This is a genomic window from Bacillus sp. MN7755 (assembly GCF_054771475.1).
The window spans coordinates 354,006-411,676 of record NZ_BTRL01000017.1; the positions used below are offsets into that span (position 1 = coordinate 354,006).

Consider the following 57,671-nt stretch of genomic DNA (forward strand, 5'->3'; position numbering starts at 1 on the left):
TTTCATAACGAAACGAGTTGTTACAGCTGTATTCCCATTTTTTATTTCTTTTAAATCATTGTATTTTGTAAAAATCGAATCAACCCACATAATTGCAAATAAAAGTACTGCACTTGCTCCAGTCCATACAAGCATGGCTAATACATTTGTCCATGTCATTGCAAAACCTCCTCTAAATATAATAGAAAACCGACATGAATTTGTTTAGACATGTCGGTTCATTTGTCTCTATTCTATATTATTTCTCATACTGCTTCATAATACGAGCTAATTCATCGTCAACAGCAGAATTTTTGTTTAAGCTTGCGAATTCATCATCTAATGATTTTTCTTTTTTGTACACTTCACCGCTTGCTTCTGCTTCAGCCTCTAATTGAAGAGCTTTCTCTTCCATACGGCTTAAACCAGCTTTCGCTGAATTTGAATCAAATCCAGACATTGCCTGATTAATATTCTTTTGTGCTTTCGCCGCATTTACACGTGCTACAAGTGTTTCACGTTTATTTTTCAGCTCTGTTAATTGCTTACGCATTTCTTCTAGCTTCAGGCGAAGATTATCAGCAGCAGCTTTGTTTTGCTCATAGCTTGCTTTATACTCATTCATTTTTTGCTCTGCATTTTGTTTTTCTTCAAGAGCACGACGCGCAAGGTCAAGATTGCTTGCTTGAACAGCCATATGAGCTTGCTCTTCACGTTTTTTCACAAGTGCTTCTTGCTCTTCAAATAATATTTTGAATTTCTTCTCAAGTGCAATTTGAGCTGCTACACTTTTCTCAGCTTCTTGTACATCCGCTTGCATATCGCGTAAATATTGATCCGTCATCTTAACTGGATCTTCCGCTTTTTCAATTATTGAATACACATTTGACATTGTTAAATCTCTTAATCGTTTAAATACAGACATCCAAATTCCTCCTATGATATACCTCATATTTCAAATTCACTACTTGGAAAACTGAAAAATCTCCCTTTACAGTAAAGAATAGTCATTTTTACAGCCTATGTGTTTATTATAACAAAACAAAGATGTACTTACATGTTATTTCCAAAATACATCCAATATAATATGACATTCTAGATATAATATTGTATTTCTAATATATTCTCATTATCTCTCTTTAAAATTAACTTACTTTTGTGCACTTTCACTAAATTACATAAGTGTAATGTTACTGTAAGCTAACTCGATAGTTACGTTTCCATATTTCTTATACACTAATACCAGAAGCAACAAACAAGCTTCTCATCATTTCAGAACTAATACAAAAATGTATTTACTATAAAACAGATAAAAGGAGACATCATCATGAAAAAATTAGTAGGAATCGGATTAGCAGCAGCAATTTCATTCGGAGCATTATCAGGTTGTTCTTTATTAGGAGAAAAAGCGAACGGCTTTGTACTGTACGGATCAGAAGAGCAAGTTCAGCAAATTACAGATAAAAATAAAAAAGAAGTGAAAGAAAAAGACTTCTATAAAATGAAAATGACAACATTAGACGGTAAAAAAGTTCTTGTCATGGATAAGAAAACTGGTGAAGAACTAGTGAAGAAAGAATTACTTAGCAAAGTGGATGCAAAAGACGACACGAAGCCACTTGATAAATTACCAGCTGTAACAACAGAACAAGGTGTATTATTCGCAAAAGAAAAAATAGAAAATGCTACACTTGATGGAGCCAAATTAAAATATGAAGGCAACACAATTATCGGTAGTGGCCGTGCATATGCCGACATGTTCGCGGTTGTTGATGATGCAACTTACGGAAATGTAAAAGGTGAAGAAAAATCTGTAGGTGTATTAAAATTCGATAAGGATCCAAGTAAAGAATTCCCTGGAAAGAATGGTGTAGAATCATCACAACTTGTAAAAATTAAAAAGTAATAAAAAAGCTTTGCGAAATTCGCAAAGCTTTTTTCTATTTATTATGAGCAATTTGCTCCATATCCGGACTACAAGTTTGCGACTGACATGACTTGTTTAAAGAACATGCGGCGCATTTTCCCTTTTTACTTCTCTTTACAAAATGAACTAACGTATATGCTGCATAACCAAAAATGATAGCTCCAATTATAATATTGACCATCATTATACATCTCCTTTTAGAATCCGAGTAAAGATCCAACTTGGTATATAATAAGCGTTAATACATAAGCAACTACGAGCGGATAAACGACTGAGAAAATCGTCCATTTCGCTGATCCAGTTTCACGTTTAATAACGGCTACTGTCGCTAAACACGGAACATATAATAAAATAAAGAACATAAATGCATAAGCTGATAACGCAGTATAATGTGCTCCCATTACATTGCCAAGCACATCTTCTTTCACCGCATAAATAATTGCCATTGTAGAAACAACAACTTCCTTCGCTAAAAATCCTGTTAAAAGAGATGCCGCAGCTTGCCACGTTCCAAAACCGAGCGGGGCAAATAATGGTGCGATAAATCCGCCAATCATCGCTAAATAACTGTCTCCCATATCAACACCAAATCCTGATGGACCTGCATAATTTAATAGCCAAATGACAACAGAACCACCGAAGATAAATGTACCTGCTTTACGAACAAATCCTTTCCCTTTCTCCCAAGTACTTAGCCATAACGTTTTCGCTTGCGGTACGCGGTAAGGCGGTAGTTCAATAACGAAAATAGACTTCTCCGCTTTTAAAATTGTAAGAGACATAATCTTTGTAACTAATAACGCAAGGACTATCCCTGCAACATATAAAGAAAACACAACAGTCGCCTGACTATGAGGGAAGAATACTCCCGCAAATAATGCATATACAGGTAAACGTGCTGAACAAGACATAAATGGTGTTACAAGAACTGTAAGTAAACGTTCTTTCTCTTGTTCAATCGTTCTCGCTGCCATAATACCTGGAACGTTACATCCAAAACCGATAATCATCGGAATGAACGCTTTTCCGTTTAAACCGAAGAATTCCATAATTCTATCCATAACAACTGCAATTCGCGCCATATATCCTGAGTCTTCTAATAATGAAATGAAAAAGAATAGTGCAAAGATTTGTGGAACGAATACTAATACAGCACCAACACCGGCAATAATGCCTTCTGTAACGAGCGCTTGAATAAAATCAGAAGCTCCGACACTCGTGAGCCCAGCCGTCACCCAATCCGTAAGCTGTCCACCAAAAAACTCATCTAACATATCAGATAACGGTGTACCAATCCACGTAAACGTAACCTGAAAAATAAAAAACATAACTGCTAAAAAGATTGGAAGTCCTAAAACTTTATGTGTAATTAACCTATCAATTTTTTCCGAAAAAGGAATTTTTCCTTCTTTCTCATGCTTCATAACATTTGTTTTTAACTTTTCAATATACGCTTCACGAGTTTTGTAAATATGCTCCTCCAACGTACAATCAAGTTTTCCCTCTAAGCGAGATCGAATGGCTATGAGTTCCTTATAAATTGGTAGTGCTTTCATTTCTTTTTCTACTACTTCGTTATTACTTAAAAATTGAAGGGCCAACCATCTTGGATGCTCATACTTCTCTTTCTCTAAAAGAGAAATTGCTTCTCCAATTCCTTCATCTACTTGTACACCATATGAAATAATGAATGGCTTTTTCTCACTTTTGTCATTTTCTTTAAGAGTCGCAAGTAGTTCTTCACAGCCTTTTCCGCTTCTTGCAACGACAGGAACGACTATTACACCTAATAGTTCTGATAACCTTTTTACATCAATTACAATTCCTCTTTGCTTCGCCACATCAACCATATTTAAACCAATTGAAACCGGCTTACCAAATTCAAGTAACTGCAACGTTAAATGCATATTTCGTTCAAATTGCGAGGAATCCACAATATTTAACATATGCTGAAATTCTTCTGTTAGTAGAAAGTTTGTTACAACACCCTCATCACGTGAAACTGGATTTAAATCATATACGCCTGGTAAATCTATTAATGTTCCTTGTCTATCTTTTAATTTACCAACCTTTTTTTCTACTGTTACACCGCTCCAGTTTCCTACGTATTCATAAGAACCAGTAAGTGCATTAAATAATGATGTTTTCCCTGTATTCGGATTCCCTAGCAAAGCTACCTTATTCACGCTAATTCCACCTTTATCATTTTCGCGTCACAATGACGAATACTAATTAACTGTCCACGACACTCCAATGTACAAGGACCTTTGAACATCGCTTTCTGCTTCATGCGAAGTTCGCTTCCTTCAGAAAGACCAAAAGCCGCCAATCTTCTCTTTAGTAAATGATCTAAAGACTGAACGCTTTTTACTAACACTTTCTCACCGATTTTAATATCTACTAAGCTCATAACCTTCCCCCTCAAAAGAGAATGATAATTATTTTCAAAAAAATTATAGCACACTCTATTTCTCTTGTACTATACCCTTTTGCTTCATATTTATTAACATTTCGCTACAATTCTATTTCAATCATTGTCATACCGTATTCGTTTGCCATTCTCATCCATTTCGCTTACAATAAACAATAGCAAATAAAGAATCTCGTTATCACAGGGGGAGCCTTACCGCTGAGAGGGAACACTTCGTTCCGACCCTTAGAACCTGTTAGTTAATGCTAACGCAGGGATTGTGCAAACGTCCGAAATACATATCTCTTTTTTATTTACGTATTTCGTATCCTCCTATGATATCTATTCTTTTTTGTACAACTTGAATTTAGGGGGAGACAACATGCGTAACACCAATTTACAAGCGATGATTGAATCTGCTATTCTTGCAGCCTTCGCCATGGTCATCGACATTTTACCATTATCAATTAAACTTCCAACAGGCGGTTCCATCTCATTTGCTATGATTCCTATATTTATTATCGCATACCGCTGGGGCTTCAAAATGGCTTTCTTAGGAGGCTTAATTTGGGGATTATTACAAATTGTAGTCGGCGATGCCATTATCGTCACACCAATTCAAGTACTTATTGAATACTTCGTTGCTTTCGCATTCATTGGATTTGCTGGTTTATTCTATCGTCCAATTCAAAAGGCACTTTTAACAACCAATGAAAATAGTGAAGAACAATCCAATTTAGGTAGCCGTAAAGACAAACCTTCTTCAAAACAGAACGAAGGAAAGAAAGTTCTTGGTTACATTATTGTTGCTACATTTATTGGTAGCTTTGCTCGCTACTTCTGTCACTTTATTGCTGGTATTATTTTCTGGGGACAATATGCACCGAAAGGTCAATCCGCTGTGCTTTATTCATTAATTGTAAACGGTAGCGTAATGATTGGTTCCTACATTCTATGTACCGTTTTACTTATATTTTTATTCCTTACTTCACCACGCTTATTCAAGAGCATCAATGCTTATCAAATAAATGCAAACAAAAAGAGCGCTTCATGAGCGCTCTTTTTTTCATATCGTAATATCAATTAAAAAAACAATAAATGCACAAAAGAAAATAAATACCATTATACTTAGCCAATTGCTATGCACGGTTCATCGACTCCTTACATAACCTCATTTTCTAACACGATTATATCGCTTGAAAATAAAGATTAGGTAAAGATAATATGAAAATAACTTAAAAAAGCGTAGATCATATTGTCTACGCTTTTTTCGGTAAATAGAAGTAAAATAATACACCATCTTCTGTATTCTTTACTCCATATTCAGCATCATGCAGTTCTAAAATATTCTTCGAAATAGCAAGCCCAAGACCTGTTCCACCTTGCGAACGCTGACGAGCTGCATCCACGCGATAAAAACGATCCCAAATTTTATCTAATTGTTCTTCTTCAATGTGAGTACCTTTATTTTCAATACATACTTTTATACGATCTTTCTCATCTATTGTAGAAATAATAATATCTTCTTTATTTGGTGTATAACGTATGGCATTCGTAATGAAATTTACGATGACTTGTTCAATCCGGCCTTGATTTGCCATCACTTCAAATGGACCTATATTTTTATGAACACAAAGTTCTTGTTTCTCTATTTGTACAGAAAGATGTTCACATATATCTTCAATTACTGTATCAATATAAAATGAATCCATTTTCATTTTATATGTACCTGACTCAAATTTAGCTAACTCAAGCATATCCAAAATTAACGTATCCATTTTATCTACTTCTCGTTCCATTGCCTGAAAATAGTACTCTTTTTTATGCTCAGCTACCCCGTCTTTTAAAATAGAAATACAGCTTTTCATAATACTCAGCGGTGTTTTTAATTCATGTGAAACACCAGAAATGAATTCTTTTCGCGTTTTTTCTAACTTTCTTTCCTTTTCAATATCTTCTTCTAACTGTCCAATATGCGAATGGAGTTTATTAGATAATGCATTAATATTTTTCGATAAATCCCCAATTTCATCTTTTGAAGTAATCGGTATTTTTTCTGTAAAATCTAATTTTGCTATTTTCTTCGTCGTATCATTTATTTTTAATAACGGTTTTGCAATTTGTTTTGAATAATAAAACGAAGCTAAAAAAATAAGAACGACTACAAATGCAATGATATAGATGTAGTAATCTTGCACCATTTGTACAGCTTCATCTACGGGCTGTAAAGAAGCCATCGCATAAATATATGTTACTGATCCGTCTTTTTCTTTTATTGGTTTGATTAATAATTTATATTTAATATCATTTTTTTCATAGTCCATTGTTTGTGTTGCATACTGTATGTGCTTGCTCTCTTTTAATAATAAATCTGTTTGAAATTCTTTTATGTTATCTAAGAATATACTATTTTTATAAATTGGATTTACAAGACCTTTTACATCTGGAAACTGTACTTTCGTAACAAACCCACCTATGTAAGCATCTGGTTCTTGGGCAGCTTGCTCCTGAACAGCCGGCTTCTTTTCCTTACCTACTTGTTCCTCAGCTGCTTTCTTTTTCTCCTCATCTAATTTACTCATTTTCTCCTTAAATGCTTTTTCTAACGGTTTATTAGATCCGCTTAAATTCTGCTTCGATAACGAGAAAGAGAATGGAATAAAACTATCTTCTTTTTTCACTCCAGAAAAAGAAATTCCTTGGCCTAGAAACTGATCTGATGATTTATTATCAATCTCTTCTATATTGACGAGATTGTATAAAGGAATTTTGAATATTTGTTGTCCAAAGCTCTTTTGTTGCCTACGATCTATCGTTACCTCAAAATAAAAATCATCTGCATGCTTTAAATTCCCGTTCTGATCTAATGTCGTAATCCACGTATTATTTTCTCTTAAAAAGTCTTGCTCCAGCTTCTGAATTCCTTCTGCACTTCCTGCATAGTTCAAATAATTCTTTTCGAAGGAATTTAAATTCACTTTAATATCTTCCACTTTTCGATTCGCATAATATTGTTTAAAAAATATCGTTTGTCCAATAAATATCGTCGCTAAAATTAACATACATAATGCTGTTGTGAGGGTAAATAATTTTAGTACAATCCCTTTTCTCATACATTCCCCTCAAATTTATAACCTGTTCGTACTACAGTTGTAATGTACTTTGCTTTCTCTCCCAATTTGTTTCTCAAATTACGAATATGGCTATTAACCGTTCGATCATCACCAGCAAATTCATATCCCCAAATTCTTGAAATCAATTGTTCTCTCGTTAAAACGATTCCTTGATTTTTCATGAAATACGCTAATATTTCAAATTCTGTATGTGTTAAATTAATGTCTGTTCTATTTACTGTAACAGTACGCGACGGAAAATGAACGTGAATACCGTGGATTGATAATGTATCATCTTCATTCTCTAAGAGTTGCTTTGTCACTTTTCTACTTTCTAACAACCTTTTCGCTCTTGCTAATAAAATGGGCGGACTATATGGCTTCGTCACATAGTCATCTGCCCCGAGTTCAAAACCAAGTAACGTATCATCTTCATCTACACGTGCCGTTAGCATAATAATCGGAACCTCGGATGTCTTACGGATTCTTCGGCAAACGGACCACCCATCAAGTTCCGGCAACATAATATCAAGAATAACTAAATCAACCTCTTCTTCCTCAAATACTACTAAAGCTTCCTTCCCATCTCTTGCTTCAAACACTACATATTGCTCACTCAAAAAATAATCTTTTAATATTTCACGTAATATATCTTCATCTTCCACAATTAAAATATTTTTTGCCATAACTTATATATCCCCCTCCCGCTTTTAGAAACTACAATTTCATTTTGAATAACTAGCAGTTAACTTCGCCTCGATAATATATCTATCTGGCGCATCCCCTATATAATCAAATGGATAGCAAGTCGTCAGTGTTAGTATCGGTTCTTCTTTTTTTATAATAACAGTCCGATCATCCGCATGGGTAATCCATGTCTTTTGAATTTCATATGTGTACGTTTTATTATCATACTCTAAAATAAGAGTGTCTTTTTCTTTTAACTCTCCTAAATCTGTAAATACAGTATCCCGGTGCCCACTTAGTACAGTATGTCCCCCTCCAGATGGCGTTGTCGTTAAATCACTAACGAACATTCCAACCCCTTTCTTCAACGTTGCATCATCTGCTCCCCAATATATAGAAAACTTCTTTTTTATTTTCGGTATATTTAACATTGCTACCTTTTCTCCTTCTTTATGCTCTGTTTGAGAAGAAGGTACTTGAGAAGTTACAGGGGTTTCATGTGAAAGTTGATCATGTTTTATATTGTTAAGGCTCTTTATTTCTTCTGTCGTTAATTCTTGCGCAGAGCTTTTTCCTTTATACCATTCCATAGCATAATATGATCCCATAAATAGTCCTATAGCCATCAATATAATTCCGATATAATTGAGTACCTTCATATTTCATCCCTCCATGCCAAAAATGGTAGGAATAACCTACCATTTTTAATATATGAAATTATTCCATTCTTTATAGGGAAATATTTTAATTACGCCTTAACTTTATTACGGCGATTCAAACCAAATAACGTCCCTATCCCTACAAGGCACGCGCTTAGTGCCATCATTGCTACATTATTAGATGCTGTATTTGGTAATTTTTCACCTTGTACAACTGGCTTTGCTACTTCTTTTTTTGCCATATCATTTTTTAACTGTTCTTGTGCTATTCTCTTTTTCTCTTCTTCACTCTTTTGCTGTATCTTAATTGCTTCTTCTTTTTTAGCCTTATCTTGCTGCACCTGCGCTGCATCTTCCTTTGCTACTGATCCAGTATCCGCACTTGCTACTGAAGAATATCCTACTGTTAAAAGTGCCATTGCACAGATCGGTAATAGTTTCTTTTTCATTTTATTTCTCTCCTTTTATACGTTTTACATCACTTCGCATCGGATGTATCACTAGAATAAACAAGAGATATAAATATAAGATGCAGATGAAATATATTTCATTTAAAGATTTCATTGTAAAAAAATAAAAAAACATCGCAATATATACGATGTTTTTTCGGGTGTGTGTCTCAATATTTACATGTTACTTTCGCGTGATTTAGAAGTAGAATGGGCCGGAGCGATAACTAATTGTCTCGGCTCAGTTTTCTTTAAGTGATTTTTGACGTTACACTTACGACGTTGAACAACCCACGCTTTAATAGGGTTTGTCAAAATAATCTTTTGCTCTTCGTTAGGGGTCTCTTCTTCAAACCTACAACTTTCGCTCCATTTATTCCATTTCATTGTAAATTTAGAAGAAGAATGATCATCTTCTCGATCAAACAAGTGCAAAAAATCCATTTCGCCAGCTAGCATTACGATGTTGCTAGTTGCTAAAAAAGAAAAGGTCGTCCAACGTTTCTCCATGCCCTCCTACTCCTTTTTCACATATAGAGTGCCTAAAACTTAATTTACCTAAAATATGCTTGCCTTTTACCTTACACCCATAGTTTATCCAAAACACTACTATGCAACTATCGATTTGCCTTACAACTACCTTACATTTTTGTAAGAAACAAAAAAACCTTCACTCTCTATACGTGAAGGTTTCTCATTTTTCATCTATATGATCTTTCATATGATCGACTCCAGCTTCTTGCAGCTGTGACATCATACCGTGGGAGATTGCGCCTAATACTAAAGTCATTCCAATTAGTGAAATCCGAATCGCTGGTACATCAATTATGTAGGCCAAACTACCAAGAACAATTGTTAAAAGTAATGCTTTTATAAATGTTGCACTTGTATACTCTTTCTTTCTCATCATAATCACCCTTTATGGAAGCGTTTTCTTAATATAATCAGTATATCATATCATCTGACTATTTTGCGGGGATTTCTGTAAAAAACTTATATCTTCTTTGACTTTTTCCTTCCTATCCTTTACAGTCGAAATGTTCACAAGTTTTACACTGTAGGAGGACTCCAATGAATATTGAAATAAAAGACACTTTAATTTCTGAAGAACAATTACAAGAAAAAGTAAAAGAATTAGCGCTTCAAATCGAGCGTGACTTTGAAGGAGAAGAAATCGTAGTCATCGCTGTACTAAAAGGATCTTTCGTATTCGCTGCTGATTTAATTCGTCACATTAAAAACGAGGTAACAATCGACTTTATTTCTGCATCTAGCTACGGAAATCAAACAGAAACAACTGGAAAAGTTAAACTATTAAAAGATATCGACGTAAACATTACTGGAAAAAACGTAATTGTCGTAGAAGACATTATCGATTCTGGTTTAACACTTCACTTCTTAAAAGATCACTTCTTTATGCATAAACCAAAGGCACTCAAATTCTGTACGTTACTTGATAAACCTGAGCGTCGTAAAGTTGACTTAAAAGCTGAATATGTTGGCTTCCAAATTCCAGACGAATTTATCGTTGGCTACGGCATTGACTGCGCAGAAAAATATCGTAACTTACCATTTATCGCTTCAGTTGTAACGGAATAATCGTATAACTTAAAAAATCGATAGTACATAAAATTTATATCGGCGATTTTCAAAATATATCGACCGTATCTTAAATTATATCGGCGATTTTTCAAATATATCGACCGTAACTCAAATTATATCGGCGATTTTTTAAATATATCGACTTACCGACAATAACTGACAATCTTAGCACCCTATTAATAGGAAGAAGCTGTTCTGAAATACATCAGAACAGCTCCTTCTTTCCATTACAAAAAACAGGGAGAGATGAAATATGACAAAGACAAAATTTGAAAAAGTACTCCTCATCGTAAATCCAAAAGCTGGACAAGGCGACTTACATGCAAATTTAACGAAAATCGTACCACCTCTTGCCGCAGCTTTTCCTGACTTACACATCCTTCATACGCAAAAGCAAGGTGATGCAACAAAATATTGCCAAGAGTTTGCTAGTAAAGTAGATTTAATTATCGTCTTTGGTGGTGACGGAACAGTATTTGAATGCACAAACGGCTTAGCACCTCTTGAAACTAGACCTACACTTGCAATCATTCCAGGCGGAACTTGCAATGACTTCTCTCGTACACTCGGCGTTCCGCAAAACATTGCAGAAGCAGCAAAACTTATCACAAAGGAACACGTAAAACCAGTTGATGTCGCAAAAGCAAATGGACAACACTTCTTAAACTTCTGGGGCATTGGACTTGTCTCTGAAGTATCAAATAATATTGATGCAGAAGAAAAAGCAAAGCTTGGAAAAATCGGCTACTACTTAAGTACAATTCGGACTGTAAAAAATGCTGAAACATTCCCGGTAAAAATTACGTACGACGGACAAGTATATGAAGACGAAGCTGTTCTTGTTATGGTTGGCAACGGTGAATATCTTGGTGGTATCCCTTCCTTTATTCCTAACGTAAAATGTGATGACGGAACACTTGATATTTTCGTAGTCAAATCAACAGGCATTCAAGCGTTTAAAGATTATATCGGAAAGAAACTATTTGAAGACTCAAATGAAAATGACATCTTCCACGTAAAAGCGAAATCCATTCATATTGAAACAGAGGAAGAAAAAGAAGTAGATACAGATGGAGAAAGTTCCCTTCACACACCTTGTCAAATTGAATTGTTGCAAGGGCACTTTACGATGATTTATAATCCTGCGGTTGTATAATACAAAAAGACGAGCTAAAGTTTTAACATTTTAGCTCGTCTTTTTTATGTTTAATCAGTTTTTTAATCTATTCTCAAACTCATTGTTTAACAAATTGATTAGCCTAAATATGCTTGTTGTAATGCCTCTAAGCCATCTTTATAAATTCCATGGAATAGATTAATTGCCTCTTCATCAGTAACCTCTACAGGAGTGAAGCTACCAGACCATTCAACTAATGATGTGTTAGCATCTTTACCTTCTTTAACACGAATTGTAGATAAATAATTCGTCACAGGGAACGGTGCTTGCATAATTGAATATGTGTAGTAGCGCTCTTTCTCATTAAATGCTTCTAAACGCTCTACAATCTCATCGCCATCAGGATTAGCTAAATGACGTACACGTCCGCCTTCCGTTACTTTACTGCTAGGAATATACGGTAACCAATCTGGAAGTGCATCAAAGCCTCCAATTAATTGCCATACTTGTTCAGGTGAAGCTGGAATTTCAATAGATGTAATAGTATTTGCCATTTTCATTACTCTCCTTTTTATTTAACGTTAATTGGTAGTGGTGCATTAGCTGCAACTAATTTTTGTTCACGCATTTCTTCCCAGAACGCTGCCGGAATTACTGTTTTCAATGCAGCTTGGTCTTCTGCAATTCGTTCCGGTTTACTTGCACCAGGAATAACAGCTGCAACCGCTGGGTTAGCCAGTGAAAACTGTAAAGCAGCAGCTTTAATACTGATTCCATGACGATCTGCAAGGTTTTTCATTTTATTAACTTTTGCAATGATTTCTGGTGACGCTTTTTGGTATTCGAAGTGAGCACCTCCAGCAAGAACGCCTGAGCTATATGGTCCACCAACAACAATGTCCATATTGTTTTTTACAGCAGCAGGCATTACGCGTTCTAGCGCACGCTCGTGGTCTAATAATGAATAGCGACCAGCTAGTAAAGAAACATTTGGTTTTGCTTCTTCTAAGTCCAGCATAAGTTCAATTGATTCTACTTTATTTACTCCAAGGCCCCAGCCTTTAATTACACCTTCATCACGTAATTGAGTAAGTGCACGGAATGCTCCTGTTCGAGCAATTTCAAATTGTGAAATCCACTCATCTCCATAAAAATCTTGTGCTACATCATGAATATAAACAAAATCTAGACGATCTGTTTTTAAACGTTTTAAACTATCTTCAATAGAACGAAGAGTTGCATCCGCACTGTAGTCGTTGATAATTTTATTTTTACGACCAAATTCGAAAAGTCCGCCTTTTTCACCTAAATCACGTGTAGATGGATCTTCCAATTCATCTGAAATAATTCGACCTACTTTTGTACTTAAGAAGTACTCATCACGATTTCTTTTCGATAGTGCTTCACCAAGACGAATCTCTGCTAAACCAGATCCATAAAGTGGAGCTGTATCAAAGTAACGAACACCATTATCCCAAGCAGCATCTACTGTTGCGATTGCTTCTTCTTCCGGAATATTACGGTACATATTACCTAGTGGTGCTGTACCAAAACCAAGTGTACCTTTTAATAAATCTTTCATATAAAATCTCCTCCTAAAATCTATTTAAAAATGGTTAATGGATATCAATTAATGTGAAAAGGACTGACCTAAAGGATTCGAGTAGGCAAAGCCGTATGCACTTCAAAGCACGATAGTTATTAAAAATAACGTAGATGCTTTTTAGTTCCACACTACTCATTTCCCTCTCACGTATGTAATTATGTCTTATCTACAACACAATAAAAAGTACGCACTTTAAAGTGTTATAGATACTAATAAGTAACAATTTTATGTTTCAACGTCTGTAGCTTCAAAATAAAATGATTAAAAATGATTTTATAAAAAAATCCCCTATTCTTGCGGAGGTAACTGTAGAAATTATCAGTGGAACATAGAAAGTTGTTATTATTTCTTCATAAAAAAAGACCACAACGAATCGAAATATGTTCGTTGTGGTCTTTTACCTTATTTAAAATATTAAATTACATTTCGAACAAAAAGGAGCAGAATTCCCTTTTCTAATTTTCGCATCACATTTTGGACAATATACGTATCGCTCTTCTATCTTTTGTCGTTCTATCATATGTAAAGATACTACCCTCATACTACACATAATCCCAATTAATATAAGACTAACAATGAGTAGCATACCTCTCACTCCTCCCCTCTAAATTTTACCATAAAATAACAAACCCGATTCTCTCATTAAGAATCGGGTTTATACTTACAATCCTAACTTTGCCTTCGCACCGTCAGGAATTTTATCTATCGTTACTTGCACTTTATCATGTAAAATCTTTCCCCTTGTAAGCACATGCCAGTACGAACCTTTTTGCAATTCATCTACTCCATCAATCGTTACTTCCTTTTCTTTTCCATCCTTATCGTAAGCTTTCACCGTATATTCACGGCCTTTATTTCCGTCTAACTCTTTTCCATCCGTATCAATAATTGCGTAATGATTCTCTATATCAAGAAATGGGTTCATCTGATCTAATAGCTTACTCCCATTTAATAAATATGCCGCTCCTGCGACGATAACAATCATTGCTCCAAAAATAAATCTTTTCATCTATATTCCGCCTTTCATTATGTTTTTATTTATGACATTTCTAAGTATAGGACGCATTTCTTAATAAAAACTCATACTGTTTCTTAACTTTTTCTTAATGTAGAGGACATGTGAGATCACATCTAGGTACATGAAATTATATCGACGATTTTTCAAATATATCGAACACAAATCGAAATATATCAACGATTTTTTCAATATATCGGCGTTTCGACAAGGAATATCGACTTACCGACAAAAACTGACCGTAGAACCGCACAACAAAAGAGGCTGTCCAAAATGTATTTTGGAACAGCCTCCTCTACTTACTAACTACTACACTTCTTTTTACGTAAAACAAACTGCCAATTAAAACGACAACTACGCCAAAATACACGCCATACTCTATCGCAACTGCTACAATCCTTTCAATATGTTGTCCAAATAAAGAACCCAGCACAAAGTAAATGAGTGTCCAAACAAATCCTGTCGTATAGGAATACAAAGCATATATCCGAAATGACATGTTATTCATCCCAACTAAATATGGCACGATATGTCTTACAACTGGTATGAAGTAACTTGTGACTAACGCGTAATGGCCATACTTCTCTACCATTTGTTGAGATTTCAAAAGATATTTCGCCTTGTTCTTTTTCATTAGCTTATCAAGTACTTTTGTACCAAATATTTTCCCTAATATATAACCTAAAGATAGCCCTGATACAACACCTAAATACGTTAATACAAATGCAGGAATGACACTTAATATCCCTAGTGAAGATACAAAGCCACCACTCATTACGATCATTTCGTCTGGAATTGGCATACCGATAATCCCTAACCATAAACAGAAAAATAATGCCCAATAACCGTATTGTTCAATATAAGATAATAATTCATGTAATTCCATTATGCATATGCTCTCCTTAGCTCTTTTTTACAGCTAAAGACGTACGCTGGTGGGAAATTGAGCCACACTTTTTCTAGTGTAATTTCAGGGAAGAAAAGCTGTATAAATCCTTTTTTCACAAGTGAATATTGAAATGTAATAAATTCCCCATTCTCATGTATCGCTTCCATTACATTGTTTAAAATGCCCTTTGAAACTTCTTCTGGCAAAGAAGTAAAAGGCAATCCTGATAAGACGTAATCAACGCATTCTATATGGAGCTCTTCCATATACTTCTTTATATTTTCAGCTGAACCGTGTACAACAATGACGTTCTGCTCATCTTTAAACTTTCTCTTTAACTCTTTGCAAAACACTTCATTAATTTCAATAAGAAGAAATATTGTTTCCTTCTTCTTTCTCTTCATAATTTCTTTCGTAAAGACTCCTGTACCAGGCCCTAACTCTACAATGCATTTTGCTTTATTAAAATCAATTACATCTACCATTTTCTTTGCTAATATTTTTGAACTTGGCGCAATTGCACCAGTATGTTTCGGATGTTTAATAAATTCATGTAAGAATGTTATGAGCTGCATGTAAACCTCTCCCCATTCGTTCGATAGTTTTTAACTTGTTTCTAAGTATAACTATCGTTTCTTAATAAAAATTGAGGAGATTTCTTAAGATTTTATGAAGAATGTATCATTCATTCTTATACATGAAATCTTTCGTATTGCATAAATAAATACCTCTTTTATATTTATTTATTTGATATAATGAATATAAAAAGGAATTTCATGGAAGGTACCATCGCTATGTCTATTTTCATACAACATATGCAGAATTTAATGTGTAAATCACCTTTCATTATTATCCAATATATGTAATCCTTTTTGCGTGAGAAAAAAATTCAAATAACAAGAAATTTATATCTTATAGAAACAAATGTAGATTTAAGTATTAATATTTCAAAACGATTTAAAAAGAGAAGACAATGAATAATTCCATCGACCTACAGCACTTATGCGATCTTGTACATAGTACTTTTCATGTACCTGTTCAATTTCTATCTACTGATAGAAAAATTGTGTATGAATCTACTTCTCATACGATTGGTAGTCCTTTTTATTCTTCTAAAGAAGAACATCTGAATGAACTTTATCAAGAAAACGCTCCTTGTAATTTCCCAATTTTCAAAGGGAATAAATATCTTGAGAATTTCATTAGCATCCATATAACAGATCATGAACATATAAAAGGAACGATTATAATCGGCCCTACTGCCTATCCAAAAGTATCAGATGAAATGGCTATTAAACTTATGAAATATTTCAACTGTCATAATAAAATGCAACAAGGAGTAGAGTACTATCAATTTCTACCTGAGATTAAAAAAAGTACGCTAATTGATATAAGTATTTGGTTACATTACGTCATTTTCAATGAAAAATTAAATCGCGATATTGTTTGGGAAAAAAATAAATTGCTCGAAGATGTTTCTTATAAAATCGTAAATCCTGATCTATATATTTCAAAACGTCGCCGGCATGATCCGCAAAATTATGACATATCATTGGAACATAAATTTTTTTCAGCCATTAAAGAAGGCAATAAAGAAAAAGTCATACAATATGCGTATTCCTTCCCACAAGAAGATGCGGCAATTTCATCCAAAGGAGATCAACTTAGAAACCAAAAAAATAACGGTATTATCGCAATTACACTAGCTGTTCGATATGCGATAGATGGTAATCTTCCATCAGACATTGCTTTTTCACTTGGTACTTTATATATCCAAACGATTGAAAAGCTAGATAACATGTATTCCGTAAATAGATTAATTGAAGATGCATTATGTACTTTTGCAGAACGGGTGAAAGAATATAGTGATCAGGCATATTCTAATTCCATTACTACATGCCTAAATCATATTCACAAACATATTTACGATGAAATAACTCTCAATGACCTTGCTAACCTTTTACATATTTCCCCTACTTATTTATCAAAGTTATTTAAAAAAGAAGTGGGAATTCCTTTAAGTGAATACATCCAGAGGGAACGCGTAGAAGAAGCAAAAAAATTATTAACATTAACGACTTATCCACTATCAGATATTTGTGCCTGGCTTAATTTTAATGACCAAAGTTATTTCACAAGAGTCTTCAAAAAAATTACTAGTATGACTCCTAGACAATATCGTGAAAATCATACCGTTATATAAAAACGCTTTCTTAAATGAAGGTGAGATAGTTGTCATACTAGCTCACCTTCCTCAAGCCGATTTATTGTCCTTCATCCACACTTATCTTAATAAAGTTTTAATCCTCTTCAAAAAAGTACAAGAATGACAAATAAATTACTATAAATAAGTTAATGAATTTGATAATTTTTTAGTACTAAGCAAATTCGGCTCCAAATCATCCATCATTGTTTCGTTCTATACATAAGTTGCTTACGCAATTATAAGTAACGACTACTTCCATAGTGATTAACCTTTCTATATAGAAAATATATTGTTAGGAGAATAGAAAGCATGAGTAGTACAAATATATCAAAATCGCCTCAAATGACTATTATGTCTAAACAATCTGCTGACATAAAAGAATCGCGAAAAGTATCGCCATACGATGATAGAGAAAGAATTGAAGACACTTTATTACGCTCATTCATTTCAGAAAAAGAAATATTGATTACTTATTATAAAGATGGTTATTTCCCTACAAGTTATATGACTGTAATTGAATTAAACCCTTTGAAACGTTCTTTAATATGCATAGATGCCTTTGACCGCAAACATACTTTTAGTTTCATCGATATAATCGATGCGCGTTAATTATTTCTATAAAACAAAAATAGCCATTCACCTCATAAAAATTAGGTAAATGGCTATTTTATTTTCTCACAGCTTCACTTATTATTTCGCACTTACAATCTTATAATAAGAACGAACTGTTAAGAAGTAATATCCGATATAAATGACGCCGTATACTCCAATACTAATTAGAAGCGGAATCATAATTTCAAATGGTAATATATTTGCTAAACCTTTTAGTGCAAATAAGCTGTGCAGAATTCCGATTACTAACGGAATAGCGAAGATAAAGCTCACTTGTTTTGCGATAGCCTTCTTCATCTCTTGCTTCGTTACACCAACTTTATGAAGGACAACGTAACGATCACGGTCAGCACTTGCTTCTGTAAGCTGCTTGAAGTAAATGATTGAGCCTGTCGCTAATAGGAAGACTAATCCTAAAAATAGTCCAATGAACATCATTAAGCCTGTCGTTTCAAGCCCCATTTGGAATCCTGTATAGAAATCATTAAATGGTTTTAAAACTTCTGATTCACCAGCTGGCATAACGCTTGCTAATTTCGCTGTTAACTCTTTACTATTTCGCTCACCTTTTACATCAATATTTTTTACAATACGCGTTTCGTTTACTTGTTTCGCTTGCTCATATGTTTGATCCGGAACGATTACAAATAGTTCATTTAAGTTTGTAACACTTCTACTATTTACACCTTTAATTGTTAACTCTTTTGATTCATTTCCAACAGGGAATACAGCTGTATTTCCTGTGTAAAGAGGACCAAAATCAAGATTTTCAATATATAAGCTATCATATACAAAAGCTTCATTCGCACTTAAATTTACAGGTTCTACATCTAAATGTTTCGCAAGTGCATTAAAGTTTGATTGAGAAATAAGCTCGTACTGCTTCGTAATATTGTAGTGCGTGTTCAGAACTTGATCCGCTCTTTCACCTTTAAATGTTCCTTTCACAGGAATCATTTCAACATCTGCTTCATATGTCACTGGATGATTATTCTTCTCTCCAGCAAGTATTTCATTTACTTTTTTATCTAATGCTTCATCTTTTTTCTCATAAGAATAACTATATGGTGCAGCCACTTTTGATTGCGTGAATGTATTGTAATACATCGTAACTGACGTACCAACCGCCGTTAATGTTACTGCACTTAAAATAGCAATTGTCGCAAGTGATTTTGCATTTCCTTTAATGCGATATAGTAACTGTGATGTCGTTACCATATTCATACCGTTATAAAACGCTGACTTATTATTTCTTGCACGTTTCAATACAAATACTGTGAAGAACATGAATAATAAATAAGTTCCTGCTACTGTCGCTAATAAAATGTATAATGCGACGATCATAAAGTCTGCATACATAACTGCTTTCATGTACATTAACGCTAAGAAATAACCTGAACCGATTAAAAAAACTGAAATTAATGCCATAATGACAGAGCCTTTTGGCATTGCTTCTCCTTCACGTTCTGCGCGGAAAAGTTCAATTAACTTAAAGCGATAAATTAAACGATATCCTTGAAGTGATGTATATAAAATAATCACAAAGAAAATAATTGCTGTATCAATAACGGCAGCCATCGGTACTTCAAAATGAACATTTAAGTTTAATCCCATCATGCTTACTAGCAGTTCAAGGAATAATTTTGAAAGGACACTACCAATCGCAATCCCGATAATTAAAGACATTAATCCCATTAACATATTTTCATAAAAGAGCATTTTACCAATCTGTTTTTTACGAATACCTAATAAGGAATATAGTCCAACTTCTTTTTTACGTTTTCTTGTAAAGAATCCGTTCGAATATATAATAAACACCGCTACGAATATAATTAGCATGACACTAGAAACTTGGAACGCTCCACTAATTTTTTTAGAAGCTTCCGCTGCTTTTTCCATTTGTGAATTATATTGCAGTGCTTTAAATGTAAAGTAAATAACGATACTAAAAATCATAGATGCAAAATATACAAAGTAGTCTTTAAAATTCCGCTGTATGTTGCGGAGGGCAATGCTAGATAAGGTCATCAGCCATACCTCCGGAAATAGAAGACATTACGTCAACGACTTGTTGGAAGAATTGTTTACGCGTTAATTCACCGCGGTGCAATTCTTTATATAACTCACCATCTTTAATGAAAATAACTCGTTTACAGTAACTTGCCGCAAATGCATCGTGCGTTACCATTAAAATTGTAGAGTTATCATATTCATTTAGCGACTTCATACTTTCAAGTAAATCTGTTGCTGATTTAGAATCAAGTGCTCCAGTCGGCTCATCCCCGAAAATCATACTTGGATTCGTAACAATCGCACGTGATGCTGCACAGCGCTGTTTCTGTCCACCAGATACCTGATATGGGAACTGACTTAAAATATGATCAATACCAAATTTCTTTGAGATTTCAAGAACGCGGCGATCGATTTCATTTGCTTTCACCTTTGATAACGCAAGAGGTAACGCAATATTCTCTTTCACCGTTAACGTATCTAATAAGTTATAATCTTGGAAAATGAACCCTAAATGATCGCGGCGGAATAACGCTAACTTATCATCATTCATTTTCACGATATCTTTTCCATCAATTAAAATCTCACCGTTCGTCGCATTGTCAATTGTAGAAAGAACGTTTAGTAAAGTCGTCTTACCCGAACCAGAAGGTCCCATAATTCCAACGAACTCACCTTCTTTTACTTGTAAGTTAATACCTTTTAACGCTGCAAATTTATTACCACCCGTGTCATACACTTTTTCAATATTTTTTGCTTCTAACACTGTTTTCATCTCGACATCCCTCATTTCATCTATTCTCTATTTTCACTATATACATTCTCCACTCTTGCCACTATCTATGTTTCTTACACAAACATGACAGTTATGTAAGCCCGGTGAGCAAAGAAATCAAAATTTAACCTAATGAATCAAAGTACTTTGTTACTATAACATTGGGATATCATGCCATCCATTCATTCTCCTTACAGGAACATTACAATTTTGTAAGGTAAAAAATGCACCCTACAAAGTTGTGCATGAAATGTCGGATGGGGCTATTTTTTTCCTGCTATTCTATTTAACAAGGAGGTCATGGTTATGGATTCACTTAAAAACATGAATGCTGCAATGCAGTATATTGAAGACAACCTTACACATGAAATTGATTTTAAAGAAGTCGCAAAAATAGCTTATTGCTCCGAATATCATTTCAAAAGAATGTTTTCTTTCCTAGCTGGCATATCACTATCAGAATATATTCGCTGTAGACGTCTTACTCTCGCTGCTTTTGAACTAAAAAATAGCGATACAAAAGTGATTGATGTCGCTATAAAATATGGCTACAATTCACCAGATTCATTCTCTCGTGCCTTTCAAAATTTGCACGGGATAACACCTTCAGAGGCCCGAAGTAGTAGTCATTCTTTAAAAGCCTATTCACCAATGACCTTCCAATTATCCATTCAAGGAGGAAATGAAATGAACTATCGAATTGAAGAAAAAGACTCATTTCAAATTATAGGTATTACAAAACGAGTACCAATCGTTTTTAACGGTGTAAATGAAGAAATTGCTTCTATGTGGAAAAGTTTAAATCCAGAGGCTATTCAAACATTAAAGTCCCTTTCAAACATGGAACCTACTGGAATCATTAGTGCTTCTACTAACTTTTCTGAAGGAAGAATGGAGGAAAAAGGCGAACTCGATCACTACATTGGAGTAGCCACAACGAAAGATTGCCCAGAGCAATTCGCGCAACTTGAAGTCGCAACTTCAACGTGGGCTATATTTGAAGCTGTCGGTTCATTTCCTGAAACATTACAAAATGTGTGGGGGCGTATTTATTCTGAATGGTTTCCTTCTTCGAACTATGAACTAGCGGACGGACCAGAAATATTGTGGAATGAACAGAAAGATATATCTTCTCCAAACTTTAAAAGTGAAATTTGGATACCAGTTTTGAAGAAGTTATAAAAAAAAAAGCTACTTTTCCATGAAAGGAAAAGCAGCTTTTTTACATTTTTAGTTCTTTTTTATAAACAACATAGGAATATCCCATCGTACCAACAACCAATACAGCAACTACACTTAACAAACTAATCATTTTCCACATTCCCGGTAGAAACGCCGAAATCATAATTACAATACCGCCAATCATCATAATCTTTGATCCTAACCGATGTGTTTTTCTCCACACTTCCTCACTACTTAACGTCCACGGGGTTTTAATACCTATGAAGAAATTTGGTTTACATTGCTGCATATAATTGCCTAGTACAACAAAGAGGATACCGACAATTATGTTCACAACAATTCCAATTGGAACGTTATATCCTAAAGCATTTGCTAGTGTCATCATATTAATAGTAAATAAGAAAAATAAAATTGATCCATTTATCCTTCCAAGTGCTTTAGGAAATTTTTTATAGTTATCGTACTTCGGATCTATCTTAGGTAATACAGTCACTACTGCATATATAAAAACCATAATTGCTACATCAAAAATCATCATTCCCATTTTTGACATATGCCCATCTACTTCGCCATCAATGTTCCAATGACTCGGAACTTCTCCCGGTAAATACGGCCACGCGATACTCCATGCAATAATCGTTAAAGCAATTAACAGTAACGGAAATATATGCTTTCTCATTTCCCCTCTTCCCCCTTATTCGTAAACGTAAACACCCAAGTCAATAAATCTTGAAAGACAGTTGTGTTTAAAGAGTACATAACGAATTGACCTTTCTTTTCATCTTGAATAAGTTCAGCATTTTTAAGTGCGTTTAAGTGGTGTGAAATACTTGGTTTTGTCATATCGAAATGTTCAGCGATCTCACCAGCGGTTAGATCACCTTCTTTTAATAAGTCTAAAATTTTTCGCCTTGTTGGATCTGCTAATGCTTTGAATGCTTGATTCAATGTCTTTCTTCCTTTCGATAATTAGACATTTAGATATTTATCTAAATGTTAAACCAATTACCGTTATTTGTAAATTGTATCCAGCGCCCTTTTTACTTTTTACGCTTTTGCCCTATACTGTTTATTAGCTTATCTTTCAACATAATGAAAAGACTTGAAACACATGATACACTATATCTACAATTGTTTTTTTAGGAGGAATATACATATGTACAAAATTTTAATCGTTGAAGACGATCCAAATATTTCATCATTACTACAATCTCACATTCAAAAGTACGGTTACGACGCTGTTGTTACTGAAAACTTTGATGATATTATGGAATCGTTTAATGCAGTGAAACCACATCTTGTTTTACTTGATGTAAACTTACCGAAATTCGATGGATTCTACTGGTGCCGTCAAATTCGTCATGAATCTACTTGTCCAATTATTTTCATTTCAGCGCGTGCAGGTGAGATGGAACAAATTATGGCGATTGAAAGCGGTGCGGATGATTATATTACAAAACCGTTCCACTACGACGTTGTAATGGCGAAAATTAAAGGTCAATTACGTCGTATTTACGGTGATTATGCCCCAAATATTTCTGAACGTATCGTTGAAGTAGAAGGTTTAAAACTATTCCCAGAACGTCCAGAAATTCATTTTGGATCTGAGCAAGTTCTTTTAACGAAGAAAGAAGCTATTTTAGCAGAAATGTTATTATCTAAATTCCCTCGTACGGCGAGCCGTGAAGATTTACTAGCTGCTCTATGGGATGACGAGAGCTTCGTTGAAGAAAACACATTAAACGTAAACATTACGCGTCTTCGTAAAAAGTTCAATGAGCTTGGTATTGAAAATGCTATTGAAACAGTGCGCGGACTTGGGTATCGTTTTAACGCAACTTGGAGTGAATAAGCATGAAGCTATTTTTACGTGATCATTTTGCATTTTTTCTACTGTACGTATTAAACTTCGGTATCATCTTCGTTCTTTATGATGCAGTAGATGGATTTCAAAATAATAAATTTTACTTCGTCGTTTTAAGTTTATATTTATTCATTTGTTTCCTTGCTTATCGTTACGTTCGCAATCGTAGAATGTACCATAGATTAAGTGAGCAACCAGAGAAAATGGAAGATGCATTCATTGAAAGAGCAACTGCTCCGATGCCCCACGGCGTAAATGAACTCGTGCGTACGCAGTATCGTCTCTTCCAAAAAGAACTACAATCGTATGAAGTAAAACAACAAGAACATCAATTATTCATTAACCACTGGGTGCATCAAATGAAGACACCTGTTTCTGTTATGCAGCTTATGGTGCTCGAAATGGAAGATGAACATTTGATTCCGAAATTCAAAAAAGAATTAGAACGATTAAATCAAGGGCTTGATATGGCTTTATATATGGCAAGATTAAATAACTTCCATGAAGATTTCCATGTCGAGACGATTTCATTAAAAGATACAGTAACGAAAAATATTAACGGATTAAAAGAACTATTTATTCGTAATGGCGTTTTCCCTGTTTTAGAAGTCCATTCTGATTTAAAAGTCGCTTCTGATGCGAAATGGCTAAAATTTATCATCTATCAGTTAATGACAAATGCTGTTCGTTACTCTGGTGAGCGCGGAAAGAAAGTGTTCTTATCTGCTTACCGAAACGGAAAAGATATTATTTTAGAAGTTCGTGATGAGGGTGTTGGTATTCCGCAAGAAGATATTCGAAGAGTATTTGAACCGTTTTACACTGGAAAAAACGGCCGTACATTCGGAGAATCTACTGGTATGGGACTTTATATTGTAAGTAAAATTTGTGATTATTTAGGTCACTCTGTCAAACTTGATTCTGAAGTTGGTAAAGGAACGACGATTAAAATCATCTTCCACAACGCTGCAAATAATCAAGCAGAACATACGGAGAAGGTGACCGAAGCATGATCGTAACATATGCTAGCAAAATGTATGAGAACTTACTCTCATACATTTTTTGCAATAAAACTACTTCTATATCTTCTATCTGGAGGTATAGTCTATGACATTTTGGCAATTTGCATTTAAAAATGTAACGCGCAACTCAAGAGCTTATTTTGCTTACTTTGTAAGTAGTTCCTTTTCCATTGCCGTTTTCTTTTCATTTGCTGTTTACTTATTCCATCCGAAATTACAAAACTTTGGCATGGTCTCTGAAATTTCAGGATTAATGATATTTTCAGAAGTAGTCATTGTCTTATTCTCTTTCTTCTTTTTACTATATTCCATCGGCACTTTTTTAAAAGTTAGAAAAAAACAATTCGGCGTTTTGACCGTTTTGGGAATATCTAGAAAACAATTACATCGTCTTGTTTTTATGGAGAATATGTTAATCGGTATTTTATCTATCTTTTTCGGTATGCAATTTGGGCTTGTCTTCTCGCAATTTTTCTTATTAGTGACAGCAAAAATTACGCACGTACCAGGCATATATTTATACTTGCCTATTAACGCATTTATTTTAACGACCATCGTCTTCCTTAGTCTTTTTATCATTGTATCAGCATTGACACCAATGCTGATTCGTACAAAAAAAGTGGTACACCTTTTAAAAACAAATAGCAAAAAACGAAAAGAAAGTAAACCATCCATACTTATTTCTTTGTTTGGTGCGATTTGTTTATTTGGTGGCTATGCGTTAGCTGGAAATCCTAAATATTTCGTATCAATAAGCCCACAAATAGGTGTTATATATATGGTTTCAAGTATTTTCGTCATTCCAACGCTCGTTACAATCGGAACATATTTCTTCTTTTCACAAATTAGTTTCTTACTTATTTACATCTTAAAAACAAGAAGAAAATTTTATATGAAACGCATTAATATGCTTTGGGTTTCGGATTTAGCAAGCCGTATTCGCGCGAATATTAATATGCTTTTTATTGTAGCAATGCTATCTACTATCGCTTTCACAATGATTACGTTCCTATATGGGTTCGGAAAATTTATTAAGCTAGATGTGAATAGAACTTCTCCTTTCCCAATTTCTTATTTTTCTTATGATGCGAATCCTTTTGTTACCGAGCATTTAAATTGGCTTGAGCAACAATTACAAAAAGAGCATTTTCCTTATGAGAAAATAACAGCTGATATATATGAAACACCGTTAAAAGAAGATAAAGGCATAGCTATTTATAATGACGTATACGCAATTAAGCAAAGTGACTATAACAAACTTGCGGATTCTTTACGAATGAAACAACTATTTATGAATGATAACGAGGCATATGTTTTAACGGGGACGTCTTATATCACTATATTCAATGAATTTGAGCAAAGCTATAAAAGAGATTACATTACACTCTCTAGTACAAATAAGAAATTAAAAGTTAAAGGCTATGAACAAATCAATGCAATTCCATCTGATTTTTCATATCAAACGATAGTTTTGCCTGACATTATCGTGAATAACTTCCCCAATACGGTAAAGCACATATCAGCATACAATTACAAAATTCAAAACTGGGAAAAGACGTATGAAATTGCTGATGATTTTATGAAAAAAATACAAAGAGATCGACAGGAATTCCAATACGAAGGACCCCTTATACGCTCCTATGAATCAGCAGGTTCATTATATAGAATCACATCAGGAAGTGCCGCATACTTCCTAATCGGGACATTCTTAGGTGTCATTTTCTTTATTGGAGCCGGTAGCGTTCTTTACTTCAGAATGTATACTGATTTAACGAACGAGCAAGAAAAGTATGTAACGATTTCTAAAATTGGTGTAACAGATGCAGAGATGAAACGATCTGCAACCATCCAACTTAGCATTTTATTTTTCATTCCGTACATTATGGCATCCATTCATACAATGTTTGCAACGAAAATGCTACAAGATGTAATTGGTTTATCTTTGTTCAAAGAAATTTCAGCCGTTCTTATCATTTTTGGATTCGTTGAAATTGTATTTTTCTTCTTCATTCGTTCGCTTTATATGCAAAAATTATCACAATATACTAATACACATTAAAAAAGTTATTACATGAGAAGGTGGGATCTCTTCCCTCCTTTTCATGCTCATTATATTAGGAGGTTTAGGTGAATGACATTTTGGCAGTTTGCCTTTAAAAACGTCTCGCGGAACGCCAGAGCTTATTTCGCCTATTTTGTAAGCAGTGCGTTTTCCATTGCTATTTTTTTCTCGTTTGCAGTTTATTTATTTCATCCTAAATTGCATATGACAGACTTAAATACTGCTCTGAACATATTAATGACAATTTCAGAAGTTGTCATTGTATTCTTTTCATTTTTCTTTTTACTATATTCAATCGGTACTTTCTTAAAAGTACGAAAAAAGCAATTTGGGATTTTAACAGTACTTGGCATCTCTCAAAAACAATTAAAACGACTCATATTTATAGAAAACATGTTAATTGGTGGTCTTTCTATATTTTTTGGCATTCAACTTGGACTTGTCTTTTCACAGTTCTTTTTATTAGTTACCGCCAAGATTACACATGTACCTGGTTTATATTTATATTGGCCGACAGGTGCCATTGTTTTAACTATCATCATCTTTCTTGGACTCTTTATTCTCGTATCATCTTTTACACCGATGCTCATTCGTACGAGAAAAGCTGTACGTCTTTTAAAAGAAGGAACAAAACAAAAAGAAAGAAAAGCATCTGTGCTCATCTCTCTATTTGGTGCGATATGTTTAATATCTGGATATACGTTAGCCGCAAATCCATTATATTTTCTGTCGCTAGGTGACATCATTGGGCTTTTATATGCCGTCTCTAGTATATTTGTCATCCCATCGTTTATTGCAGCTGGAACATATTTTTTCTTCTCGCAAATTAGCTTTTTACTCATTCGTATATTAAAAGCGCGAAGAACGTTTTATATGAAACGGATTAATATGCTTTGGATTTCTGATTTAGCATCACGTATTCGAACGAATATTAATATGCTCTTTATTGTGGCGATGCTATCAACGCTCGCTTTTACAATGATTACATTCCTATATGGTTTTGGGAAGTTCACAAAGTTTAATGAAATAAGGAAAAACCCTTTTCCATTTACTTATTTATCACATACTGAAAACACGTTAGGTGATGAACATTTAAACTGGTTAGAACAAAAATTTAATGAAGAACAATTTACTTATGAAAAATTTAAAACGGATATATACGAAGTATCTTTAGCTGAAGATAACACGCAGGTCTATCATGTAATGAAACAAAGTGACTATAATGTACTCGCCAATGCATTAAACTTAGATCCACTCATCGTAAAGAATAATGAATCTTATATTCTTATGAAAGAAATAGATGATCATTTCATTGGAACATTTTATGATAAAGAAAAAAGAGATAGTCTTACACTTACTCAAAACTCTTTACATTTGAAAGTGAAGGATTATAAAAGTACTAGTCCGTTCCCAAACTGGTTAGTACCGAAGTTACTCATTATATCTGATGAAAATGTAGAAGCCTTATCAACTATTTCCAAACAAATGAGTGTATATAGCTTCAAAGTGCCGAATTGGGAAAAGGCATATAATATCGGTGCTGCATTTATAACAAAAATCAGTAACGACAATGCAGCTATTCAAGCAGAACATGCACCATTCCATGCAAGTGAAGCAAGTGACTCTCTATACAAAACGAAACTAAATGTCGCTTCATTTTTCTTGATTGGAACTTTCCTTGGTGTTATTTTCTTTATTGGTGCTGGTAGTGTTCTTTACTTCCGTATGTATACTGACTTAACAAACGAGCAAGAAAAATATGTAACGATTACAAAAATTGGTTTAACAGAAGACGAAATGAAGCGATCTGCTACCATTCAACTCGCTATTTTATTCTTTGTCCCTTACATTATGGCATCCATCCATACGATGTTCGCGACAAAGATGTTACAAGAAATTTTAAATCTCTCGTTCTTCGCTGAGATTACAGTCGTACTTATGATTTTTGGAACAGTTGAAATTCTATTTTTCCTTTTAATTCGTTCCTTTTATATGCAAAAATTATCACAACACATTAAGTTTTAACAGATAGAAAGGTGATTACTATGGAAGAAGTATTACACATAAAAAACGTCTCAAAAGTGTATGAGGGAAAAGTCCCTCATACAGCTTTAAAAAATATAAATTTGCACGTAGATAAAGGTGAATTCGTTGCAATTATGGGGCCATCTGGAAGTGGTAAATCTACATTTTTAAACGTTATTTCTACAATCGATTCGCCTACTTCTGGGGAAGTCGTAATTAACGGGAAGCGACCGCACACATTTCGTAGAGAAAAATTAGCTATTTTCCGTCGCCAAGAGTTAGGATTTGTTTTTCAAAACTTTAACTTACTCGATACGTTAACGATTGGAGAAAATATCGTATTACCTTTAACGTTAGACAATGTTCCTTTAAAAGAGATGGACAAAAAACTCGATAGCATCTCAACCAAACTAGGAATCGATCATATTTTAAATAAACGTATTTTTGAAGTTTCAGGAGGACAAGCACAGCGTACTGCTGTAGCACGCGCCGTTATTCATCATCCTTCTCTCTTACTAGCTGATGAACCGACAGGGAACCTAGACTCGAAAGCAGCTATTGATGTAATGGAGTTATTTACAAAGTTAAACAAAGAAGAAGATGCAACGATTTTAATGGTTACGCATGATCCATTTGCAGCCAGTTATTGTAACCGCGTCATTTTCATTAAAGACGGCGAGCTTTATAACGAACTGCACCGCGGGCTATATCGCGAGAAGTTTTATCAAGAAATATTAGATGTTTTAGCGTTATTAGGAGGAAGACGTGGATGACATTTTGGCAATTCGCATTTAAAAATGTCTCGCGTAATTCGAAAGCATATTTCGCTTATTTTGTAAGTAGTGCTTTTTCTATAATGGTTTTCTTTTCGTTTACTGTATACGCGTATCATCCGCGCTTACAAAGTGTACAAAGCTTTCAAGAACGTGATCCTCTAATGAACTTAGCTAGTACAGCACAGCTTGTGATCGTTATGTTCTCGTTCTTCTTTCTCTTATATTCAATTGGAACTTTTTTAAATGTTCGTAAGCAGCAATTTGGGATACTCACGATTCTCGGTATCTCACAGAGACAATTAAAAAGACTTTTATTTACTGAAAACATGATAATCGGGATATTATCTATCTTTATCGGCATTCAAGGTGGTCTTGTATTTTCTAACTTTTTCTTATTAGTCACTTCGAAATTAACAAGTGCGAAAGGCCTTTATTTATATTGGCCAACAGAAGCGATTATCGTTACAACCGTAACGTTTATCATTTTATTTTTAATCGTTTCTACGTTTACACCAATGTTTATTCGTACTCGAAAAACAACGCAGCTTATTAAGGGAGTTAAAAAAGAGAAGAGCGAAAAAAAACCATCTATACTCATTTCGCTATTTGCTTTAACTTGTTTAGGCCTATGCTATTATATCGCCGGTTATCCACAAGGCTATGTAACTGAAAAAAATGCACAAAATGGATCCGTATTCTTAATTATGCTATCTATTTTACCGCTCGTAGTAGTCGGGACATATTTATTCTTTTCACAAACATTTCTTCTCTTTATCTATATTTTAAAGAAACGAAGAAAGTTTTATTTGAAACAAATAAATATGTTATGGATTTCAGATTTAGTTTCTCGTACCCGCAGTAATATTAATGTACTCTTTATCGTTTCTATGCTATCTGCACTTGCCTTTACAATTATTATCGGGTTATTTGCAGCAAACAACCATACGAAAGCATCCATACTAGAACGATATCCAATACCCTTCACCTATACATCAGAAGGTGCTAATGCATTTGAACAAAAGCATATTACTACGATTGAAACTGAACTTACAAATGCTAATTTTCAATATAACAAATATAAGTTTACCGTTTTAAAAGATACAACTTCAAAAGAGTCAATTGCCATTATGAAAATGAGTGATTATAACGCAATTGCAAAGCAATTAAACAGACCAGAAATCACTCTCGATTCTACACAAGTTTATAGTATTTCTCGCTATTCACCAGCACTACTAAATCTCGTGTCTAACCCATTTGCGAAGCAGGACACGATTACACTTGGTTCTAATAAAAAAGAATTTCAAATTAAAGGTTTTATTAATAAAGGAATCGCGCCACCCTTTACATTACCTCATTTAATTGTGATGCAAGATGAAGTAATTGAAAATATGATTCCTCATATTGAAACCATTACAGTTTATAACTATTTCGTAGAAAATTGGGAAAATGCAATTATCCCTACAAAAAACATATTAAAAAGCTTAGATCACGATTCAGAAACCTTGTATGAAGCACATAAGGATGAAGAAAATTTCAGCCAGCCATTTCATATTGATACAGCTACGGATGAACTCCTTCACAGTAAGGAAAATGCAGTCGCTCGATTCTTTATCTGGGCATTTCTCGGCTTTATTTTCTTTATCGGTGCGGCTAGTGTTTTATACTTCCGTATGTATAACGACTTAACGACTGAAAAACAAAAATACATTACGATTACAAAGCTTGGATTAACTGAGTCAGAAATGTTTCGCTCCGCAACGATTCAATTAGGAATTTTATTTTTCGTCCCTTACATCGTTGCTGGTGTTCACACGTTATTTGCAGTTAAGTTTTTACAAAGCATGTTCGCTTTTTCTTTACTAAAAGAGTTATTAATTGTACTCACCTTTTTCGGGATTATCGAGATTATTTTCTTCTTCTTAATTCGCTCTCTGTACATTAATAAATTATCACAGCATATCAAAATATGAATAAAATGGCCTTGTGCAATACGCACAAGGCCATTTTCAATAGTTTTTAATTAGCAGCAATATCCACCATAGCCGCCGCCGTAACCACCATAACCACAAGAACCGCCACCGCCGAAGCAGCTAGCACCGATGATGATTAATAAAATAAACAATACGATTAGAAGCGCAAAACCGCCGCCGCACCCATGTCTGCGGTTACAATCATCATGTCTGTGTTCACACTTTTCGCTCATTACTCTATTCCTCCTTTAGTATCATTCATAACAAGTTCACCTTGCTCTAAATGAGGGGATTCCATTTATAGTATGTTTTCAGGGCGAATAGGAAGCTTGGCTTACTTAAAAACGGGCTTGTTTTGGCAATTGGGCTTCATCAAAAAAAAGATACCTATTCAGGTATCTTTTAAAGAAACATATTCAACATAAGGGCAAAACCGAATGCAATAAATGATAACAATGTCTCCAGCACCGTCCACGTTTTAAACGTTTCTTTTACTGTCAAACCTAAATACTCTTTTACAAGCCAGGACCCTGCATCATTTACGTGAGAAAACATTAATGAACCTGCACCGGTTGCAATAACAAGTAACTCTAAATTCACACCAGACATGTGCTGAATAACTGGTGATACAATTCCTGCTGCTGTCGTTAATGCTACTGTCGCTGAACCTGTTGCAATTCGGATTAATCCAGCTACCATGAAAGCTAATACGATTGGTGATAACGATATATGTTCTGCCATTTGTGCAATCGCTGTTCCAACGCCGTTTTCAATTAATATTTGTTTAAACCCACCGCCTGCACCGATAATTAAAATAATAGAACCGACCGGTAATAAACTATCGTCTGTTAATTTTTTAATCATCTTTTTATTAATACCTTGTCTCATGCCAAGTAAATAAAACGCTGCAAAACATGAAATGAGTAAAGCGATTACTGGGCTTCCTATAAACACGAAAAATTCAGTTATCTTTTCCGGTAATGAAATATACGGTGCAACGACTGATAAAATCATCAATACAACTGGTAATAAAATAATAAAGAATGAAACTTTACGACTTGGCAAATCAGTTGAGACAGTCGTAACTCGAACAAGCTCCGGTTCATTTTCTGGTATAACTCTCTTATGTACCCACTTTGCAAATACTGGTCCTGCAATAATAGCTGTTGGTAACGCGATAATTAATGAATATAAGAGTACCTTTCCTAAAGTTCGCGTTATAAATACCGATTGCCGTCATCGCACCTGGATGTGGTGGCACGAGCCCGTGAACAATAGATAATCCTGCAATAACAGGTAAGGCAATTAATAAGATGTTTTGCTTCGTCGTTTTTCGAATCGAGATAACGAGTGGTAATAAAATGACGATTCCCACTTCAAAAAATACTGGAATCCCTATAACAAATCCTGCAAATAACATAGCCCAAGGTAGTTTCTTCACACCGAAAAATCGAATAAAGAAATCTGCCACTTGCATGCCGGCCCCTGAATCGGACATCATTTTCCCTAAAATTGTTCCGAGAGCTAAAATACCAACTAAATGCCCTAGTACACTACCAACACCAGTTTCATAGGCAGTCACTATTTTCGTTAAATTCAGTCCAGACATGATAGCTAAAAATAAACTCGCAACTGTTAAACTAATAAATGCATGCCATTTCCACCATGATACCCCTAAAATAACAATCGCGATTGCAAGTAACGTGACGATTAATAAGTATATATCCATCTCTCATTCCCCTTACTTTATAAAAAAAGAGGGAAAATCCCCTCTTTTTTTATACGTCATAATTCACTACATAATGCTGCATTTCTGTATTGTAGTAGCCTTCGCTATATTCAATTACTTCGCCAACTTCATCGTAAGAATAGCGCATTCGTTTTAACAACGCTGTGCCCTCTTTTTCACCTAACGCTTCTGCAACGAAACTAGGTACCAGTCCAACAGCGAATTCATCTCTGAAGTTTTCTAAATGTATACCTCGGTCTTCAACTAAATCGTAAAGCGATTGCAAGTCAAAGTCCGATAAATCTGTACTTGCCATTTTAGCTGAGAAATAGTGCGTATAATGAATGTACGGTGCATCATTTAACGTATATAAACGTTCAATACGAAAACTCTCTTTACCGAATAATCGAAATGGCACTGTCCCTTCTTCATTCTGAACGATTTCTGCCTTTAGCAATTTCTTCTGTACTTTATAGCCTTCTTCCACTAACACTTCTGTAAATTTCTTACCCTTTGACAGTTTTGTCGCAGAAGTATTACGGATGACTTTCGTTCCTTTACCGCTTTTCTTTTCCAAATATCCTTCTTGAGCAAGTTCTTTAATCGCATTTCGTACTGTAATTTTACTCACTTTGAACTCTTCTTCTAACTGTGGTTCAGAAGGAATATTCGTATGAATCGCATATACACCATGCAATATTCGATCACGAATAATGTTTTTTATTTGTAAATATAATGGTCCTTTTTTCCTCGTTACGTTCACCGTTACACCCACTACCTTTCTACATCACCTACTGATGCCGTCATTGCCCGAAGTATATCCTTCTCTGATGACATTGGCGTATCACCGACGATTGTATGTGCAAGCATTCCAGCTGCTGACGCAAATGAAACAGCTTTCTCTGGTGCAAACTCTTCTATCTCGCCATGAATAATCCCGCTCGTATAAGCATCTCCAGCACCTATTCTATCATATACAGAAAACGTAAGTGTTTTTGCAAAAGTGAACGCACCATCTTTACATATAAACCCGCGAAGCGAGTGTGTATTATCACTATTAATAGAGCGATGTGTACCAGCAATTGTAGCGATACGATACGTTTCAGCTACCTTTGGAATTAGATCCATCAGCTGTGCCTCGCGCTCCATCTCTTCTGTTTTCATTCCTAGAACAAACATTGCATCTTTTTCGTTCATCATTACAATATCAGCTAGCCCTAACATTTCTTCATAATGCGGTTTCGCCTGCTCATATCCGTCTTCTCCCCAAAGTGACGGACGATAATTGCAATCAAAAACGACAGTGCCTCCGTTTTCTTTCACTGCTTTCGCTAAAGATTTCATGTGACGACGCACAGTATCATTCATCGCAAGTGTAATCCCGCAAAAATGAACGATATCAATTTCCTGTGCGATCTCTTCAAATTGATAGATTTCTTCACATGCCGTATTGAAACTACTTTCTAGTCGATTTGAATATGTAACGCAGCTTGCACGTGCACCAAATCCATTTTCCAAAAAGTACATGCCGACATATTTGCCGCCTCTTGAAACAAGTGATGTTTGCACACCTAACTTTTGAATATAAGATAATGCCGCATCTCCAACCGAATTTTCCGGTAAAGTTGAAATAAGAAGCCCTTCATGCCCTAGATGAGAAAGCGCAGCTGCAACGTTCACACCTGTACCAGAAAATGAGTATTTTAATGTATTTGCTTGCGACAACAATTCATATCCTGGTACTTGCAGGCGCATCATTACTTCACCGAATGCTGCAATTTTCTTACGCATATTGATCAACTAACTTCTTCACTACTGCTAATAATTCGCGAACATCTTCTGTTTTCGTATTGCCAGTTTCTTTATCAATAATAGAAGAGTACACATGCGGAATAACTTGCTCTACATTTGCTTCAAGCGCAATACGTACAATTGTTTCAAAGTTTTCTTTATCGATTCCGCCCGTTGGCTCTAATGCGAATCCTTCTTCCGCACAAGCTTTCGCAACTGCGCGATATTCTTCTTCATGAGCTAGACCTTTCATCGGGAAGTATTTCAATGAATTTCCGCCCATATCACGTACAAGTGCAATCGCTGTTTTAATTGGAACGATTGCTTTTTCTTCTCCAGCAGCACTAATTGGACCAGTAGAAATATTTACGTAACCTACCTTTCCTGTTGGTGATACTAAACTATTAATCCAGCTATCTTTTCTACCAAGATTTGCACGCGTTGCTCCAACTGAAGGGAACACTTGGTTAATATGGCTACCAGGATAATACTTCGCAATTTCAGCTACAACTGCCGCTTGGCGATTATCTCCTGCTCCTAGTCCGATTGATACAGCATCATCAATTTCTTTTCCGTATGCTTTCATCGCTGTAACAGCTTCTTCTACAGTTGGGTAATCTTTTGATAACACTCCTACTACTACATAACCTTCTGCTGCTTCAAAAATATCTTTCGCATTTTCGATATTGTTCGCTAATACATTTAATGCTACGCGGCCTTTATAAAAACGTTTTTGAATGTTTGTCATTTTAGTTTCCCCCTACAATTTCTCTCATTTTTTCTTCAATCACATGTATGTCATCACCTTGAAGTGGACGTGGATCGATATCAAAGAATCCTTGTCTTACTCCGTAATCACGTGTGTAAATTGCGATTTCCCCGTCGCGTAATGCAGTCACAACGTCTTTTGCCGATTTATTTAACTCTTTCTCGTTAATATGAATACGAGCTCTAAAGATTGCTCTTCCCGCTTCATCTTGAACGATTGTTACATTTACACCGTTTAATTCTTTTAGCGGCATAAGTACTTGTAACAACTCTTTTTCTTGCTCACTCTTATCTTCTTTTACTCCGTACTCATCAAGCGCTTGAAGTAATCCAAATGTTGTTTCTTTCCCAACTTTCATACTTCTTCCGATGCAATGTAATTGCACTTTCAGCCACTCAATATACTTTCTTTTACCGCCAACAATACCTGAAGTAGGTCCTTCAATTGCCTTTGAACCGCTATAAATGGCAAGGTCTGAATACTTCACATATTTTTGAATATCTTCTTCAGCTGCCGCATCGACGATAAGTGGGATGTTATTTCGCTGCGCTACTTCCCATGCTTCTTCAACAGAAATCATATTTTTTTGCACTGCATGATGGGATTTCACATATAGAATCGCCGCTGTATTTTCACCAATTGCATCTTCAATATGCTCAGCTTTCCCTTCATTTGCGTAGCCAACTTCTACAAGTTTGCCACCGCCTAAATAAATCATCGTTTCAACAGGAGCACCGTATTGAACGTTATGACCTTTTAACATGATCACTTCGTTTTTCGCGATGACCTCTTGATGAAGTCTTTCACTTTTACGACGATTTCCTTCTGTAACGATACCAGCAATAGAAAGCGCAATTCCGCTCGATGCTGAGTTCACAACAACCGCTGCCTCTGCATCTAGAATTCTCGCAATATGGTCTCCTGCTTTATCTACTAAATCAGCAATTTCCACATAATTTTGTCCACCATGTTTCATCGCATCCATAACTGTATCTGTCGGAGCGGATACACCTAAAATACTCATTCTACCGCTCGCATTAATTACTCTTTTTAATCCGTACTTAGCATTCAATGAATGACCCATTGATTACAACCCCTTTCGTATCAATCCTTTTTTCAGCAATGCGCTGATCCCCTTCTGAATCAATTAACGTAACCTTCTCATCTTTCACCGTAAATAAAGTTAAATTTGCAATATCTCCTTCTTGAATGCGGCCAAGCTCTGGTTTCTTAAGCCATTCTGCTGCATTTTTCGTAACCGCATCAATTACTTCTTCTAGCGGATAACCTAAGTAAAGGAATTTCGAAAGAACGTGAGCCATACTATACACTGGACCGTGTATACGATTCTTCCGATAAATATCTGTACTAATTGTATTAAAGGCAATATCGTGACGCTTCGCTGCTTCTGCTACTTTAAAAGAAAAACTAGCATTACCATGCCCAACATCTAAATGCACACCGCGATTCACTGCATCTAGTAACACAGGTAACGGTTTGCCTTCTTCATCAAATAAATTATTTTCTTTCCCGTTTAAGTAATGTGTAATGACATCATCTTTTTCTAAAAGAGATACAACTTCCTCAATGCGAGGAGGCGCTGAACCGATATGTACCATAATCGGCAATGATGTTTCACGGGATAAAGAGCGAGCTACATGAAGTGGTTCAATTCCACTATCACAAACGACACTTTTACTCATTCTCGCTTTTAACCCAACGATTACATCTTTATACTTTTCTACTGCTTCTATTATTTTCTCTTTATCGATCCATTCCATATTGGATAATTCATCAATTCGTTTCAAACCGATGCGAGAAATATTTAAAAAGGCAAATAAATTCGTTTTCGCCTGTTCTCTACTTTTTACTAAATCTGCAATGCGATCAGCTCCGCAGCTACCCGCATCAACAATTGTCGTTACCCCTTGCTTAACGCCAATTTCATCCAACTCATCGCCATATGGATCAAACTCTGGAAAAGCATGAACGTGCAAATCAATCCAACCACTCGATACGTAAGTACCTGAGTAATCAAGAACCTTTCCACCCTCACCAGCACCAGCTTTCGTCACCTGTGCGATTTTATTATTTTCAATTACAATGTCAATCTCTTCCCCGTTCACACGTTTCACATTACGTAGTACGAATCGTTCTGTCATTGTACTTCCACCCTTTTCTATAAGAAGCCATAAGAATACGCTTACATTAAAGTTTCATTTTATATCTCTTTCACACGTTTAGCGTAACACAAAAAAAGAGAGAAGTAAATATAACGTTATAATGTTTAAAAGTGAAATAAAAGATACTCCTCAAAATGCTGATAGTACAGGAAATTATATCAACGATTTTTCGAATATATCTATCATAACTTACAATATATCAACGATTTTTCAATTATATCTATCGTAACTCAAAATATATCAACGATTCGACAAGGAATATCGATTTACCGACAAAAAACGCCAATCCCTTTCTTATATACGAAAAGGCTGCTCCAAAACGGAACAACCTCTTTCTCTATTCCTGAATCGTCACAATAACCCCGTCCATATTGTTCCCCGAAATTTCATACTGCTTATTTGCTGGAACGTTCACTTTCATATTCCCCGAAACTTTATAATAAGAAACCGTATATTTCTTACCTTCCACATCGGTTGTGATTTCTTTTTTCTCTTTCAAGAAGTCTAAGTATTCCTCTAATGTAATTTTCTTTTTTTGCATAATTGCGCTATGAGGTAAGCCGACATAACGAATGTGCCACGGTTCATATTGAATGCCTGTAATATGACTCTTATTTTTCGGATAGCGTAACACAAAGCCGTGCTTCCATACGTTTTCTGCAACCCACTTACCTTCAGGAGCTTTCTCCATTTTCTTTTGCGTTGAACCAACGTCCAGTGATAATCCTAAATTATGTTCACTGTATCCTGCCGGGAGTGCATAATCCGATCCCATTTCTTTATATAATTTACTTTGTTCTTTAAAATCTCGATACCCACTACTCATTAAGAAATTCTGTACTCCGTCTTTTCCAGCTGCATCGACAACGTTCAAAAACTTTTTCACAACATCCTTTGATAAACGAAGATTTCTATCAAATATTACATAGCCTCTTACTAATTCACTACTATGATTTACATTTATAATATCAGACCTAATACTATCTTTTTTTACTGGGTAATCTTTGTTAACTAATAATAAATCCCCTTTATAAATTTCTTCTTTTGTAATCTCCACATTTTCCATATTGGCAGCCTTTACCGCACTATCTTTTCCATCAATTTTCACATCAATTTCCTTTTGAAACAACGGTGATATATAAACGCCTACACAGATTGTGCATGCTATAAAAAAAGAAATAAATACCCACTTTTTCATTTCTAGTTCCTCCTTAACGTAACTTACGTCTAGAATAGAAAAAACTATTAAAATAAAAAGTGGGGTAAAGTTTAAATTTTTATTAAATTGTTAAGTTCTTGTCTTTTGGCAATCGTACTTCAAACATTGTTCTAACTACATTACTTTCAGCAGAAATCGTACCGTTATGCTGCTCGACAATATTTTTTGCAATAAATAGTCCCAGACCTGTCCCGCCACGGTTCTCCGTTCTCGATTTATCACCTGTATAAAACATATCAAATAGATACGGTAAATCTTCTTCTGGAATGCTATCTCCGTAATTCATAACTTGTACGACAACTTCTTCATTATCGATATACCCATTCATATCAACAAATTGCCCATCATATCCGTATCGAACGGCATTTGTTAACAAGTTTTCAAATACTCTAGCTAGCAATTTTCCATCACCGTTAATCGGTAAATGAGGATCAACATTCAATCTAGCTTCTAAATGATGTTTTTCTAATAACGGATACAATTCCTCATCTAGCTGTATAAGCAGCTCACTTATATCAATTGGCTTTTTATTTAGTTGTAACATGCCATAATTCATACGTGTAATTTCAAATAACTCATCGATTAAACTTTCCAGCCTTTGCGATTTCGTATATGCAATCGTGGAAAAATGTTTAATTTGTTCTTTTGTTAAGTTCTCATCTTTAAGAATTAAATCTAAATATCCTAACACGGATGTTAATGGCGTTCTTAAATCATGAGCCAAATTCACAACGAGCTGATCTTTACTACTTTCCGCAAAGTCTCCTCTTTCCACAGCTTCTTTTAACTTTTCACTCGCAACATTTATTTCACGTGCGATATTTCCAAATTCATCATTTGATGAAATTGGAACTTGTTTTGTAAAATCTCCGTTCGCAAGATGATGAATCCCATTAGAAATTTCATCAAAGTATTTTAAATACGGTTTTGTTAAAAAGAAGAAAAAGATAATAGATAACGGAATAAAGAAAATTAAAAAGAAGTTAATGTCTCCAAATTCCCTTACCATTGACCGAAATTGCGCTAAAGGCTCTTCATAGCGCACCATCGTTTTATAATACAGCTGTAATCCTTTATAAATCATATAAGTTACAGTAGCTGCGAGCACCATACTTAACGCAAATAAGGTAATCATTTTAAATCGAAAGCTTTTCATCATGTTACCCATTGAAAGTATAACCTACCCCCCACACTGTTTTTATTAACTTATCTTTTCTTTTATCTTCCCCAAGTTTTTTCCGCAACGTACGAATATGTACCATAACTGTATTTCCACCTTCATAATAATCATCTGCCCATACGTGCTGAAAAATATTTTCCACATTGTACACTTTCTTCGGATGACTCGCTAATAAATATAGAATATCGAACTCTTTCGGTGTTAACTCAATTTGCTCTCCGTACACGTTCACTGTTCTTCGTTCAGGATCAATAATAACTCCGCCTACCTCTAAAGCAGATTTGCTCTCCGCTACTTTCGGTTGATTTAATGTAAGAAATCGGCGTAATTGTGCATTTACACGTGCGACTAATTCAATCGGCGTAAAAGGTTTCGTCATATAATCATCTGCACCTAATACAAGACCTGTCACCTTATCAAAGTCCGAAGTTTTCGCACTCAAGAAAATGATCGGCATATGATGCTTCGCGCGAATTTGACGCGTCACCTCATACCCATCCATTTTCGGCATCATAATATCTAAAACCACTAAGTCGATTGGCTGCGTTTCAATAATATGAACTGCCTCTTCACCATCCGCTGCCTTCACAACATGGTACCCTTCTTTTTCTAAATGTATCTCAATTAAATCAGCAATTTCTGCCTCATCATCCGCTATTAAAATTGAAATGCGCTTCATTTTACTCCCCCTTTATACGCTCGATTTTAAACTAGTCTATCCAATTTGTACAATACAAAAAAGGCTACTCATTTGAGTAGCCTTAGTAAATGAAATTATATCGACGATTTTCCAAATATATCGAACACAACTTGAATTATATCGGCGATTTTCCAATTATATCAACCGTAACTCGAATTATATCAGCGATTATTGAATTATATCGACTTACCGACAATTAACGACAAAATCCTCTCGCTATTTGCGGACATCCTGATTAAAGATTCAATTCATCGCTCAAAAACAATCCGCTGCTTCGTTATTTCTTCCAATCTTCCGCGGTCAACTTCATACTCAGCATCAACGCTTTGCGGTACAATCACTTTTCCGCCCTCAAGCATCACTGTCGGCGAAATAATATCCTTCTCCCAATGTCGACTAGAAGCAGATATATCGCCTGGAATCGTAAAGTTCGGCAATGAGGCAAGCGCAACATTTTGCGCTCGTGAAATCCCCATCTCTACCATACCACCGCACCAAACTGATATGTTATGTTCCATGCAATAATTATGAATTTGAACCGATTCTGTTAATCCGCCTACTCGCCCTGGTTTAATGTTAACGATTTGGCAGCTGCCAAGTGTAATCGCAACGCGCGCGTCTTCTAAACTATGAATGCTTTCGTCTAAACAAATTGGCGTTTCAATTTTCTTTTGCAGCTGTGCATGATCAAGAAAATCATAATCCGCTAGTGGCTGTTCAATCATCATTAATTGGAATTCATCTAGTCGTTTTAGACTCTCCGTATCCGCTAATGTATACGCTGAATTTGCATCAGCCATTAACGGGATATGCGGAAACTCTTTACGTATTTCTTTCAATAATTCGTAATCATGCTCTGGCTTTATTTTTACTTTAAAACGCTCGTATCCTTCTTCTGCGTACTTCTCGATTTGTTTTAACATAACCGGAATCGTATTGATCCCAATTACAACACCGACTTCAATTTCAGTCCTAGTTCCGCCAAGCAATGTCGCTAACGATTTCTTTTGACGCTTCGCATATAAATCCCAAACAGCCCCTTCAATTCCGGCCTTTGCCATTCGGTTTCTTTTTATATGCTGAAACAAACTCGGTATTTCATTCGGATGAGAAATTTCAGCCTTTAATAAATCAGGTAATAAAAAGTCTCGCAGTACATGCAGCGCTGTCTTCACTGTTTCTTCCGTGTACCATGGTTCAGAAAAAGCAACGACTTCACCAAATCCAATGTATCCGTCCGTATCTTCTAATTCAATGACGATACTCTCACGCGTTTCATACGTTCCGTAGCTTGCAGCAAACGGGATTACAAGTGGCATTTCCGTTATATAAAGTTTCGCTTTTTTTATCTCCACCTACATCTCCTCCACTAATTGTCTTAACTCTCGTCTTAACAATTTTTTCGAAGCGTTTCGTGGTAATTCCTCTAAGAAACATGCTTTCTTCGGCACCTTATATTTCGCTAATTTCTCCTCGCAAAAATGAAGAATTTCTTCTTCTGTTACCTCTCCGCTTTTTACAACAAAAGCAGCGGGCACTTGTCCCCATTTATCGTCAATCATACCAACAACACCGGCTTCCGCTACCGCTGGATGAGAGAGCAACACCTCTTCAATTTGAGCCGGATATATATTCTCTCCGCCAGAAATAATTAAATCACTGCGGCGATCTAATACATATAAAAATCCTTCTTCGTCTAAATAACCGAGGTCACCAGTATGAAGCCATCCGTTTTGAATTGTTTCGCGCGTCGCATCTTCACGGTTAAAGTAACCGCCTGTTACGTTTGGTCCCTTTACTACGATTTCGCCTTCCGTACGCGGCGGCACTACGACGCCATCTTTTTCAATACGAAGTTGGCACTGAAATAGTGGTTTTCCAGCTGACCCTACTTTCGTTAACATGTAATCTGCAGATAACGTACAAATTTGGGACGACGTTTCTGTCATACCGTACGTTTGATACACAGGAATTCCTTTATCTACACACGTTTCTAATAACGGTTTCGGGGCTGGTCCTCCGCCAAGTAACATGCATCGTAAAGAAGATGGATATGTCCCTTCTCCAAGTCTCTCTAATAAATCAGTTAACATTTTTGATACGACAGAAATAATCGTAACGCCTCTCGTTTGAAGTGCAGTATGAATAAAATCTGCATCATATTTCGGAACGAGTAAAATGCGCATTCCGTACATAATGTTTTTCATTAAAAGGGAAAGACCGCCAACGTGGAACATCGGCATACAAGCTAACCAGCAATCATCATCACGAAGCCCTAAATTAAGCGAAGAACCAACCGCGCTTGCCCAGTGATTGCCGTACGTTAAAATAACGCCTTTCGGTTTCCCTGTCGTCCCTGACGTATAAATAATTGTCATCGCTTCTTCTAAAGAGAATTCTTCTTGTATAGAGGCTTCCGCCTTCGGTCCATTCATCACTTCAGCAAATGAATAGACAGGAACAGCTTTAGCATCAAAATCTTGATCCGTCACTAAACAAATAACTTCAGCATCATCCATTTGCCAAAGTAGCTCTTCTCTTGAAAGACGCGTATTTAAAAGCACAGCTACTGCACCTACGTAAGATAGGGCGTGAATAACTGAAACCATCTCCATACCATTTTTCATCAGAACAGCCACCTTTTGTCCCCGTTTCACTCCTACATGCGTGAGGTGTTCACAAACAGATACTACTTTTTCATGTAGCTGCATAAAAGTAACTTTCTCTTCCTCTATTTCAATTGCAGTGCGATCTGGTGTTAAAAATGCACGTTGCATTAACCAATTTGGCATCGTCTCCATTGTTCATTCTCCTTTCATGAAAGAAAGAGACTTGATATGACATCAAGTCTCTTAGTTGTTTTGTTTCCATTTGATCCCATCTAGCTACAGCGGCTAGAATGTTCGTTGGCTTCACTTCTTCCTACGAGGCTAAACAGTCGGCTCCGCTTTTGGTTTAATCACGGGAAACGAGGGAATTGACCGAAGTCCGGACTGCGTTTTTCTTTGAACGCGTCGCGACCTTCTTTTGCTTCGTCAGTTGTGTAGTACAATAACGTTGCATCTCCAGCTAATTGTTGAATACCAGCTAGACCGTCTGTGTCTGCGTTGAATGCAGCTTTTAGGAAACGAAGTGCCATTGGGCTGTTTGCTAAGATTTCTTGTGCCCATTGTACTGTTTCTGCTTCAAGTTGTTCTAATGGTACTACTGTATTTACTAAGCCCATATCAAGCGCTTCTTGTGCGTTATATTGACGGCATAGGTACCAAATTTCGCGAGCTTTCTTGTGGCCTACCATACGAGCTAAGTAACCAGCTCCGTATCCACCGTCAAAGCTTCCTACTTTAGGACCTGTTTGTCCGAATACAGCGTTGTCTGCAGCGATTGTTAAGTCACATACGATATGAAGTACGTGTCCTCCACCGATTGCATAACCTGCTACCATCGCGATAACTGGTTTAGGAATTGCGCGAATTAGACGTTGTAAGTCTAATACGTTAAGACGTGGGATTTGGTCGTCACCTACATATCCGCCATGACCGCGAACTTTTTGGTCGCCGCCAGAACAGAATGCACGTCCACCTTCACCTGTTAAAATGATAACGCCAACATTTGCATCATCACGAGCATGTGCAAAAGCGTTGATTAACTCCATTACCGTTTTTGGACGGAATGCGTTATGTACTTCAGGACGGTTAATCGAAATCTTTGCGATACCATTGTATGTTGAATAAATAATATCTTCGTAATTGCCTTCTTTTACCCATTCAATAGCCATTACAACTACCTCCTTGTATATTTCTGATCTCCTCTATAAGTGTGTCTTCCTTCTTAGATGAAAAAAGCATCACTGCATAGTTTTTAGAAATCCCTTTACTATTGTATCAAACTTTTCCGGTTGTTCCACATGAATTGCATGGCCAGCACCATCAATTTTGACAAATTTCGCGTCAGGGACGCATTTTTCAATGTTTTTTAATATACGAAAGAACTTTTCATCATACTCTCCGTTCATTAAAAGAACAGGCATCTTTAAGTTTTGCAGCTCATTCCACCATGAAGGCTGAGCCCCTGTTCCCATGCCGCGCAAGCTATTTGCAAGTCCTTTTGGATTGTTAGCAAGTCGTTCTTTTCGCACTGCTTCTTGTACGTTTTGTGCTAAACTTTTTTGCGTTTCAAACAGCGTAATATTTTCCCACATTGATACAAAGCTTTTAATGCCTTCACGCTCAATTTTATGAGCAAGTCGCTCATCTTTTTCACAACGTTCTTTTCTATCCTCTTCACTTTCAAGCCCAGCTGTACAATTTTCTAATAAAAGAGAACGTACATATTCTGGATATAGGCATGCCATCGTAATCGCCAGTCTACCGCCCATTGAATAGCCAAGTATGTGCGCTTTTTCAATATGAAGATAGTCTAGTAGCTCTTTCATTTGCAATGCCGCATTTCGAATATCATAATGCATCACATCTTCGGGACTTTCTGTTTTTCCATGCCCAACAATGTCTACTAAAATGACTTGAAATTGCTCGCTCCAAGAAGGAACGAAAGAACGCCACGTTTCCATGCTTCCCGTAAAACCATGAAGAAGTAGAAGTGGTTCCCCGCTTCCGACTACTTCATATTCATACGATACACCTTGCAGCGTTACGTTCATTTTGATTCACCTTGCAACGATGTAGTAATTACGTCCTGTGTTTTCGCCCATAATTTGCGGTGCAATGTTAAGTTTTCATCACGGTTCGTACAAATTTCTACAGCGTGTAAACCTTCCGCCCTTGTTCCTTTTTGTACCTCTTCGCGGAATTGCTCCCAACCATTTACACGGCTAAATGAACCACCGTACATTTTAACAACGTGTTCATAATCAAGACCAATCGGTGTTCCAAATAACGATTCGAAATGTTCCTTTTTCTCGTACTGTGGTAAGAATGAGAAAATACCGCCACCGTCATTATTTACAACGACAATTGTTATATTTAATTCATGTAATTTTGCGGCTAATAATCCGTTTAAATCGTGATAAAATGATAAATCACCGATCACTAATACGAGCGGTTCACAAATAATGCTCGCTCCTAAAGCTGTTGAAATGATTCCATCAATCCCATTTACACCGCGGTTTGCCATCACTTGAATATTTTTCTCCGATGTGAAGAAGAATGAATCTGTATCACGAATTGGCATACTATTACTTGCAAATAACGTTGCCCCTTCTGGTAATACGCGGACAATATCCGTAATGACTTTCCCTTCAAATGCCGTTTCATATGTTTCCATTTCACGAAGCGTTTCCTTCGTTTTTTCGTTTATATGTTTCCACATTCCGAACCAATCATTCTTTTTCATAACTGGCATTTTTTCTATTAGTGCACTGCAAAATGCAATATCACTTGCTTGGACAACTTCTGTCGCAACAAGAGCTGGATCTCTCCATTGTCCAGATTCGTCAACAACGATATGAACGGCTTTCGTTTGTTTTTTGATGAACTGCGTCAATGCTTTCGAAACAGGCATACCACCAAAGCGAATCATAACTTCTGGCTTCCACGTTTCCTTTAATAGCTCATTTCGTAAAAATGTATCGTAACAGTCGATTACCATCGTTTTATCGTGGTGTCCGCTACGAATGTTAGAAAGCGGATCCGCTAATAGTGGATATCCCGTTTTTTCAGCTAATTCTGCCGCAAATGCTGCGAGTTCTGAATGACTATCGTCTCCACAAATAATAAGCCCCTTCTCCATATGTGAAAGGCGCCCTACAAGCGAATCTACATATTCACTCGGCATCATCACGTTCCCTTGCTGAACTACTCCTGTATATTCCCCGCGTCCTTTATCCCATAAACTTTCTAATGAGAAGTCCGGGATAAGCGGTTCGCGAACTGGAAAATTAAGATGAACAGGTCCTTGCGGCGCTAAACAAGCACTTGCTATCATGCGCTGCGTTGTCATGCGAGCGTAATGATACATTGCTTCACTCGCTTCTGGAAGTGCCATCTCTGTAAATTGCTTCACAAACGTACCGTATAAATTAAATTGATTCATCGCTTGTGGTGCACCAACATCTCTTAATTCATGCGGTCTATCTGCTGTTAAGACGATAAGCGGCACCCGTGAATGAAAAGCTTCACATACAGCTGGATAATAGTTCGCTGCTGCCGTTCCTGATGTACACAATAATGCAACAGGACGTTTTTTCGCTTTTGCGATACCGAGCGCAAAAAATCCTGCTGATCTTTCATCTACATGTAAATAGGTGTTCATTCCTTCATGTTGTTCCATTAGTAGAGCTATCGGCGTTGACCGTGAGCCTGGACTAATGACAACATCACATACATTTAGACGCGTCAGTTCATCCACGAACGCGCCTAAATAATATGATAATGCTTCTATATGATTGTTCATTTCATTAATTCCTCCAAAGCACCAAGCATCGGTCTAAACTTCAAACTTGTTTCTTCATATTCAAGTTGTGGTACTGAGTCAATTACAATCCCGCAACCGGCAAATAAGGATGCTTTCTCGCCATTTAATAATCCGCAGCGAAGTGCAACCGCAAATTCACCATTTCCTTCATCATCTATCCAGCCAATCGGTGCACCATATAATCCTCTGTCTAACAATTCAACATCACGAATCAATTTCATCGCTTCCAAACGAGGTGTCCCGCCAAGAGCTGGTGTTGGATGTAATTCTTCTACCATTGTTAAAAGACTCGCATCGCCTTTTGCCTCTACAGGCGTATATAAATGAATTAAGTTTTTCGTTGTTAATAAGCCCGGACTTTCCGGAATATTAACGGATTCGCAGTGCTCATTTAATACCGATCTAATCATGTTCACAACATAACCGTGTTCAGCTAAATTCTTTTCATCATGAAGAAGCGCATTACTATTTCGCTTACTTTCTTCTATAGATTGACCATGACCAGTTGAACCAGCAAGACACATCGAAGTAAACTTCTCATCTTCTTTGCGAATTAATCTCTCTGGCGTCGCTCCTAAGAAGCATGCTCCTTTATAATCAAAAGAAAATACGTAACAATCCGGTTGCCCAATGCGAAGCGCTTCTAAAACAAGAGCAGAATCAATATGATGATTCATTTCTACTTTTAGCTCCCTCGCTAATACAACCTTCTGCACGTTCCCCTGCTTCATCTCATCTTGTACTTTCTCAATGGCCTTCATCCAGCCTTTCGGATCCACTTCTACTTTAGAAGTAACTGTTAATTTCGACCCTTCTAGTGCACATTTACTCTCCCCCAAAATTTTCTCTTCTAAAGAAACAATTTCGTTATAAAGAGTTTCTGCACAATCTGTTGCTGAAACGAATGTATTCATTGTTAACCATGCTTTTTCATTTTTTACAGTTAATAAAAATGCTGGTAGTGAAAATGTTGTATCATCAAATTCTTTCCATAAGTCTGTTTTCTCTTTTTCTTGGTCAAATGAAAATCCACCAAACAAAAGAGGACCTGTTCCAAATTCGTATCTTTCTCTTTGTACAAATGCTTTCTCTTTTACTTTATCCCACTCGTCACGAGCAGTTTGAAAGCGTTTGTGAGAAGAAGTTGCTATAGTGAAAACAGAGCCAATTCCAGCAAATATTACATGCTGAGCTGGGTCTGCAAAATAACATCTATTTTCGAATGCAATCCTTTTTCCTGCTGCATAAAACAGAAGCGGATCCATCCAGTCTATTTGTTTTACGAAGCTAACCAATATTTTTTCATCAGTTGCACGCTTAATGGCTGCACCAAGAACTTCTTGCAAGCCTATTTGTTTCGTTTGAATCACAATTGTCTCCCCCCTATGGGCGAAAAATAGTCATAATTACGCTTGATTTTAAGATACACCTCAAACGAAAGGCCTGTCAACGTTTAGCATTTCTGAGAAATTCACCTTCTCTTCCTAGAAAATAAACGTTGACACTAAATGATGCTTTTTCTACACTTAGTTGTGTACAATATGTGACCAAAGGAGGATTCAACATGGAAATGAACGTCGAAACGAATTCCTCTCCTACGGCGCCAAAGCCAAGTAAGCAAACAGGCTGGCGCATTTGGTGGAGTTTACTACGTCCCCATACATTAACAGCAGCTTTCGTTCCTGTTTTCATTGGAACAGCCTATGCAATGCAGGTCGGAGGTATAAATCAAATACATCTCCCTCTTTTCCTTATAATGCTTCTTGCTTGTCTTCTCATTCAGGCAGCAACAAACATGTTTAATGAATACTTTGATTATAAAAGAGGACTCGATCACGAAGGTTCAGTTGGTATCGGTGGCGCTATCGTTCGCGATGGCATTCAGCCAAAAACAGTACTTAACTTAGCATTTGGATTTTTCGGCATCGCAATACTATTAGGTGTTTATATTTGTATGAATTCTAGCTGGTGGCTTGCGGCAATCGGTCTTATTTGTATGGCCGTTGCTTACCTTTATACAGGTGGCCCACTTCCAATTGCCTATACACCATTTGGAGAGTTAACAGCCGGATTATTTATGGGTGTCATTATTATTGGGATTTCATTCTTTATTCAAACTGGAACTGTAACATCAGAAGTCATTTTACTATCGATTCCAAGCTCCATTTTAATTGGTGCCATTTTACTAGCTAATAACATTCGTGACTTAGATGGCGATAAAGAAAACGGTCGTAAAACGTTAGCAATTCTCGTTGGACGTGAAAGAGCCGTTGGTGTACTTGCTTCTATGTTCATCGTTTCCTACATTTGGACAATTGCTTTAATTATCGTGGGCATCGTATCACCATGGATGCTTATCGTATTTTTAAGTGCACCGAAAGCATTTAAAGCGACGAAAGGCTTTATCGGCAAAAGCATCCCAATGGAAATGGTACCTGCGATGATTGCAACCGCAAAAACAAATACAATCTTCGGTCTCCTCATGGGAATCGGATTATTGCTTGGATATTTCCTTTAAAAGGAGCTGCTAATGCGGCTCCTTTTTCATATACCAATTTCAGAGGTAAAATTCATTTCATAATTCCTACTCCCAACGCTCATACTATGTAAAGAAACTGAATTGTAGGAAGGTGGACGACTATGTTAACTCCACAACAAATAAATCAATTTAAATCCGTTTTAGAAAAACAAAAACAAGAACTAGAGCAAACGATACAAACACACGAAAATGAAGATCGAGCATCTGAGCGCGATTCCGTTGGAGAATTATCTAGCTACGATAATCACCCCGCTGATATGGCAACAGAGCTATATGAACGTGAAAAAGACTTCGGACTTATTGAGCTTTGGCATAAACAGCTGGAAGATACGAAACATGCCCTGCAAAAAATAGAAGCGGGTACGTATGGCATTTGCGAAGTGTCTGGCGAAGAAATTCCATTTGAAAGATTAGAAGCAATGCCGACTGCTACAACATGCATACAGCACACAACGAACAAATTAAATATGAATACGCGGCCAGTTGAAGAAGAAGTATTGTCTCCTTCTTTCCACAAACACGATGAAGATCATTCTGTTGAATACGATGCAGAAGATGCATGGCAAGATGTTGCCAATTACGGAACATCTGAAACGCCGTCTGATTTAGAAAGACAAGATTCAAAAAACTATAATGGCATGTACGTAAATAGCGAAGAGAATGTAGGCTACGTAGAGGATTTTGAGAATTTTATCGGTACAGATATGTATGGAAAAAATCCGCAAGTTTTCGCTACGGAAGAGCATGAAGAATATGAACAAATGCTTGATGACTTTGAAGAGCGTACTTTTAAAGGCGAATTATCTTCAAATGAATCTAGCTCTAAAGAATAAAAAAAAGCATTCCGAAAATCGGAATGCTTTTATCGCTAGCTAATTAGTTTTTTGTAACGTTAGCAGCTTGTGGTCCACGGTTACCTTCAACGATTTCGAAAGAAACTTCTTGACCTTCTTCTAAAGTTTTGAATCCGTCACCTTGGATAGCTGAGAAGTGAACGAATACATCGTCTCCACCTTCAACTTCGATGAAACCGAAACCTTTTTCGCCGTTAAACCATTTAACTTTACCTGTTTGCATGTCATGTACCTCCTAAATAAAAATGAAACTATGAATCCACATGAAAAGGTGGATATAAAGGACATGAATGTATAACAAGCTTACAGCCTTTAATTCAACGTGCTTTATTTCCGTACCACATTATGTAGCTCAATAGTGACTTCACTATATCACGCTATATCAAAAACGTCAAATGAGAACACTTTCATTCCATTATTTTTTTATAATTTTAATATAATGTTGAATTTCCATATTCATATTTTATTGGAAAATTAACAAAACTAAAGTATTCTAACGCTATTAAATTCTGTACAATATAAGTATCTATTACATACGAGGTGAAAGAAATGAAGGCACATGAAATCGAATATAAGCTATACGGCGATGATATGCAGTTCGTTGAAATTGAATTAGATCCAGAAGAAAGCGTTATCGCTGAAGCTGGTGCAATGATGATGATGGAAGATTACATCGAAATGGAAACAATCTTCGGTGATGGTTCTGGCCCATCTGGAGGTTTATTCGGAAAATTAATGGGCGCTGGTAAGCGTCTCGTTACAGGTGAAAGCATGTTTATGACTGTATTTACAAATACAGGTCACGGCAAGCGCCACGTATCCTTTGCTGCTCCTTATCCGGGTAAAATCGTCCCTGTAGATTTAACAGAATATCAAGGCAAAGTAGTTTGCCAAAAAGATGCATTTCTTTGTGCGGCAAAAGGCGTTTCTATCGGAATCGAGTTTACAAAAAAAATCGGAACTGGTTTCTTCGGCGGTGAAGGTTTCATCATGCAAAAACTCGAAGGTGATGGACTTGCTTTTATGCATGCAGGCGGGACCGTATATAAGCGTGAATTAAAACCTGGCGAAAAGCTTCGCATTGATACAGGTTGTCTCGTTGCCATGACAAAAGACGTTAACTACGATGTCGAGTTCGTTGGAAAAGTAAAAACAGCTCTATTTGGCGGCGAAGGTTTATTCTTCGCCACGTTAGAAGGCCCTGGAACAGTTTGGATTCAGTCCTTAACACTTAGCCGCTTAGCAGCACGCCTGACAAGCCCAGCTGCTCAAGGCAGTGGTGAAGGTAGTGTTTTAGGTGGACTTGGTCGGTTATTAGATGGCAAAGAGTAATGTATAATAGTAGCAGGGATATAACCTAGCCGAACTTTTTGACTAGGTTATATCCCTTTTTATTTTTCCTTTCGACGAATAACATGCACTATTATGGTAACTTCTCAAATAAAGTGAAACTTTAATCAACCCGACTCCTACCTACCCTCTTTGCTCCAGCCGAATTTTGAAGCGGGATAAACAAAAATAATGATAGTGTCTTTAAATGCTCAGTACAAAACTCTTGCAATTCCAAACTGTAACATTTAAGATTACGTTTATAAGGAGTGATACAAACTTGAATAGTGAATTTATGATTGCTGTGCATTGTTTAGTTTATCTGAATCATGTACCTGGAAATATGGCGAATAGTGAACAATTAGCTGATAACATTTGTGCCAATGCAGCAAGAATTCGCAAAGTCATGCGAATGTTAAAAAAGAATGGTTTAATTTCTACAAAAGAAGGAATTAACGGTGGTTATATTTTCAAGCACAATCCTAAAGATGTTACGCTTGGAGACATTTATGAACTAACTTCAACTAATTCTTTATCTTCTAATTGGAGATCTGGTGATATAGATAAAGACTGTACAATTTCTTCGGGAATAGGCGATGTAATGACTGACATATTCATCGAGGGCGATAAACATTATAAATTATTTTTAGATCAACTAAGTATACAAGATGTTATAGATAAATTATTTAAATAAAGAGTTTCATTTTGGTATAAATACTTTTACAAACTATACCGAAATGAAAGTATGTTATAAATGTAACTTTTTAAATTACATTTCACTTATTCAAAGCTCCTTACCAAAAATTATAGCTACATACGAAAGGAATGTTTATTATGTCTAACAATTTATATCAAAAAGAAAATTTACGTCATTTATCAAAATTATCTACACTGGCACCCGAACAAGCTCAAGCATTTCAAAAGTTTAGTAGACAAGTTATGACTGAAGGTGCTTTATCGAAGAAAGAAAAAGAAATCATTGCCGTTGCAGTAGCACATGCAACAGAATGTCCATATTGTATTGATGCACATACAGTAAGTGCAAAACGTGCTGGTGCATCTCTTGAAGAACTAACAGAAGCCATCTTTGTAGTCGCTTCTGTTGAAGCTGGTGGCGCAATCACACATAGTACACATATGCAAAATGCCTTAGATTCTAGTGCCGACGATGTACTATATCGCCGATCAAATTTACAAAAAGTAGCAAACCTAAAACAATTTGCACCTGAAGGCTTCTCAGCATTTATGGAGTTTAACATGGCTGCAACGAAAGAAGGAACTCTAAGCAAAAAACTAAAAGAATTAATTGCTATCGCTATCGCACACACAACAGAATGCCCATATTGTATCGATGTGCATACAAAATCTGCAGCAAAAGCCGGAGCAACAAAAGAAGAAATTGCAGAAGCTATTTTAGTTGCAGCTGCTTTACGAGCAGGCGGTGCTTACGCTCATATGGCTAACATGATTGAAAGCTATCAAAAATAGAAGCCTTTGGAAAAGTATCCTCATGAAACGGATACTTTTTCTTTTATTATTCTTTGTCGATATATTTTAATGTAATTATTGATATGCTCGTTCTTTTCCCCCATAATCCACATCACGTAACTTTAAATTCAAGCCTTTTTTCAAAAGAATGAATCAAGTCCCTCACTGCATATATTGAATTATACCTTTTCTTAAGGAGGGCTTCCTTAATGCGTACTCCTTTATCTTTTGATAAAGATACTGCCATATTGTTAGCTTCTTGTTGTGAGTTAACGTATGAACAATATAAACAAAATGGGATTTTCGAAATACCAGATGGTTTTCAATATGTACAAGGCTTTCAAGGAAAAACAATTCAAACGACGGATTGGTTTGGATTCATACTAGAATCTGAGGATACGATTATTATAGCTTTTCGGGGTACACAAACAGATACAGACTGGATTATCGATTCACTCGTCAACCAAAAGCCATATCCATATGCTTTAAACAGCGGAAATGTCCATAACGGATTTCTTTCTATTTATGAATCTTGCCGAGATTCTATTATGGATATGCTCGTATCATTACCGGCCCATAAGAAACTTCTTGCAACTGGTCATAGCTTAGGCGGCGCACTCGCTACGCTACATATACTAGATGCGCGTATCAACACCGCCTTCGCACAGTACGGTCTGTATACATTTGCCTCTCCAAAAGTTGGCGATATTGCATTTCGCAATTATTATAAACTACAAGTAGCTAGTAGCTTTCGCTTTGTTAATTTATTTGATGTCGTTCCTCTTCTCCCTCCGCGCAATGTCCATTTTAATGAACAAGACTGGGAATATGCACACGTTCATCACAACATGACTTTTACAAAAAACACAAAGTCTATTACAAATAATCATTCCATTACAACATACAAAACATGTCTGACTTCTCATTTTTAACCAGTAAACAATTGGAAATTAAATATCCTTATACTATAATAATATATGAATTTACTTTCGGATGAGGGGACCTTACATGCTAAAATTTATCTTTGCACTTTTTCTCATTGTAATTTTTTCGTTTACAGGTTTCTTTACATTTTCATACTTTGCGACAGGAGAATATGATGGAACAGGTATCATATATACCGCCATCCCATTTCTTTCTTAAGCAAAAAAAGAAAACCGAGCTTAATAAGATTAAGCTCGGTTTTTTAAGCCATTATATTCCTCTTTTAAAAGTGAATACACTTTAGCATCCCTATACGTATTATCCATTTTTACACTTTGTCTCAATATGCCTTCATATACCATTTTCAATTTTTGCATCACACGTTCAGAAGCTATATTCTCTGCGTCACATCTTCCTTCCATACGGTTTATATTCAGCTCCTGAAAGCCTATTTCAATGAGTTCTTCTAAAGCTTCCACAATAAGTCCTTTCCCCCAATACGCTGGGCTAATTACAGCTCCAATCGATGCACTATTATGTGGCATGAGCCATATTCGACATGTCCCAATCACTTTTTGAGTATCCTTCAGCATAATAGACCATATAAGAGCTTTACCTTCTCGTATCGTTGCAAGCATATTTTCTATTAAACTATGCGTTTCCTCTTTCATTTTATGTACTTCCCGGGGTACATATATAGCTGCTTCTGGATTCGAATACACTTCAAACAAATCATCTACAGGCGAATACTGTATCTTCGTTAATATTAATCTATCTGTTTTTAAATCCAGTTCCTCACACATATCTCCCATACATCATTTACCTCACTTCAACTTAATAAAGAAAAGTCCCTTCAAAAGGGACCTTCACTTAATACTGTTTAACCGCATTACCAATACCCCAAATCTCATTACTATACTGTAAAATCGTTCGATCGCTAGCAAAATGACCAGATTGTGCAATATTTAAAATTGACATTTCTAGCCACTTCGTTCGGTTTTCATAAGCTCTACCAACAGCTTCTTGCCTTTCCGCATATGGACCAAAATCTCGCAGAACGAAATATTCATCATTTTGAATAACGAGAGAATCATAAATCGCTTCAAATTCAGCCCCCGAATGTGCAAAGAAACCATTCGTTAACTGATCTACTACTTTTTTAATGTGCCCATTGTGGTGATAATAATCACTTGCACGATATCCACCATTTTGATAGTAATGAAGAACCTCTTCGGCCGTTAAACCGAAAATGAAACAGTTATCATCACCGACCCGATCTTTTATTTCAATATTAGCTCCGTCTAGCGTACCGAGTGTAATCGCACCATTCATCATAAATTTCATATTCCCTGTTCCTGAAGCTTCTTTACTCGCAGTGGAAATTTGCTCACTTACATCCGCCGCTGGGAATATATCTTCCGCTAGAGACACTCGGTAGTTTTCTAGAAAGATAACTTTCATATATTGACTTACGTACGGATCATTATTCACTTTCCTTGCGAGTTCATTAATTAATTTAATAATTTTTTTCGCATAGTAATAGCCAGGTGATGCTTTCGCTCCAAAGATAAAAGTACGCGGATAAAATGTAAAACTAGCATCCTCTTTCAAACGGTTATACAAATATAAAATATGAAGAACATTTAATAATTGTCGCTTGTAAGCATGCAGTCTTTTTACTTGCACATCAAAAATAGAATTTGGATCAATTGTAATCCCCATTGTATGATGAATACGCTCTGCTAAAATCTCTTTACGCTCTTGTTTTACCCCTGCAAATTTCTCTTGGAAACTCGCATCGTATTGAACTAATTGTAGCTCTTGAAGCTTAATCGGTTCTTTCTTCCACTCTGTTCCAATCGCCTCTGAAATAAGGTTCGTCAACTGGGGATTCGCCTTCATTAACCAGCGTCTATGAGCGATTCCATTCGTTTTATTATTAAACTTATCTGGATAAAACTCATAAAATAATCGCATTTCACGTTGCTTTAAAATTTCCGTATGAATTTTTGCTACACCGTTTACGCTATGGCTGCCGACAATTGCTAAATGGGCCATTTTCACAAGATCATGCGCAATAATCGCCATCTCTTCAATACGATGCCATTCATACGGATAACGTTCCCAAAGTTCATGACAGAAACGTTCATTAATCTCTTCAATAATCATATAAATTCTCGGTAATAACGGTTTAAAAATGTGAATTGGCCACTTCTCAAGCGCTTCTGATAACGTCGTATGATTCGTATAAGAAATCGTCTGTGTCGTTATATGCCAAGCTTCTTCCCATGCTAATTTTTCTTCATCTAATAAAATACGCATCAGTTCTGGAATCGCCAAAACTGGATGTGTATCATTAATATGAATCGCAATTTTCTCATGTAATTGACGAAGGTCACCATATCTTTCTCTATGCAAACGAACGATATTTTGCAAACTTGCTGATACGAGGAAATACTGTTGTTTCAAACGAAGTATTTTCCCCTCATCATGCGTATCATCTGGATATAAAAACTCCGATACTGCCTCTGTTTCACGCTTATATTTCAAAATATCTTTGCAATTTTGCGGGAAAGG

General features: G+C 36.0%; 59 protein-coding genes, 1 pseudogene and 1 riboswitch (2 of these 61 cut by a window edge). Of the genes and pseudogenes, 20 read left to right on the forward strand and 40 right to left on the reverse strand.

Annotation, left to right across the window (positions count from 1 at the left end; translation table 11 throughout):
* Positions 1-159, reverse strand: partial view of a DUF350 domain-containing protein gene (locus tag ACYVEC_RS21150; protein WP_002067791.1) — the beginning only. It extends 246 nt beyond the left edge of the window; 159 of the gene's 405 nt are visible here — the first part of the coding sequence; it begins with the start codon at positions 157-159; the stop codon falls past the left edge of the window.
* A gap of 79 nt (positions 160-238) precedes the next feature.
* Positions 239-904 carry a PspA/IM30 family protein gene (locus ACYVEC_RS21155; protein WP_000110279.1) on the reverse strand — a complete coding sequence of 222 codons (666 nt, stop codon included), beginning with the start codon at positions 902-904 and terminating at the stop codon, positions 239-241.
* 402 nt (positions 905-1,306) lie between these two features.
* Here ACYVEC_RS21155 and ACYVEC_RS21160 point away from each other — a divergent pair, with 402 nt between their 5' ends.
* On the forward strand, positions 1,307-1,885 hold the full coding sequence (locus tag ACYVEC_RS21160) for a lipoprotein BA_5634 family protein (RefSeq protein ID WP_098555315.1): 579 nt from the start codon (positions 1,307-1,309) through the stop codon (positions 1,883-1,885).
* A gap of 34 nt (positions 1,886-1,919) precedes the next feature.
* On the opposite strand, the gene ACYVEC_RS21165 is transcribed toward ACYVEC_RS21160, so the two are convergent.
* The 3 genes from ACYVEC_RS21165 to ACYVEC_RS21175 are packed head-to-tail and all read right to left on the reverse strand — an operon-like array spanning position 1,920 to position 4,316.
* Entirely contained in the window at positions 1,920-2,090 is a 171-nt protein-coding gene (locus ACYVEC_RS21165; RefSeq protein ID WP_000989586.1) for a FeoB-associated Cys-rich membrane protein, read from the reverse strand.
* 13 nt (positions 2,091-2,103) lie between these two features.
* Positions 2,104-4,092 carry a ferrous iron transport protein B gene (gene feoB / locus ACYVEC_RS21170; RefSeq protein ID WP_063223653.1) on the reverse strand — a complete coding sequence of 663 codons (1,989 nt, stop codon included), beginning with the start codon at positions 4,090-4,092 and terminating at the stop codon, positions 2,104-2,106.
* A complete protein-coding gene (locus ACYVEC_RS21175) occupies positions 4,089-4,316 on the reverse strand; it encodes a FeoA family protein (RefSeq protein ID WP_000060518.1) in 228 nt (75 codons plus the stop codon). The genes feoB and ACYVEC_RS21175 overlap by 4 nt, the downstream gene beginning before the upstream one ends.
* A gap of 194 nt (positions 4,317-4,510) precedes the next feature.
* Positions 4,511-4,612: riboswitch (TPP riboswitch) on the forward strand.
* Between the two features lie 86 nt (positions 4,613-4,698).
* Between ACYVEC_RS21175 and thiT the strand changes: the two genes are divergently transcribed.
* The gene (gene thiT / locus ACYVEC_RS21180; protein WP_063223654.1) at positions 4,699-5,370 is read left to right on the forward strand and encodes an energy-coupled thiamine transporter ThiT; all 672 of its coding nucleotides are present in this window, start codon (positions 4,699-4,701) and stop codon (positions 5,368-5,370) included.
* A gap of 205 nt (positions 5,371-5,575) precedes the next feature.
* Here the strand turns inward: thiT and ACYVEC_RS21185 are convergent, their stop codons facing one another.
* The 6 genes from ACYVEC_RS21185 to ACYVEC_RS21210 all read right to left on the reverse strand — a co-directional run bounded on the left by ACYVEC_RS21185 (position 5,576) and on the right by ACYVEC_RS21210 (position 10,134).
* On the reverse strand, positions 5,576-7,429 hold the full coding sequence (locus ACYVEC_RS21185; RefSeq protein ID WP_063224327.1) for a sensor histidine kinase: 1,854 nt from the start codon (positions 7,427-7,429) through the stop codon (positions 5,576-5,578).
* On the reverse strand, positions 7,426-8,115 hold the full coding sequence (locus ACYVEC_RS21190) for a response regulator transcription factor (RefSeq protein WP_061686144.1): 690 nt from the start codon (positions 8,113-8,115) through the stop codon (positions 7,426-7,428). The genes ACYVEC_RS21185 and ACYVEC_RS21190 overlap by 4 nt, the downstream gene beginning before the upstream one ends.
* A gap of 39 nt (positions 8,116-8,154) precedes the next feature.
* Entirely contained in the window at positions 8,155-8,775 is a 621-nt protein-coding gene (locus ACYVEC_RS21195) for a class D sortase (protein ID WP_063224328.1), read from the reverse strand.
* A gap of 89 nt (positions 8,776-8,864) precedes the next feature.
* On the reverse strand, positions 8,865-9,224 hold the full coding sequence (locus ACYVEC_RS21200; protein WP_063224329.1) for an LPXTG cell wall anchor domain-containing protein: 360 nt from the start codon (positions 9,222-9,224) through the stop codon (positions 8,865-8,867).
* A 177-nt stretch (positions 9,225-9,401) separates the two neighbouring features.
* Entirely contained in the window at positions 9,402-9,734 is a 333-nt protein-coding gene (locus ACYVEC_RS21205) for a hypothetical protein (RefSeq protein ID WP_460508189.1), read from the reverse strand.
* A 184-nt stretch (positions 9,735-9,918) separates the two neighbouring features.
* Positions 9,919-10,134 (reverse strand): hypothetical protein, encoded by a 216-nt coding sequence (locus ACYVEC_RS21210; RefSeq protein ID WP_061677576.1) that lies wholly within the window; start codon positions 10,132-10,134, stop codon positions 9,919-9,921.
* Positions 10,135-10,295: 161 nt separating this feature from the next.
* On the opposite strand from ACYVEC_RS21210, the gene hpt reads away from it, so the two are divergent.
* Positions 10,296-10,823, forward strand: coding sequence for a hypoxanthine phosphoribosyltransferase (gene hpt, locus ACYVEC_RS21215; protein ID WP_002123365.1), 528 nt, complete (start codon positions 10,296-10,298; stop codon positions 10,821-10,823).
* 256 nt (positions 10,824-11,079) lie between these two features.
* Complete coding sequence (locus tag ACYVEC_RS21220) at positions 11,080-11,982, forward strand: diacylglycerol/lipid kinase family protein (protein WP_098555314.1); 903 nt, start codon at positions 11,080-11,082, stop codon at positions 11,980-11,982.
* 98 nt (positions 11,983-12,080) lie between these two features.
* Here the strand turns inward: ACYVEC_RS21220 and ACYVEC_RS21225 are convergent, their stop codons facing one another.
* From ACYVEC_RS21225 to ACYVEC_RS21250, 6 genes are all read right to left on the reverse strand, one after another.
* Positions 12,081-12,497, reverse strand: coding sequence for an SRPBCC family protein (locus tag ACYVEC_RS21225; RefSeq protein ID WP_063224332.1), 417 nt, complete (start codon positions 12,495-12,497; stop codon positions 12,081-12,083).
* Between the two features lie 17 nt (positions 12,498-12,514).
* Positions 12,515-13,525 (reverse strand): aldo/keto reductase, encoded by a 1,011-nt coding sequence (locus tag ACYVEC_RS21230; protein ID WP_098555312.1) that lies wholly within the window; start codon positions 13,523-13,525, stop codon positions 12,515-12,517.
* A gap of 430 nt (positions 13,526-13,955) precedes the next feature.
* Positions 13,956-14,135: a hypothetical protein gene (locus ACYVEC_RS21235; protein WP_029440251.1), complete on the reverse strand. Its 180-nt coding sequence runs from the start codon at positions 14,133-14,135 to the stop codon at positions 13,956-13,958.
* Positions 14,136-14,210: 75 nt separating this feature from the next.
* The gene (locus ACYVEC_RS21240; protein WP_063224334.1) at positions 14,211-14,558 is read right to left on the reverse strand and encodes a YxeA family protein; all 348 of its coding nucleotides are present in this window, start codon (positions 14,556-14,558) and stop codon (positions 14,211-14,213) included.
* A 301-nt stretch (positions 14,559-14,859) separates the two neighbouring features.
* Positions 14,860-15,450: a DedA family protein gene (locus ACYVEC_RS21245; RefSeq protein ID WP_063224335.1), complete on the reverse strand. Its 591-nt coding sequence runs from the start codon at positions 15,448-15,450 to the stop codon at positions 14,860-14,862.
* Positions 15,450-16,028: a class I SAM-dependent methyltransferase gene (locus tag ACYVEC_RS21250; RefSeq protein ID WP_063224336.1), complete on the reverse strand. Its 579-nt coding sequence runs from the start codon at positions 16,026-16,028 to the stop codon at positions 15,450-15,452. Before ACYVEC_RS21250 ends, ACYVEC_RS21245 begins: the two co-directional genes overlap by 1 nt.
* A 398-nt stretch (positions 16,029-16,426) precedes the next feature.
* Here ACYVEC_RS21250 and ACYVEC_RS21255 point away from each other — a divergent pair, with 398 nt between their 5' ends.
* On the forward strand, positions 16,427-17,656 hold the full coding sequence (locus ACYVEC_RS21255) for a helix-turn-helix domain-containing protein (RefSeq protein WP_460508199.1): 1,230 nt from the start codon (positions 16,427-16,429) through the stop codon (positions 17,654-17,656).
* A gap of 312 nt (positions 17,657-17,968) precedes the next feature.
* Positions 17,969-18,268, forward strand: coding sequence for a YolD-like family protein (locus ACYVEC_RS21260; protein ID WP_063224338.1), 300 nt, complete (start codon positions 17,969-17,971; stop codon positions 18,266-18,268).
* An 81-nt stretch (positions 18,269-18,349) separates the two neighbouring features.
* Here ACYVEC_RS21260 and ACYVEC_RS21265 read toward each other — a convergent pair whose 3' ends face one another.
* The gene (locus tag ACYVEC_RS21265) at positions 18,350-20,299 is read right to left on the reverse strand and encodes an ABC transporter permease (RefSeq protein ID WP_199678104.1); all 1,950 of its coding nucleotides are present in this window, start codon (positions 20,297-20,299) and stop codon (positions 18,350-18,352) included.
* Positions 20,286-21,056: an ABC transporter ATP-binding protein gene (locus ACYVEC_RS21270; protein WP_000859653.1), complete on the reverse strand. Its 771-nt coding sequence runs from the start codon at positions 21,054-21,056 to the stop codon at positions 20,286-20,288. The genes ACYVEC_RS21265 and ACYVEC_RS21270 overlap by 14 nt, the downstream gene beginning before the upstream one ends.
* A 306-nt stretch (positions 21,057-21,362) precedes the next feature.
* Here ACYVEC_RS21270 and ACYVEC_RS21275 point away from each other — a divergent pair, with 306 nt between their 5' ends.
* The gene (locus ACYVEC_RS21275; protein ID WP_063224341.1) at positions 21,363-22,238 is read left to right on the forward strand and encodes an AraC family transcriptional regulator; all 876 of its coding nucleotides are present in this window, start codon (positions 21,363-21,365) and stop codon (positions 22,236-22,238) included.
* 40 nt (positions 22,239-22,278) lie between these two features.
* On the opposite strand, the gene ACYVEC_RS21280 is transcribed toward ACYVEC_RS21275, so the two are convergent.
* Positions 22,279-22,917: an SdpI family protein gene (locus ACYVEC_RS21280; protein WP_063224342.1), complete on the reverse strand. Its 639-nt coding sequence runs from the start codon at positions 22,915-22,917 to the stop codon at positions 22,279-22,281.
* Complete coding sequence (locus ACYVEC_RS21285) at positions 22,914-23,186, reverse strand: autorepressor SdpR family transcription factor (protein WP_063224343.1); 273 nt, start codon at positions 23,184-23,186, stop codon at positions 22,914-22,916. Before ACYVEC_RS21285 ends, ACYVEC_RS21280 begins: the two co-directional genes overlap by 4 nt.
* Before the next feature lie 208 nt (positions 23,187-23,394).
* Here ACYVEC_RS21285 and ACYVEC_RS21290 point away from each other — a divergent pair, with 208 nt between their 5' ends.
* The 6 genes from ACYVEC_RS21290 to ACYVEC_RS21315 all read left to right on the forward strand — a co-directional run bounded on the left by ACYVEC_RS21290 (position 23,395) and on the right by ACYVEC_RS21315 (position 31,957).
* Entirely contained in the window at positions 23,395-24,090 is a 696-nt protein-coding gene (locus tag ACYVEC_RS21290) for a response regulator transcription factor (protein WP_000276732.1), read from the forward strand.
* A 2-nt stretch (positions 24,091-24,092) separates the two neighbouring features.
* The gene (locus ACYVEC_RS21295) at positions 24,093-25,115 is read left to right on the forward strand and encodes a sensor histidine kinase (protein WP_000765345.1); all 1,023 of its coding nucleotides are present in this window, start codon (positions 24,093-24,095) and stop codon (positions 25,113-25,115) included.
* A 94-nt stretch (positions 25,116-25,209) separates the two neighbouring features.
* Positions 25,210-27,183, forward strand: coding sequence for an ABC transporter permease (locus ACYVEC_RS21300; RefSeq protein ID WP_063224344.1), 1,974 nt, complete (start codon positions 25,210-25,212; stop codon positions 27,181-27,183).
* Between the two features lie 72 nt (positions 27,184-27,255).
* Positions 27,256-29,211: an ABC transporter permease gene (locus ACYVEC_RS21305; RefSeq protein WP_063224345.1), complete on the forward strand. Its 1,956-nt coding sequence runs from the start codon at positions 27,256-27,258 to the stop codon at positions 29,209-29,211.
* Positions 29,212-29,231: 20 nt separating this feature from the next.
* Positions 29,232-29,984, forward strand: coding sequence for an ABC transporter ATP-binding protein (locus tag ACYVEC_RS21310; protein WP_063224346.1), 753 nt, complete (start codon positions 29,232-29,234; stop codon positions 29,982-29,984).
* Positions 29,981-31,957 (forward strand): FtsX-like permease family protein, encoded by a 1,977-nt coding sequence (locus ACYVEC_RS21315; RefSeq protein WP_063224347.1) that lies wholly within the window; start codon positions 29,981-29,983, stop codon positions 31,955-31,957. The genes ACYVEC_RS21310 and ACYVEC_RS21315 overlap by 4 nt, the downstream gene beginning before the upstream one ends.
* A gap of 50 nt (positions 31,958-32,007) precedes the next feature.
* On the opposite strand, the gene ACYVEC_RS21320 is transcribed toward ACYVEC_RS21315, so the two are convergent.
* The 16 genes and pseudogenes from ACYVEC_RS21320 to ACYVEC_RS21395 form a co-directional block, all read right to left on the reverse strand.
* On the reverse strand, positions 32,008-32,190 hold the full coding sequence (locus tag ACYVEC_RS21320) for a YjcZ family sporulation protein (protein ID WP_063224348.1): 183 nt from the start codon (positions 32,188-32,190) through the stop codon (positions 32,008-32,010).
* Between the two features lie 169 nt (positions 32,191-32,359).
* Positions 32,360-33,686: pseudogene (gene gntP / locus ACYVEC_RS21325) on the reverse strand (gluconate permease GntP).
* A gap of 49 nt (positions 33,687-33,735) precedes the next feature.
* Positions 33,736-34,461, reverse strand: a complete 726-nt coding sequence (locus ACYVEC_RS21330; RefSeq protein WP_063224349.1) for a GntR family transcriptional regulator — start codon at positions 34,459-34,461, stop codon at positions 33,736-33,738.
* A complete protein-coding gene (locus tag ACYVEC_RS21335) occupies positions 34,461-35,477 on the reverse strand; it encodes a sugar kinase (protein WP_098555308.1) in 1,017 nt (338 codons plus the stop codon). Before ACYVEC_RS21335 ends, ACYVEC_RS21330 begins: the two co-directional genes overlap by 1 nt.
* Complete coding sequence (gene dagF, locus ACYVEC_RS21340; protein ID WP_063224351.1) at positions 35,470-36,225, reverse strand: 2-dehydro-3-deoxy-phosphogluconate aldolase; 756 nt, start codon at positions 36,223-36,225, stop codon at positions 35,470-35,472. Before dagF ends, ACYVEC_RS21335 begins: the two co-directional genes overlap by 8 nt.
* A gap of 1 nt (position 36,226) precedes the next feature.
* Positions 36,227-37,330, reverse strand: a complete 1,104-nt coding sequence (locus tag ACYVEC_RS21345; RefSeq protein ID WP_199678106.1) for a DgaE family pyridoxal phosphate-dependent ammonia lyase — start codon at positions 37,328-37,330, stop codon at positions 36,227-36,229.
* Entirely contained in the window at positions 37,308-38,408 is a 1,101-nt protein-coding gene (locus ACYVEC_RS21350; protein WP_275719495.1) for an amidohydrolase/deacetylase family metallohydrolase, read from the reverse strand. Before ACYVEC_RS21350 ends, ACYVEC_RS21345 begins: the two co-directional genes overlap by 23 nt.
* Before the next feature lie 358 nt (positions 38,409-38,766).
* Positions 38,767-39,627 carry a M15 family metallopeptidase gene (locus ACYVEC_RS21355; protein ID WP_063224354.1) on the reverse strand — a complete coding sequence of 287 codons (861 nt, stop codon included), beginning with the start codon at positions 39,625-39,627 and terminating at the stop codon, positions 38,767-38,769.
* 82 nt (positions 39,628-39,709) lie between these two features.
* Positions 39,710-40,816: a sensor histidine kinase gene (locus tag ACYVEC_RS21360; RefSeq protein ID WP_063224355.1), complete on the reverse strand. Its 1,107-nt coding sequence runs from the start codon at positions 40,814-40,816 to the stop codon at positions 39,710-39,712.
* Positions 40,809-41,507: a response regulator transcription factor gene (locus ACYVEC_RS21365; protein ID WP_063224356.1), complete on the reverse strand. Its 699-nt coding sequence runs from the start codon at positions 41,505-41,507 to the stop codon at positions 40,809-40,811. The genes ACYVEC_RS21360 and ACYVEC_RS21365 overlap by 8 nt, the downstream gene beginning before the upstream one ends.
* A gap of 269 nt (positions 41,508-41,776) precedes the next feature.
* A complete protein-coding gene (gene menC, locus ACYVEC_RS21370; protein WP_063224357.1) occupies positions 41,777-42,883 on the reverse strand; it encodes an o-succinylbenzoate synthase in 1,107 nt (368 codons plus the stop codon).
* The gene (locus tag ACYVEC_RS21375; RefSeq protein ID WP_063224358.1) at positions 42,884-44,329 is read right to left on the reverse strand and encodes an o-succinylbenzoate--CoA ligase; all 1,446 of its coding nucleotides are present in this window, start codon (positions 44,327-44,329) and stop codon (positions 42,884-42,886) included.
* Positions 44,330-44,487: 158 nt separating this feature from the next.
* Positions 44,488-45,306: a 1,4-dihydroxy-2-naphthoyl-CoA synthase gene (menB, locus tag ACYVEC_RS21380; protein ID WP_060632697.1), complete on the reverse strand. Its 819-nt coding sequence runs from the start codon at positions 45,304-45,306 to the stop codon at positions 44,488-44,490.
* 69 nt (positions 45,307-45,375) lie between these two features.
* Positions 45,376-46,188: a 2-succinyl-6-hydroxy-2,4-cyclohexadiene-1-carboxylate synthase gene (gene menH, locus ACYVEC_RS21385; RefSeq protein ID WP_098555300.1), complete on the reverse strand. Its 813-nt coding sequence runs from the start codon at positions 46,186-46,188 to the stop codon at positions 45,376-45,378.
* A complete protein-coding gene (gene menD / locus ACYVEC_RS21390) occupies positions 46,185-47,939 on the reverse strand; it encodes a 2-succinyl-5-enolpyruvyl-6-hydroxy-3-cyclohexene-1-carboxylic-acid synthase (RefSeq protein WP_460508221.1) in 1,755 nt (584 codons plus the stop codon). Before menD ends, menH begins: the two co-directional genes overlap by 4 nt.
* Positions 47,936-49,330, reverse strand: coding sequence for an isochorismate synthase (locus tag ACYVEC_RS21395; RefSeq protein ID WP_460508224.1), 1,395 nt, complete (start codon positions 49,328-49,330; stop codon positions 47,936-47,938). The genes menD and ACYVEC_RS21395 overlap by 4 nt, the downstream gene beginning before the upstream one ends.
* 194 nt (positions 49,331-49,524) lie before the next feature.
* Here ACYVEC_RS21395 and ACYVEC_RS21400 point away from each other — a divergent pair, with 194 nt between their 5' ends.
* The gene (locus ACYVEC_RS21400; RefSeq protein ID WP_063224362.1) at positions 49,525-50,478 is read left to right on the forward strand and encodes a 1,4-dihydroxy-2-naphthoate polyprenyltransferase; all 954 of its coding nucleotides are present in this window, start codon (positions 49,525-49,527) and stop codon (positions 50,476-50,478) included.
* A 122-nt stretch (positions 50,479-50,600) separates the two neighbouring features.
* Positions 50,601-51,332, forward strand: a complete 732-nt coding sequence (locus ACYVEC_RS21405; protein WP_063224363.1) for a yteA family sporulation protein — start codon at positions 50,601-50,603, stop codon at positions 51,330-51,332.
* 43 nt (positions 51,333-51,375) lie between these two features.
* Here ACYVEC_RS21405 and cspD read toward each other — a convergent pair whose 3' ends face one another.
* Positions 51,376-51,576 (reverse strand): cold-shock protein CspD, encoded by a 201-nt coding sequence (gene cspD / locus ACYVEC_RS21410; RefSeq protein WP_001193049.1) that lies wholly within the window; start codon positions 51,574-51,576, stop codon positions 51,376-51,378.
* A 326-nt stretch (positions 51,577-51,902) separates the two neighbouring features.
* Between cspD and ACYVEC_RS21415 the strand changes: the two genes are divergently transcribed.
* The 5 genes from ACYVEC_RS21415 to ACYVEC_RS21435 all read left to right on the forward strand — a co-directional run bounded on the left by ACYVEC_RS21415 (position 51,903) and on the right by ACYVEC_RS21435 (position 55,313).
* The gene (locus tag ACYVEC_RS21415) at positions 51,903-52,685 is read left to right on the forward strand and encodes a TIGR00266 family protein (RefSeq protein ID WP_063224364.1); all 783 of its coding nucleotides are present in this window, start codon (positions 51,903-51,905) and stop codon (positions 52,683-52,685) included.
* Positions 52,686-52,962: 277 nt separating this feature from the next.
* Positions 52,963-53,376 carry an RrF2 family transcriptional regulator gene (locus tag ACYVEC_RS21420; protein ID WP_064774813.1) on the forward strand — a complete coding sequence of 138 codons (414 nt, stop codon included), beginning with the start codon at positions 52,963-52,965 and terminating at the stop codon, positions 53,374-53,376.
* Positions 53,377-53,516: 140 nt separating this feature from the next.
* Positions 53,517-54,170 (forward strand): carboxymuconolactone decarboxylase family protein, encoded by a 654-nt coding sequence (locus ACYVEC_RS21425; protein ID WP_063224365.1) that lies wholly within the window; start codon positions 53,517-53,519, stop codon positions 54,168-54,170.
* Positions 54,171-54,379: 209 nt separating this feature from the next.
* Positions 54,380-55,102, forward strand: coding sequence for a lipase family protein (locus ACYVEC_RS21430; protein ID WP_060632704.1), 723 nt, complete (start codon positions 54,380-54,382; stop codon positions 55,100-55,102).
* Positions 55,103-55,178: 76 nt separating this feature from the next.
* Entirely contained in the window at positions 55,179-55,313 is a 135-nt protein-coding gene (locus tag ACYVEC_RS21435) for a hypothetical protein (RefSeq protein WP_000911067.1), read from the forward strand.
* 29 nt (positions 55,314-55,342) lie between these two features.
* On the opposite strand, the gene ACYVEC_RS21440 is transcribed toward ACYVEC_RS21435, so the two are convergent.
* Together ACYVEC_RS21440 and glgP are read right to left on the reverse strand one after the other, a co-directional pair.
* Positions 55,343-55,906 (reverse strand): GNAT family N-acetyltransferase, encoded by a 564-nt coding sequence (locus tag ACYVEC_RS21440; RefSeq protein ID WP_460508234.1) that lies wholly within the window; start codon positions 55,904-55,906, stop codon positions 55,343-55,345.
* 58 nt (positions 55,907-55,964) lie between these two features.
* Positions 55,965-57,671 carry the 3' portion of a glycogen phosphorylase gene (gene glgP / locus ACYVEC_RS21445; RefSeq protein WP_098555297.1) on the reverse strand. Its footprint extends 702 nt past the window's final position, so 1,707 of the gene's 2,409 nt are visible here — the last part of the coding sequence; its start codon lies off the right edge, out of view; the stop codon is at positions 55,965-55,967.

What these genes read in the sequence shown, in the direction of transcription:
- ACYVEC_RS21355 (WP_063224354.1), bottom strand. Translation starts at nt 39,627, where the DNA reads ATGAAAAAGTGGGTATTTATTTCTTTTTTTATAGCATGCACAATCTGT.
- ACYVEC_RS21185 (WP_063224327.1), bottom strand. Translation starts at nt 7,429, where the DNA reads ATGAGAAAAGGGATTGTACTAAAATTATTTACCCTCACAACAGCATTA.
- ACYVEC_RS21160 (WP_098555315.1), top strand. Translation starts at nt 1,307, where the DNA reads ATGAAAAAATTAGTAGGAATCGGATTAGCAGCAGCAATTTCATTCGGA.
- ACYVEC_RS21415 (WP_063224364.1), top strand. Translation starts at nt 51,903, where the DNA reads ATGAAGGCACATGAAATCGAATATAAGCTATACGGCGATGATATGCAG.
- ACYVEC_RS21430 (WP_060632704.1), top strand. Translation starts at nt 54,380, where the DNA reads ATGCGTACTCCTTTATCTTTTGATAAAGATACTGCCATATTGTTAGCT.
- menB (WP_060632697.1), bottom strand. Translation starts at nt 45,306, where the DNA reads ATGGCTATTGAATGGGTAAAAGAAGGCAATTACGAAGATATTATTTAT.
- ACYVEC_RS21265 (WP_199678104.1), bottom strand. Translation starts at nt 20,299, where the DNA reads ATGACCTTATCTAGCATTGCCCTCCGCAACATACAGCGGAATTTTAAA.
- ACYVEC_RS21350 (WP_275719495.1), bottom strand. Translation starts at nt 38,408, where the DNA reads ATGACAGAACGATTCGTACTACGTAATGTGAAACGTGTGAACGGGGAA.
- ACYVEC_RS21245 (WP_063224335.1), bottom strand. Translation starts at nt 15,450, where the DNA reads ATGGAATTACATGAATTATTATCTTATATTGAACAATACGGTTATTGG.
- ACYVEC_RS21315 (WP_063224347.1), top strand. Translation starts at nt 29,981, where the DNA reads ATGACATTTTGGCAATTCGCATTTAAAAATGTCTCGCGTAATTCGAAA.
- ACYVEC_RS21345 (WP_199678106.1), bottom strand. Translation starts at nt 37,330, where the DNA reads ATGGGTCATTCATTGAATGCTAAGTACGGATTAAAAAGAGTAATTAAT.
- ACYVEC_RS21300 (WP_063224344.1), top strand. Translation starts at nt 25,210, where the DNA reads ATGACATTTTGGCAATTTGCATTTAAAAATGTAACGCGCAACTCAAGA.
- menD (WP_460508221.1), bottom strand. Translation starts at nt 47,939, where the DNA reads ATGAACAATCATATAGAAGCATTATCATATTATTTAGGCGCGTTCGTG.
- ACYVEC_RS21290 (WP_000276732.1), top strand. Translation starts at nt 23,395, where the DNA reads ATGTACAAAATTTTAATCGTTGAAGACGATCCAAATATTTCATCATTA.
- ACYVEC_RS21260 (WP_063224338.1), top strand. Translation starts at nt 17,969, where the DNA reads ATGAGTAGTACAAATATATCAAAATCGCCTCAAATGACTATTATGTCT.
- ACYVEC_RS21275 (WP_063224341.1), top strand. Translation starts at nt 21,363, where the DNA reads ATGGATTCACTTAAAAACATGAATGCTGCAATGCAGTATATTGAAGAC.
- ACYVEC_RS21405 (WP_063224363.1), top strand. Translation starts at nt 50,601, where the DNA reads ATGTTAACTCCACAACAAATAAATCAATTTAAATCCGTTTTAGAAAAA.
- ACYVEC_RS21250 (WP_063224336.1), bottom strand. Translation starts at nt 16,028, where the DNA reads ATGCAGCTCATAACATTCTTACATGAATTTATTAAACATCCGAAACAT.
- ACYVEC_RS21280 (WP_063224342.1), bottom strand. Translation starts at nt 22,917, where the DNA reads ATGAGAAAGCATATATTTCCGTTACTGTTAATTGCTTTAACGATTATT.
- ACYVEC_RS21310 (WP_063224346.1), top strand. Translation starts at nt 29,232, where the DNA reads ATGGAAGAAGTATTACACATAAAAAACGTCTCAAAAGTGTATGAGGGA.
- dagF (WP_063224351.1), bottom strand. Translation starts at nt 36,225, where the DNA reads ATGACAAACATTCAAAAACGTTTTTATAAAGGCCGCGTAGCATTAAAT.
- ACYVEC_RS21255 (WP_460508199.1), top strand. Translation starts at nt 16,427, where the DNA reads ATGAATAATTCCATCGACCTACAGCACTTATGCGATCTTGTACATAGT.
- ACYVEC_RS21190 (WP_061686144.1), bottom strand. Translation starts at nt 8,115, where the DNA reads ATGGCAAAAAATATTTTAATTGTGGAAGATGAAGATATATTACGTGAA.
- hpt (WP_002123365.1), top strand. Translation starts at nt 10,296, where the DNA reads ATGAATATTGAAATAAAAGACACTTTAATTTCTGAAGAACAATTACAA.
- thiT (WP_063223654.1), top strand. Translation starts at nt 4,699, where the DNA reads ATGCGTAACACCAATTTACAAGCGATGATTGAATCTGCTATTCTTGCA.
- ACYVEC_RS21425 (WP_063224365.1), top strand. Translation starts at nt 53,517, where the DNA reads ATGTCTAACAATTTATATCAAAAAGAAAATTTACGTCATTTATCAAAA.
- ACYVEC_RS21365 (WP_063224356.1), bottom strand. Translation starts at nt 41,507, where the DNA reads ATGAAGCGCATTTCAATTTTAATAGCGGATGATGAGGCAGAAATTGCT.
- ACYVEC_RS21210 (WP_061677576.1), bottom strand. Translation starts at nt 10,134, where the DNA reads ATGATGAGAAAGAAAGAGTATACAAGTGCAACATTTATAAAAGCATTA.
- ACYVEC_RS21375 (WP_063224358.1), bottom strand. Translation starts at nt 44,329, where the DNA reads ATGGAGACGATGCCAAATTGGTTAATGCAACGTGCATTTTTAACACCA.
- ACYVEC_RS21240 (WP_063224334.1), bottom strand. Translation starts at nt 14,558, where the DNA reads ATGAAAAGATTTATTTTTGGAGCAATGATTGTTATCGTCGCAGGAGCG.
- ACYVEC_RS21155 (WP_000110279.1), bottom strand. Translation starts at nt 904, where the DNA reads ATGTCTGTATTTAAACGATTAAGAGATTTAACAATGTCAAATGTGTAT.
- ACYVEC_RS21165 (WP_000989586.1), bottom strand. Translation starts at nt 2,090, where the DNA reads ATGATGGTCAATATTATAATTGGAGCTATCATTTTTGGTTATGCAGCA.
- ACYVEC_RS21335 (WP_098555308.1), bottom strand. Translation starts at nt 35,477, where the DNA reads ATGCGTAAGAAAATTGCAGCATTCGGTGAAGTAATGATGCGCCTGCAA.
- ACYVEC_RS21200 (WP_063224329.1), bottom strand. Translation starts at nt 9,224, where the DNA reads ATGAAAAAGAAACTATTACCGATCTGTGCAATGGCACTTTTAACAGTA.
- ACYVEC_RS21225 (WP_063224332.1), bottom strand. Translation starts at nt 12,497, where the DNA reads ATGGCAAATACTATTACATCTATTGAAATTCCAGCTTCACCTGAACAA.
- ACYVEC_RS21270 (WP_000859653.1), bottom strand. Translation starts at nt 21,056, where the DNA reads ATGAAAACAGTGTTAGAAGCAAAAAATATTGAAAAAGTGTATGACACG.
- menH (WP_098555300.1), bottom strand. Translation starts at nt 46,188, where the DNA reads ATGAACGTAACGCTGCAAGGTGTATCGTATGAATATGAAGTAGTCGGA.
- cspD (WP_001193049.1), bottom strand. Translation starts at nt 51,576, where the DNA reads ATGCAAACAGGTAAAGTTAAATGGTTTAACGGCGAAAAAGGTTTCGGT.
- ACYVEC_RS21295 (WP_000765345.1), top strand. Translation starts at nt 24,093, where the DNA reads ATGAAGCTATTTTTACGTGATCATTTTGCATTTTTTCTACTGTACGTA.
- ACYVEC_RS21400 (WP_063224362.1), top strand. Translation starts at nt 49,525, where the DNA reads ATGGAAATGAACGTCGAAACGAATTCCTCTCCTACGGCGCCAAAGCCA.
- ACYVEC_RS21435 (WP_000911067.1), top strand. Translation starts at nt 55,179, where the DNA reads ATGCTAAAATTTATCTTTGCACTTTTTCTCATTGTAATTTTTTCGTTT.
- ACYVEC_RS21320 (WP_063224348.1), bottom strand. Translation starts at nt 32,190, where the DNA reads ATGAGCGAAAAGTGTGAACACAGACATGATGATTGTAACCGCAGACAT.
- ACYVEC_RS21220 (WP_098555314.1), top strand. Translation starts at nt 11,080, where the DNA reads ATGACAAAGACAAAATTTGAAAAAGTACTCCTCATCGTAAATCCAAAA.
- ACYVEC_RS21205 (WP_460508189.1), bottom strand. Translation starts at nt 9,734, where the DNA reads ATGGAGAAACGTTGGACGACCTTTTCTTTTTTAGCAACTAGCAACATC.
- ACYVEC_RS21195 (WP_063224328.1), bottom strand. Translation starts at nt 8,775, where the DNA reads ATGAAGGTACTCAATTATATCGGAATTATATTGATGGCTATAGGACTA.
- ACYVEC_RS21360 (WP_063224355.1), bottom strand. Translation starts at nt 40,816, where the DNA reads ATGGGTAACATGATGAAAAGCTTTCGATTTAAAATGATTACCTTATTT.
- ACYVEC_RS21440 (WP_460508234.1), bottom strand. Translation starts at nt 55,906, where the DNA reads ATGGGAGATATGTGTGAGGAACTGGATTTAAAAACAGATAGATTAATA.
- ACYVEC_RS21230 (WP_098555312.1), bottom strand. Translation starts at nt 13,525, where the DNA reads ATGAAAGATTTATTAAAAGGTACACTTGGTTTTGGTACAGCACCACTA.
- ACYVEC_RS21175 (WP_000060518.1), bottom strand. Translation starts at nt 4,316, where the DNA reads ATGAGCTTAGTAGATATTAAAATCGGTGAGAAAGTGTTAGTAAAAAGC.
- ACYVEC_RS21235 (WP_029440251.1), bottom strand. Translation starts at nt 14,135, where the DNA reads ATGCTACTCATTGTTAGTCTTATATTAATTGGGATTATGTGTAGTATG.
- ACYVEC_RS21305 (WP_063224345.1), top strand. Translation starts at nt 27,256, where the DNA reads ATGACATTTTGGCAGTTTGCCTTTAAAAACGTCTCGCGGAACGCCAGA.